Annotated in this window: 55 protein-coding genes and 1 pseudogene (1 of these 56 cut by a window edge); 32 read left to right on the top strand and 24 right to left on the bottom strand. The window is 71.6% G+C overall.

Annotated features, from left to right (window positions below):
* Positions 1-196: 196 nt before the first annotated feature.
* Both ACM9LD_RS22250 and ACM9LD_RS22255 read right to left on the bottom strand, forming a co-directional pair.
* Positions 197-3,433 carry an SNF2-related protein gene (locus ACM9LD_RS22250; RefSeq protein WP_415678698.1) on the bottom strand — a complete coding sequence of 1,079 codons (3,237 nt, stop codon included), beginning with the start codon at positions 3,431-3,433 and terminating at the stop codon, positions 197-199.
* 15 nt (positions 3,434-3,448) lie between these two features.
* On the bottom strand, positions 3,449-4,390 hold the full coding sequence (locus ACM9LD_RS22255) for a LysR family transcriptional regulator (protein WP_415678699.1): 942 nt from the start codon (positions 4,388-4,390) through the stop codon (positions 3,449-3,451).
* 121 nt (positions 4,391-4,511) lie between these two features.
* Between ACM9LD_RS22255 and ACM9LD_RS22260 the strand changes: the two genes are divergently transcribed.
* The 3 genes from ACM9LD_RS22260 (at position 4,512) to ACM9LD_RS22270 (ending at position 8,167) form a co-directional block, all read left to right on the top strand.
* On the top strand, positions 4,512-5,873 hold the full coding sequence (locus ACM9LD_RS22260) for an MFS transporter (RefSeq protein ID WP_415678700.1): 1,362 nt from the start codon (positions 4,512-4,514) through the stop codon (positions 5,871-5,873).
* Positions 5,874-5,878: 5 nt separating this feature from the next.
* Positions 5,879-6,598, top strand: coding sequence for a 3-hydroxybutyrate dehydrogenase (locus ACM9LD_RS22265; RefSeq protein WP_415678750.1), 720 nt, complete (start codon positions 5,879-5,881; stop codon positions 6,596-6,598).
* A gap of 135 nt (positions 6,599-6,733) precedes the next feature.
* Positions 6,734-8,167 carry an acyltransferase gene (locus ACM9LD_RS22270; protein WP_415678701.1) on the top strand — a complete coding sequence of 478 codons (1,434 nt, stop codon included), beginning with the start codon at positions 6,734-6,736 and terminating at the stop codon, positions 8,165-8,167.
* Here ACM9LD_RS22270 and ACM9LD_RS22275 read toward each other — a convergent pair.
* The 3 genes from ACM9LD_RS22275 to ACM9LD_RS22285 are packed head-to-tail and all read right to left on the bottom strand — an operon-like array spanning position 8,157 to position 12,956.
* On the bottom strand, positions 8,157-9,620 hold the full coding sequence (locus tag ACM9LD_RS22275; RefSeq protein WP_415678702.1) for a phytoene desaturase family protein: 1,464 nt from the start codon (positions 9,618-9,620) through the stop codon (positions 8,157-8,159). The two genes, ACM9LD_RS22270 and ACM9LD_RS22275, sit on opposite strands and share 11 nt — an antisense overlap.
* Positions 9,617-11,446 carry a DUF3556 domain-containing protein gene (locus tag ACM9LD_RS22280; protein ID WP_415678703.1) on the bottom strand — a complete coding sequence of 610 codons (1,830 nt, stop codon included), beginning with the start codon at positions 11,444-11,446 and terminating at the stop codon, positions 9,617-9,619. Before ACM9LD_RS22280 ends, ACM9LD_RS22275 begins: the two co-directional genes overlap by 4 nt.
* A 46-nt stretch (positions 11,447-11,492) precedes the next feature.
* A complete protein-coding gene (locus tag ACM9LD_RS22285; protein ID WP_415678704.1) occupies positions 11,493-12,956 on the bottom strand; it encodes a class I adenylate-forming enzyme family protein in 1,464 nt (487 codons plus the stop codon).
* Positions 12,957-13,133: 177 nt separating this feature from the next.
* On the opposite strand from ACM9LD_RS22285, the gene ACM9LD_RS22290 reads away from it, so the two are divergent.
* Both ACM9LD_RS22290 and ACM9LD_RS22295 read left to right on the top strand, forming a co-directional pair.
* The gene (locus ACM9LD_RS22290) at positions 13,134-14,408 is read left to right on the top strand and encodes a PucR family transcriptional regulator (RefSeq protein WP_415678705.1); all 1,275 of its coding nucleotides are present in this window, start codon (positions 13,134-13,136) and stop codon (positions 14,406-14,408) included.
* 123 nt (positions 14,409-14,531) lie between these two features.
* Positions 14,532-15,395 (top strand): SDR family oxidoreductase, encoded by an 864-nt coding sequence (locus ACM9LD_RS22295; RefSeq protein WP_415678706.1) that lies wholly within the window; start codon positions 14,532-14,534, stop codon positions 15,393-15,395.
* 6 nt (positions 15,396-15,401) lie between these two features.
* On the opposite strand, the gene ACM9LD_RS22300 is transcribed toward ACM9LD_RS22295, so the two are convergent.
* A complete protein-coding gene (locus tag ACM9LD_RS22300; protein ID WP_415678707.1) occupies positions 15,402-16,247 on the bottom strand; it encodes a helix-turn-helix domain-containing protein in 846 nt (281 codons plus the stop codon).
* Between the two features lie 132 nt (positions 16,248-16,379).
* Between ACM9LD_RS22300 and ACM9LD_RS22305 the strand changes: the two genes are divergently transcribed.
* The gene (locus ACM9LD_RS22305; protein ID WP_415678708.1) at positions 16,380-17,315 is read left to right on the top strand and encodes an alpha/beta hydrolase; all 936 of its coding nucleotides are present in this window, start codon (positions 16,380-16,382) and stop codon (positions 17,313-17,315) included.
* Here ACM9LD_RS22305 and mftR read toward each other — a convergent pair whose 3' ends face one another.
* Positions 17,316-17,942 carry a mycofactocin system transcriptional regulator gene (gene mftR, locus ACM9LD_RS22310; RefSeq protein WP_415678709.1) on the bottom strand — a complete coding sequence of 209 codons (627 nt, stop codon included), beginning with the start codon at positions 17,940-17,942 and terminating at the stop codon, positions 17,316-17,318.
* 152 nt (positions 17,943-18,094) lie between these two features.
* Here mftR and mftA point away from each other — a divergent pair, with 152 nt between their 5' ends.
* Genes mftA through mftG form a run of 7 tightly spaced genes read left to right on the top strand, consistent with a single transcriptional unit; the run spans position 18,095 to position 24,469 of the window.
* Positions 18,095-18,187: a mycofactocin precursor MftA gene (gene mftA, locus ACM9LD_RS22315; protein WP_114515824.1), complete on the top strand. Its 93-nt coding sequence runs from the start codon at positions 18,095-18,097 to the stop codon at positions 18,185-18,187.
* Positions 18,187-18,528, top strand: a complete 342-nt coding sequence (gene mftB, locus ACM9LD_RS22320; protein WP_415678710.1) for a mycofactocin biosynthesis chaperone MftB — start codon at positions 18,187-18,189, stop codon at positions 18,526-18,528. The genes mftA and mftB overlap by 1 nt, the downstream gene beginning before the upstream one ends.
* A 5-nt stretch (positions 18,529-18,533) precedes the next feature.
* Positions 18,534-19,832, top strand: a complete 1,299-nt coding sequence (gene mftC, locus ACM9LD_RS22325) for a mycofactocin radical SAM maturase (protein WP_415678711.1) — start codon at positions 18,534-18,536, stop codon at positions 19,830-19,832.
* A gap of 18 nt (positions 19,833-19,850) precedes the next feature.
* The gene (gene mftD / locus ACM9LD_RS22330) at positions 19,851-21,068 is read left to right on the top strand and encodes a pre-mycofactocin synthase MftD (RefSeq protein ID WP_415678712.1); all 1,218 of its coding nucleotides are present in this window, start codon (positions 19,851-19,853) and stop codon (positions 21,066-21,068) included.
* The gene (mftE, locus tag ACM9LD_RS22335) at positions 21,065-21,793 is read left to right on the top strand and encodes a mycofactocin biosynthesis peptidyl-dipeptidase MftE (RefSeq protein ID WP_415678751.1); all 729 of its coding nucleotides are present in this window, start codon (positions 21,065-21,067) and stop codon (positions 21,791-21,793) included. The genes mftD and mftE overlap by 4 nt, the downstream gene beginning before the upstream one ends.
* Positions 21,790-23,199, top strand: coding sequence for a mycofactocin biosynthesis glycosyltransferase MftF (mftF, locus tag ACM9LD_RS22340; protein WP_415678713.1), 1,410 nt, complete (start codon positions 21,790-21,792; stop codon positions 23,197-23,199). The genes mftE and mftF overlap by 4 nt, the downstream gene beginning before the upstream one ends.
* 1 nt (position 23,200) lies before the next feature.
* Entirely contained in the window at positions 23,201-24,469 is a 1,269-nt protein-coding gene (gene mftG / locus ACM9LD_RS22345) for a mycofactocin system GMC family oxidoreductase MftG (RefSeq protein WP_415678714.1), read from the top strand.
* A 15-nt stretch (positions 24,470-24,484) separates the two neighbouring features.
* Here the strand turns inward: mftG and ACM9LD_RS22350 are convergent, their stop codons facing one another.
* Genes ACM9LD_RS22350 through ACM9LD_RS22360 form a run of 3 tightly spaced genes read right to left on the bottom strand, consistent with a single transcriptional unit; the run spans position 24,485 to position 27,023 of the window.
* Entirely contained in the window at positions 24,485-26,119 is a 1,635-nt protein-coding gene (locus ACM9LD_RS22350; RefSeq protein ID WP_415678715.1) for a dihydroxyacetone kinase family protein, read from the bottom strand.
* A 9-nt stretch (positions 26,120-26,128) separates the two neighbouring features.
* The gene (locus ACM9LD_RS22355) at positions 26,129-26,560 is read right to left on the bottom strand and encodes a SixA phosphatase family protein (protein WP_415678716.1); all 432 of its coding nucleotides are present in this window, start codon (positions 26,558-26,560) and stop codon (positions 26,129-26,131) included.
* A gap of 10 nt (positions 26,561-26,570) precedes the next feature.
* Positions 26,571-27,023: a SixA phosphatase family protein gene (locus ACM9LD_RS22360; protein ID WP_415678717.1), complete on the bottom strand. Its 453-nt coding sequence runs from the start codon at positions 27,021-27,023 to the stop codon at positions 26,571-26,573.
* Positions 27,024-27,063: 40 nt separating this feature from the next.
* On the opposite strand from ACM9LD_RS22360, the gene ACM9LD_RS22365 reads away from it, so the two are divergent.
* The 3 genes and pseudogenes from ACM9LD_RS22365 to ACM9LD_RS22375 all read left to right on the top strand — a co-directional run bounded on the left by ACM9LD_RS22365 (position 27,064) and on the right by ACM9LD_RS22375 (position 28,171).
* Entirely contained in the window at positions 27,064-27,276 is a 213-nt protein-coding gene (locus tag ACM9LD_RS22365; RefSeq protein ID WP_068524038.1) for a hypothetical protein, read from the top strand.
* A gap of 2 nt (positions 27,277-27,278) precedes the next feature.
* A pseudogene (locus tag ACM9LD_RS22370) lies at positions 27,279-27,620 on the top strand (RNA-binding S4 domain-containing protein); the annotation flags it as partial.
* An 11-nt stretch (positions 27,621-27,631) separates the two neighbouring features.
* Positions 27,632-28,171: a GNAT family N-acetyltransferase gene (locus ACM9LD_RS22375; protein ID WP_415678718.1), complete on the top strand. Its 540-nt coding sequence runs from the start codon at positions 27,632-27,634 to the stop codon at positions 28,169-28,171.
* Here ACM9LD_RS22375 and ACM9LD_RS22380 read toward each other — a convergent pair.
* The 4 genes from ACM9LD_RS22380 to ACM9LD_RS22395 are packed head-to-tail and all read right to left on the bottom strand — an operon-like array spanning position 28,066 to position 31,334.
* Positions 28,066-29,691 (bottom strand): adenylate/guanylate cyclase domain-containing protein, encoded by a 1,626-nt coding sequence (locus ACM9LD_RS22380; protein ID WP_415678719.1) that lies wholly within the window; start codon positions 29,689-29,691, stop codon positions 28,066-28,068. The genes ACM9LD_RS22375 and ACM9LD_RS22380 overlap by 106 nt on opposite strands.
* 20 nt (positions 29,692-29,711) lie before the next feature.
* Positions 29,712-30,485, bottom strand: coding sequence for an enoyl-CoA hydratase (locus ACM9LD_RS22385; protein ID WP_415678720.1), 774 nt, complete (start codon positions 30,483-30,485; stop codon positions 29,712-29,714).
* 16 nt (positions 30,486-30,501) lie between these two features.
* Positions 30,502-30,987, bottom strand: coding sequence for an SRPBCC family protein (locus ACM9LD_RS22390; RefSeq protein ID WP_415678721.1), 486 nt, complete (start codon positions 30,985-30,987; stop codon positions 30,502-30,504).
* Positions 30,984-31,334: an ArsR/SmtB family transcription factor gene (locus ACM9LD_RS22395; RefSeq protein WP_415678752.1), complete on the bottom strand. Its 351-nt coding sequence runs from the start codon at positions 31,332-31,334 to the stop codon at positions 30,984-30,986. Before ACM9LD_RS22395 ends, ACM9LD_RS22390 begins: the two co-directional genes overlap by 4 nt.
* 161 nt (positions 31,335-31,495) lie before the next feature.
* On the opposite strand from ACM9LD_RS22395, the gene ACM9LD_RS22400 reads away from it, so the two are divergent.
* From ACM9LD_RS22400 to ACM9LD_RS22415, 4 genes are read left to right on the top strand one after another with little or no spacing between them, the layout of a single operon-like run.
* Positions 31,496-32,944, top strand: coding sequence for an ABC transporter substrate-binding protein/permease (locus ACM9LD_RS22400; RefSeq protein WP_415678722.1), 1,449 nt, complete (start codon positions 31,496-31,498; stop codon positions 32,942-32,944).
* The gene (locus tag ACM9LD_RS22405; RefSeq protein WP_415678723.1) at positions 32,941-33,696 is read left to right on the top strand and encodes an amino acid ABC transporter ATP-binding protein; all 756 of its coding nucleotides are present in this window, start codon (positions 32,941-32,943) and stop codon (positions 33,694-33,696) included. The genes ACM9LD_RS22400 and ACM9LD_RS22405 overlap by 4 nt, the downstream gene beginning before the upstream one ends.
* Before the next feature lie 50 nt (positions 33,697-33,746).
* Positions 33,747-34,379: an MSMEG_1061 family FMN-dependent PPOX-type flavoprotein gene (locus ACM9LD_RS22410; protein ID WP_415678724.1), complete on the top strand. Its 633-nt coding sequence runs from the start codon at positions 33,747-33,749 to the stop codon at positions 34,377-34,379.
* Positions 34,380-34,383: 4 nt separating this feature from the next.
* A complete protein-coding gene (locus tag ACM9LD_RS22415; RefSeq protein WP_415678753.1) occupies positions 34,384-35,214 on the top strand; it encodes a PhzF family phenazine biosynthesis protein in 831 nt (276 codons plus the stop codon).
* Here ACM9LD_RS22415 and ACM9LD_RS22420 read toward each other — a convergent pair whose 3' ends face one another.
* From ACM9LD_RS22420 to ACM9LD_RS22435, 4 genes are read right to left on the bottom strand one after another with little or no spacing between them, the layout of a single operon-like run.
* The gene (locus ACM9LD_RS22420) at positions 35,215-35,637 is read right to left on the bottom strand and encodes a type II toxin-antitoxin system VapC family toxin (protein ID WP_415678725.1); all 423 of its coding nucleotides are present in this window, start codon (positions 35,635-35,637) and stop codon (positions 35,215-35,217) included. It abuts the gene before it with no gap.
* The gene (locus ACM9LD_RS22425) at positions 35,625-35,894 is read right to left on the bottom strand and encodes a hypothetical protein (RefSeq protein WP_415678726.1); all 270 of its coding nucleotides are present in this window, start codon (positions 35,892-35,894) and stop codon (positions 35,625-35,627) included. The genes ACM9LD_RS22420 and ACM9LD_RS22425 overlap by 13 nt, the downstream gene beginning before the upstream one ends.
* A 29-nt stretch (positions 35,895-35,923) precedes the next feature.
* A complete protein-coding gene (locus tag ACM9LD_RS22430) occupies positions 35,924-37,078 on the bottom strand; it encodes an N-acetylglucosamine-6-phosphate deacetylase (RefSeq protein ID WP_415678727.1) in 1,155 nt (384 codons plus the stop codon).
* Positions 37,075-38,310: a PTS transporter subunit EIIC gene (locus ACM9LD_RS22435; RefSeq protein ID WP_415678728.1), complete on the bottom strand. Its 1,236-nt coding sequence runs from the start codon at positions 38,308-38,310 to the stop codon at positions 37,075-37,077. Before ACM9LD_RS22435 ends, ACM9LD_RS22430 begins: the two co-directional genes overlap by 4 nt.
* A 105-nt stretch (positions 38,311-38,415) precedes the next feature.
* On the opposite strand from ACM9LD_RS22435, the gene ACM9LD_RS22440 reads away from it, so the two are divergent.
* The 4 genes from ACM9LD_RS22440 to ACM9LD_RS22455 all read left to right on the top strand — a co-directional run bounded on the left by ACM9LD_RS22440 (position 38,416) and on the right by ACM9LD_RS22455 (position 41,356).
* Complete coding sequence (locus tag ACM9LD_RS22440; RefSeq protein WP_415678729.1) at positions 38,416-38,643, top strand: PTS transporter subunit EIIB; 228 nt, start codon at positions 38,416-38,418, stop codon at positions 38,641-38,643.
* A complete protein-coding gene (locus ACM9LD_RS22445; protein WP_415678730.1) occupies positions 38,640-39,095 on the top strand; it encodes a PTS sugar transporter subunit IIA in 456 nt (151 codons plus the stop codon). The genes ACM9LD_RS22440 and ACM9LD_RS22445 overlap by 4 nt, the downstream gene beginning before the upstream one ends.
* Positions 39,096-39,254: 159 nt before the next feature.
* Entirely contained in the window at positions 39,255-40,529 is a 1,275-nt protein-coding gene (locus tag ACM9LD_RS22450; RefSeq protein WP_415678731.1) for a DUF445 domain-containing protein, read from the top strand.
* On the top strand, positions 40,526-41,356 hold the full coding sequence (locus ACM9LD_RS22455; protein WP_415678732.1) for an Abi-alpha family protein: 831 nt from the start codon (positions 40,526-40,528) through the stop codon (positions 41,354-41,356). Before ACM9LD_RS22450 ends, ACM9LD_RS22455 begins: the two co-directional genes overlap by 4 nt.
* Before the next feature lie 9 nt (positions 41,357-41,365).
* Here ACM9LD_RS22455 and ACM9LD_RS22460 read toward each other — a convergent pair whose 3' ends face one another.
* Positions 41,366-42,238, bottom strand: coding sequence for a MurR/RpiR family transcriptional regulator (locus ACM9LD_RS22460; RefSeq protein WP_415678733.1), 873 nt, complete (start codon positions 42,236-42,238; stop codon positions 41,366-41,368).
* Positions 42,239-42,348: 110 nt separating this feature from the next.
* Here ACM9LD_RS22460 and murQ point away from each other — a divergent pair, with 110 nt between their 5' ends.
* Genes murQ through ACM9LD_RS22475 form a run of 3 tightly spaced genes read left to right on the top strand, consistent with a single transcriptional unit; the run spans position 42,349 to position 45,817 of the window.
* Positions 42,349-43,248: an N-acetylmuramic acid 6-phosphate etherase gene (murQ, locus tag ACM9LD_RS22465; protein WP_415678734.1), complete on the top strand. Its 900-nt coding sequence runs from the start codon at positions 42,349-42,351 to the stop codon at positions 43,246-43,248.
* A 21-nt stretch (positions 43,249-43,269) separates the two neighbouring features.
* Positions 43,270-44,751, top strand: coding sequence for a PTS transporter subunit EIIC (locus tag ACM9LD_RS22470; protein ID WP_415678735.1), 1,482 nt, complete (start codon positions 43,270-43,272; stop codon positions 44,749-44,751).
* Between the two features lie 22 nt (positions 44,752-44,773).
* Positions 44,774-45,817, top strand: a complete 1,044-nt coding sequence (locus tag ACM9LD_RS22475) for a MupG family TIM beta-alpha barrel fold protein (RefSeq protein ID WP_415678736.1) — start codon at positions 44,774-44,776, stop codon at positions 45,815-45,817.
* 6 nt (positions 45,818-45,823) lie between these two features.
* On the opposite strand, the gene ACM9LD_RS22480 is transcribed toward ACM9LD_RS22475, so the two are convergent.
* Positions 45,824-47,044: a DUF418 domain-containing protein gene (locus tag ACM9LD_RS22480; protein ID WP_415678737.1), complete on the bottom strand. Its 1,221-nt coding sequence runs from the start codon at positions 47,042-47,044 to the stop codon at positions 45,824-45,826.
* A gap of 53 nt (positions 47,045-47,097) precedes the next feature.
* Between ACM9LD_RS22480 and ACM9LD_RS22485 the strand changes: the two genes are divergently transcribed.
* On the top strand, positions 47,098-47,802 hold the full coding sequence (locus tag ACM9LD_RS22485) for a MerR family transcriptional regulator (RefSeq protein WP_415678738.1): 705 nt from the start codon (positions 47,098-47,100) through the stop codon (positions 47,800-47,802).
* A gap of 9 nt (positions 47,803-47,811) precedes the next feature.
* On the opposite strand, the gene ACM9LD_RS22490 is transcribed toward ACM9LD_RS22485, so the two are convergent.
* Positions 47,812-48,537, bottom strand: coding sequence for a GntR family transcriptional regulator (locus ACM9LD_RS22490; RefSeq protein ID WP_415678739.1), 726 nt, complete (start codon positions 48,535-48,537; stop codon positions 47,812-47,814).
* A gap of 37 nt (positions 48,538-48,574) precedes the next feature.
* Positions 48,575-49,168 carry an alpha-ketoglutarate-dependent dioxygenase AlkB gene (locus tag ACM9LD_RS22495; RefSeq protein ID WP_415678740.1) on the bottom strand — a complete coding sequence of 198 codons (594 nt, stop codon included), beginning with the start codon at positions 49,166-49,168 and terminating at the stop codon, positions 48,575-48,577.
* A 61-nt stretch (positions 49,169-49,229) separates the two neighbouring features.
* On the opposite strand from ACM9LD_RS22495, the gene ACM9LD_RS22500 reads away from it, so the two are divergent.
* Positions 49,230-50,216, top strand: coding sequence for an LLM class F420-dependent oxidoreductase (locus ACM9LD_RS22500; RefSeq protein ID WP_415678741.1), 987 nt, complete (start codon positions 49,230-49,232; stop codon positions 50,214-50,216).
* Here ACM9LD_RS22500 and ACM9LD_RS22505 read toward each other — a convergent pair.
* Positions 50,159-51,361, bottom strand: coding sequence for a pyridoxal phosphate-dependent aminotransferase (locus ACM9LD_RS22505; RefSeq protein WP_415678742.1), 1,203 nt, complete (start codon positions 51,359-51,361; stop codon positions 50,159-50,161). The two genes, ACM9LD_RS22500 and ACM9LD_RS22505, sit on opposite strands and share 58 nt — an antisense overlap.
* A gap of 38 nt (positions 51,362-51,399) precedes the next feature.
* On the opposite strand from ACM9LD_RS22505, the gene ACM9LD_RS22510 reads away from it, so the two are divergent.
* Genes ACM9LD_RS22510 through ACM9LD_RS22520 form a run of 3 tightly spaced genes read left to right on the top strand, consistent with a single transcriptional unit; the run spans position 51,400 to position 53,566 of the window.
* Entirely contained in the window at positions 51,400-52,713 is a 1,314-nt protein-coding gene (locus ACM9LD_RS22510; protein WP_415678743.1) for a phytoene desaturase family protein, read from the top strand.
* Positions 52,714-52,745: 32 nt separating this feature from the next.
* A complete protein-coding gene (locus ACM9LD_RS22515) occupies positions 52,746-53,027 on the top strand; it encodes a helix-turn-helix transcriptional regulator (RefSeq protein WP_415678744.1) in 282 nt (93 codons plus the stop codon).
* Complete coding sequence (locus ACM9LD_RS22520) at positions 53,024-53,566, top strand: hypothetical protein (RefSeq protein WP_415678745.1); 543 nt, start codon at positions 53,024-53,026, stop codon at positions 53,564-53,566. Before ACM9LD_RS22515 ends, ACM9LD_RS22520 begins: the two co-directional genes overlap by 4 nt.
* Before the next feature lies 1 nt (position 53,567).
* Here ACM9LD_RS22520 and ACM9LD_RS22525 read toward each other — a convergent pair whose 3' ends face one another.
* Positions 53,568-53,839: the 3' portion of a superantigen-like protein SSL4 gene (locus tag ACM9LD_RS22525; RefSeq protein WP_415678746.1), read on the bottom strand. It continues 103 nt past the right edge of the window; only the last 272 of its 375 coding nucleotides appear in the window; its start codon lies off the right edge, out of view; its stop codon occupies positions 53,568-53,570.

The raw sequence follows: 53,839 nt of genomic DNA on the forward strand, positions 1-53,839 counted from the left end.
CCGCTGCCTCAAACGACGACTAGCCCGCACCGTCTTCAACACCCTCAGAACCGACGCGAAAGCAGCCCCCGACACCGCCCTCCCGACCGCCGCTTGACATAGGAGAAACGCATGGCTGTTCTGAGCGAGTGTCCAGCCCGCAGCCCGCAGCCCGCAGCCNGCAGNCAGCAGTCAGCAGCCAGCAGCCAGCAGCCGCTCAGTCCTCGAACAGCGCGCGGATGTCGGAGGCGGCCAGGCGCGCGTCGAAGCCGCCCTCGCCGCCGACGACGGACTCGAACAGCGCGGCCTTGCGCTCCTTGAGCGCCATCACCTTGTCCTCGATGGTGTCGGCGGAGACCAGCCGGTAGACCATCACGCTGCGGGTCTGCCCGATGCGGTGCGCGCGGTCGATGGCCTGCGCCTCCGCGGCCGGATTCCACCACGGGTCCAGCAGGAAGCAGTAGTCGGCCTGCACCAGGTTGAGGCCGAAGCCGCCGGCCTTGAGCGAGATGAGGAAGACCTGGACCTCGCCGGAGGTGAACTTCTCGATCGCCGCGGCGCGGTCGGTGGTCGATCCGTCGAGGTAGGCGTACTCCACGCCCTCCTCGTCGAGCCGCTCGGCGGCCTTGCGCAGGAAGCCGGTGAACTGGCTGAACACCAGCACGGCGTGCTTCTCCTCGAGCAGCTCGTCCAGCTTCTCCACCAGGAAGTCGAGCTTGGCGACGTCCTCCACCGCCAGCTCCTCGTCCACCAGCGACGGGTCGAGCGCCAGGCGCCGCAGCATCGTCAGCGACCGCAGGATCTCGAACCGGTTGCCCTCGAAGTCGTCCAGCAGGCCCAGCAGCTTCGCCCGCTGATCGGCGAGCACGCGATCGTAGGTGTGCCGGTGCTCCTCCGAGAGTTCCACCTGCACCACGGATTCCGTCTTCTCCGGCAGGTCCTTCGCGACCAGGTCCTTGGTGCGCCGCAGCATGAACGGCCGCACTCGCCGCCGCAGCCGGGCCAGCCGGTCGTCGTCGCCGCCACGCTCGATGGGCCGGCGGTACTCCTCCGCGAACCACGACCGCCCGGGGAAGAGCCCCGGCACCGTCAGCGCGGTCAGCGCCCACAGCTCCTCGAGGTGATTCTCCATCGGGGTGCCGGTCACGGCCAGCGTGAAGGGCCGGTCCAGCAGCGAGACCGCGGCGAAGGCCTTCGACCGCGGGTTCTTGACGAACTGCGCCTCGTCGAGGATCACGCCCGCCCACGTCACCGCCGCGTACTCCTCCGCGTCCAGGCGCAGCAGCGTGTACGAGGTCAGCACCAGGTCGGCGCCCGCGACCACCGACGTGATCGACGTGCCCGACTTCCGCGCGGTCTCGGAGACCACCGCCACCGACAGGTGCGGCGCGAACCGCTTGCACTCGGCGGCCCAGTTGCCCACCACCGACGTCGGCGCCACCACGAGGAACGGCCCGGGTCGCTCCGGCGCGCGCTCGTGTGCGCGACAGATCAGCGCCAGCGTCTGCACGGTCTTGCCGAGGCCCATGTCGTCGGCGAGGATGCCGCCGAAGTCGTTGTCGTACAGGAAGGACAGCCAGTCCAGGCCGTCGCGCTGATAGGGCCGGAGCTCGGCCCGCAGGGTCGACGGTGCCTCCTGCCGCGCCAGGTCGCCCGCCGTCAGGGCCCCGACCCGGCGGGACCAGTCACCGTCGAAATCCGTGGCGTCGGCGAGGTCGGCGAGGTCGTCGACGAGGCCCGCCTGGAACCGGCTGATCCGTAGCCCTCGATCGTCGGAACCGGGCCCGCCGGACCGCGCCCCGCGCCGCGCCCCCCGCGCCGGCAGGTCCCGCGCCTCGCCGATGAGCTCGCGCAGCCGGTCGAAGCGCTCGCCGTCGATGCGCGCGAGCACGCCGCCGGGCGTGACGAGGGTGTCGTGCCCCGCGGCGACGGCGGTGAAGACGTCCCGGAACGGGACCTCCTCGCCGTCCACCTCCACGGCGACCTCGAGGTCGAACCAGTCCGTGGACGGGTTGTCGGAGTCGCCGCGCACCCGCACGGACACCGACGCCGAACTCTCCGCCCAGCGGAAGCCGGGATCGTCGACGACCTCGACGATCACCGCCGGCACCGACCGCAGCACGGGCGCGACCTCCGCGAGCCAGACCGCGGCCTCGGTGCCCCGGTAGAAGCCCTGCGAGTGGTCCACGCCGACGGCCGCCTCGCGCAGCGCCACGGCCATCGCGCGGGTGATCCGCTGCTGTCCGACGGCGTCCGCGAGCCCCGCGGGTTCGCGGCCCAGGACGTAGTCGCGGGCATCGCCGCCCACGGTGTACCGCCACTTCCAGTCGACCTCGAGCTCGGCGGCGCCGGGGAAGTAGCGGGCGGTGCACAGCAGCTCGGGGCCGAGGACCTCGACCTCGCCGACCAGCTGGTCCGGGTCGCGGACGGGCGCGACCGCCGCCAGGTAGGGCAGGTACTTCTCGCGCAGCTCCGGCACCGCCTCGGCGGGCACCCGCACGGGGGTGAACCGGCGCAGCGCGGTGGTGTGCGGCGCGGACAGCGGCGGGTCGAGCGGCGCGAGGCGCAGCACGTCGCCGTCCTGCTGGAAGACGCCGAGGGCGCGGTGCGCGCCGAGCAGCCCGCCCGTGAAGGTCCGCGGACCGTCGCCGAAATCGACCTCCCGGTCCAGCTCGACGCTCCCGTCCACCGAGCGGGTCACGAGGCCGAGCCGCGTGGGCGGACCGAGGACGACGGTGCCCTTCGCCTTCTTGGTCAGGAGCGGCACGCCCGCGTCGCGGACGGCGCGCAGCTGGTCCCACAGCAGCGGGGTGTCCACCATGCCGAGATCGGCCCAGGCGTCCACGCCGTACAGCGACCAGGTGATGAGCTGCGCCAACGGCGCGAGGACGTCGCGCTGCGCGGGCGCGACCCGGGGCGCGGTGGCGATGGTGCGCCACCGCACGTCGCCGGCGACCCACGAGCCGTCGCGCATGCCGGGGGTCGCGAGGCGCACCTGCAGGCGCTGCCCGGAGACGACGCCGCGCTCGTCGACCTCGAACTGCAGCGCCACGGGCAGGACGGCGGCGCTGGCGCGCGGGGCCTCCGGCAGCAGGGCCGCGAGCTGCCGCTCCCACGGGTCCGGCTGCGGCGCCTCGCTCTCCTCGACGTCCTCCGCGGTGAGCTCGAGCAGCAGCGCGGCGCCGTGCTTGCAGTTGAGGGCGACGGGGCAGGTGCACAGGCTGCGCACGGGCCGCCAGCCGGAGCCGCCGGGCTCGATCCACACCTGCGTGTCGTATTCGCGGGTGCCGGCGACGACCCCGGTGACGAGGCGTTTCTCGTCGTCCCATTCGAGGTCGCCGATGAGGCCGGTGCCCACGTACTCGCCCGCGCGGCGCACGGTCGGCCCCCCGAAGAAGCCGATCAGGTCCTCGGGGGTGAACGAGGGCCCTCCGCCGGCAGTCGATGCGCTCATGGTCAAGCGGACAGTCTAGCGCGGGTCGGTGAACCCCCGCAGCGCCGTGCGGTGGGGGCCGGGAGCGCCCAGGAGCACGGGCCGCATCGACTCCACCTGCGCGCGCAGCGCCGTGACCACCGCGGCCACCTCGCGCCGCTGCGCGGCCTCGGGCCGCACCACCATCCAGTACTCCAGCTGCACGGAGACGTCGTCGGGCAGCACGCGCACCAGGTCGGGCCGGGCGTCGGCGAGGAAGCAGGGGAGCAGGCCGAGCCCGGCGCCGGCGCAGGTGGCCTCGACGTGGACGAGCACGTTCGTCGAGCTGAGGCGGTCGGTCATGTCGGGCACCAGCACCCGCGCGAGGTCCAGGTCGTCGACGGTGAGCATCGAGTCGATGAAGTAGACGAGCGGCCGCCCGGCCAGGTCGCGCGGCTCCTGCGGCGTCCCGTCGGCGGCGAGGTACTCCCGCGAGCCGTACAGGCCGAGCCGGTAGGGCGCGAGAAGTTCGGGCTCCACCCGGTAGGTCTCGGGCCGCCCCACCACGACCTCGACGTCCACGCCGGAGCGGGTCGACGGTGCGCGGCGCGTCACCGTCAACAGGTCGACGGACAGCCGTGGGTGCACGCGCCCCAGCTGCGCGATCGCGGGCGCCACGACGCGGGCGCTGAAGCCGTCGGTCGCGGCGATGCGGACCTTGCCGTGCAGGTCGTCGGCGGTGTCGGCATCGAGGCCGTGCAGTACCGCCTCGATCCGCTCCGCCGCGGCGACGCCCGAGCGGCCCAGCTCGGTGAGCTCCCAGCCCGCGGCGCCGCGGGCGAGCAGGGGCCCGCCGAGCGCCCGCTCGAGGGCCGCGACCCGCCGCGAGGCGGTGGTGTGGTTGATGCCCAGCAGGTCCGCCGCCGCGGTGTAACGGCCGGTCCGCGCGACGGCCAGCAGGGTGAGCAGGCCGTCGGCGCTCGGCTCAGGAGTGTGCATGGATGCAGATCCGATCCGCGGATGTGGGCATTGTGTGTGCGATTTTATCCATACATACTGCGTTGAGCATGGCGTGCGTCACATCCGTTCGGCGCCGTGATCCGTCACACAAGGAGTGGATATGACGCAGACCGACCTGGAGCAGCCGCGCGGGCTCCGGAAGATCGTCGCCGCGTCGATGGCCGGCACGGTCGTCGAGTGGTACGAGTTCTTCCTCTACGGCATCGCCGCCACGGTGGTGTTCAACAAGATCTTCTTCAAGGCCGGCGCCAGCGAGTACGACGCCATCATCGCGGCGTTCGTGACCTACGCGGTGGGCTTCGCGGCGAGGCCGATCGGCGGCATCGTCTTCGGCCACCTGGGCGACAAGCTGGGCCGCAAGAAGCTCCTGCAGGTCTCGATCCTCATGGTCGGCGTCGCGACCTTCCTCATGGGCTGCCTGCCCACGTTCGACCAGATCGGCTACTGGGCGCCCTTCCTGCTCGTGGTGCTGCGCTTCATCCAGGGCTTCGCGGTCGGCGGCGAGTGGGGCGGCGCGGTGCTGCTCGTGGCCGAGCACAGCCCGAACAAGTCCCGCGGCTTCTGGGCGTCGTGGCCGCAGGCCGGCGTGCCGGGCGGCAACCTGGCCGCCACCGTCGTGCTGCTGATCCTGACCAACGTGTTGTCCGAGGCGGACTTCCTCGCCTGGGGCTGGCGCGTCGCCTTCTGGCTGTCGGCCGTGATCGTCCTGGTCGGCTACTACATCCGCACCCAGGTCGACGAGTCGCCGCTGTTCAAGGAGGCTCAGCAGGAGATCGCGAAGGAGAAGGCCGTCTCGTACGGCGTCGTCGAGGTCGTCAAGCGCTACCCCCGCGGCGTGCTCTCGGCCATGGGCCTGCGCTTCGGCGAGAACATCTTCTACTACCTCGTGGTCACCTTCTCGATCACGTACCTCAAGACCGTCGTGAAGATGGACACCTCCGACATCCTGATGTGGCTGCTCATCGCGCACGCCGTGCACTTCGCGGTCATGCCGCTGGCGGGTGCGCTCACCGACCGCGTCGGCCGCCGCCCCGTGTACTGGCTGGGCGCGGCGCTCGCCGCGACCTGGGGCTTCTTCGCCTTCCCGATGTTCGACACCGGTCACGGCGTCGTGGTCGTCGCCGCCGTGACGATCGGCCTGATGTTCCACGCGCTGATGTACGCGCCGCAGCCCGCGATCATGGCGGAGTCCTTCCCGACCCGCATGCGCTACTCGGGCGTCTCGGTCGCAGCGCAGGTCACCTCGGTCGTCGCCGGTTCGCTCGCGCCGATCATCGCGACCAAGCTGCTCAAGGACTTCGGCTCGTCGGTGCCGGTCGCCGTCTACCTCGCTATCGCCTGCGGCATCACCTTCCTGGCCGTCTTCTTCGTCCGGGAGACCAAGGGCATCGACCTCGCCACCATCGACGAGGAGGATCGGGCGGCCCTGCAGGCCGAGCAGGCCACCGGGGCCCGCGCGTGAAGGCGATGGTGACCGGCGGCGCGGCGGGGATCGGGGCCGCCGTCGCGCGCCGCCTCGCCGCCGACGGTGCCGCTGTCACCGTCGTCGATCGCGACGGCGCGGCCGCGGCGGCGCTGGCCGCGGAGATCGGCGGCACCGCGCTCGAGCTGGATCTCACCGACACGGCGGCCCTCGCGGACCTGAGCCTGGACGTCGACGTCCTGGTCAACAACGCGGGGGTCCAGCACGTCGCGCCGATCGAGGATTTCGACCCGGCGTGGTTCCATCGCATCCTCACCCTGATGCTGGAGGCGCCCTTCCTGCTCACCCGCGCCGCACTGCCGGGAATGTACGAGCGGGGCTTCGGCCGCATCGTGCACGTCTCCTCGGTGCACGGGCTGCGGGCGTCGAAGTACAAGGCGGCCTACGTGGCGGCGAAGCACGGCGTGGAGGGCCTGTCCAAGGTCACCGCGCTCGAGGGCGGCGAGCACGGCGTCACCAGCAACTGCGTGAACCCGGGCTACGTGCGCACCGCGCTGGTCGCGAAGCAGATCGCCGAGCAGGCGGCCGCGCACGGCATCACCGAGCAGCAGGTCACCGACGAGGTCTTCCTCGCGCGCCCCGCGATCAAGCGCCTCATCGAGCCCGACGAGGTCGCGGGCCTGGTCGCGTGGTTGTGCTCGCCCGGCGCCGCCATGGTCACCGGCGCCGCCTACACGATGGACGGCGGCTGGACCGCGAACTGATCGCCTGGCAGTCTGCTGGGAGTGCGCCACGTGAGTTGGAGTGGCGCAGTCGCAACGGCTACCGTACGAAGGGCCTGTGACCAGGTATTGCTGTGGTGTAGTCAGGATTGTTGATCAGTGGGTGTGGACCAGACGATGAGCGAACGCGGCGTCGAGCCGACGCCTGAGCCCGTGGCGGCGACGCCCGCGCCCGAGCGGCCCGAGCCCGCAGCGGCACCGTCGAAGCCCAAGCGCGCCGGCGGGCACCTCTTCGAGCTCGACATCGTGCGCATCGTGACTTTCGCGGGCGTCATCTTCGACCACTGCGTCTCGGGCACGACGTTCCCGTTCAGCGTCGCCTCGAACGCGATCCAGACGATCTTCCACTACACCCGCAACGCCTTCTTCGCGCTCACCGGCTTCGTGCTCGTGTACCAGTACCGCGACCGCAAGCTCGACCCCATCGACTTCTGGCGCCGCCGGTACAAGGCGGTCGGCCTACCGTTCCTGACCTGGAGCATCTTCTACTGGCTCTATCACATGTACGTGATGTGGCCGCCGGCCTTCTCGAACATCTCGCGCACGTTCGAGACCTGGGAGTCGACGAAGGCCGCGCTCAAGGTGCTCGCCTACGACCTGTTCACCGGCGACGCCTGGTACCACCTCTACTTCGTCTTCGTCACGATGCAGGTGTATCTGATCTTCCCGTTCCTGCTGAAGTTCCTGCGCTGGACGATGGGCTACCACAAGTACCTGCTGGCGGCGAGCTTCGTCTTCCACCTGGTCCTGCTGCACTACATGACCACCGCGCGACCGGAGATGTTCAACTACGGGCTGCTCGCGAAGCTGTGGAACCACCTGCCGGCGACGATCTTCCCGTACCAGTTCTTCACGCTGCTCGGCTGCATCGCGGCCATGCACATCGAGGAGGTGCGGGCCTGGTTCTCGCGCTTCCGCGGCCGCGTCATCACGATCGCGATCGGCGTCGTCATCGTCACGCTCATCGCGTACGGCTACAAGACCAGCATGGAGGGGATGTTCCCCACCGACGCGGCGAACGTCTTCCGCCCCTACGCCGCGGTGATGTTCGTGATGATCATCCTGGCCCTCTACGCGGCCGGCACCTACTGGTCCGACTACCGCACCGCGGGCTCCTTCTGGGACAAGTTCCTCAAGACCGCCTCCGACCGGTCCTTCGGCATCTTCCTCGTGCACGCCTTCGCACTGCAGGAGCTGGCGCCCACGATCCAGCGCTTCCGGTTCGACGTCTACGCGCCGATCCTCACGATCTGCACCTTCATCGTGACCGCGTTCTTCACCGTCGCGATCAGCGAGGTGCTGCGCCGCACGCCGGTCAGCCTGTGGACCACCGGCCGCAAGATGATCCCGATGGCGAAGCAGAGCCTGAACGTCTCGATCGGCATCGGCGTCGCGATGATCGTGATCGGCGCGCTCTTCTACTGGCCGCTCGACGTGCCCGCCGGCGCGGTCTCAGTGACCCTGGGCGCGGTGCTGCTGGTCTGGCAGGGCCTCGGCCGCACGGTGTTCGCCGGCCCCGCAGGAGCACGCCCCGCGGCTGTCACGTCCTAACGTTCGCGCGCCATCCGCCCGTCCGTCGCCGCCCCTCCGCCCGGCGCGCTCCCGCGAGTGCGCGGGTGGCGGCGTGGTATCCGCACATCCCGTGCGCGGCGGGTCCGGGCGGGGTGGCGGCGGAGCAGATGTACATGCCGGGCACGCCGAGGTCGTAGGGCTGCAGGGTGATGCGGGGGCCGAAGACGAGTTGGAGTGGGTCCTTGGATCCGGTGTTGATGTCGCCGCCGACGAAGTTGGCGTTGTAGCGCGACATCTCGGTGGTGGAGCAGACGGCGGTGCCGACGATGCGTTCCCGGAAGCCGGGGGCGAAGCGCTCGATCTGGGCGATGATGGCCTCGGTGGCGTCGCCGGTGTAGCCGTTCGGCACGTGGGCGTAGGACCAGACGGGGTGGACGTCGCCGACGCTGCGGGTGGGGTCGGCGAGGTACTGCTGGCCCACCAGGACGAAGGGGCGCTCGGGCATCCGGCCCGCCGCGATCTCCCGCTCGGTGGCGGCGGTCTCCGCGAACTCGCCGCCCAGGTGGACGGTGCTGGAGCGGCGCGCGTCGGGGTTGCTCCAGGGGACGCCGCCCTGCACGGCGAAGTCCACCTTGAAGGCGCCGGGGCCGCGGCGGAACTTCGTCAGCGGCCGGCGCACGCGGTTCGGTAGCCGATCACCGACGATGCGCGCCACCTGCTGCGGATCCAGGTCGAACAGCAGCAGATCGCTGCCCGGCAGGTCTCCGAGCGAGGTGACGCGGGCATCGGTCTCGATGTCGCCGCCGAGCTCGGTGAGCTCCGCCGCGAGCGCCGTGGCGATCGCCCCGGAGCCGCCCTCGGCCACTTGCCAGCCGTAGGCGTGCCCGGCCGAGAGCAGGCCCAGCCCGATCGCCGAGCTCATCGGTTGGTGCAGCGGCCGGAAGGTGTGCGCGGCGATCCCGCCCCACAGTGCCCGCGCCTGCGGGGTGCGGAACCCGCGGGCCAGCAGGGACGCGGGCAGGGGGGCCGCCGCCCCGAAGCGCGCCAGGTGGATCGGGTGCTTCGGCACGCGGAGAAGGGGCGACAGGATCGCCGGTCCCACCTTGTCGATGTTCTCGACGGTGCCGGCGAACAGTCCCCGCCACAGCGCGCCGTCGGCCCCGAGGCCATCGGCGGTTTCGGCGACGGACCGCCGCAGTACCCCGCCGGTGCCGTCGTCCAGTGGCTGCACGCAATCGATGTCGGCGGAGCGCCACCGCAGGCCGTGCCGCGCGAGGTCGAGCGACCTCAGGAACGGCGAGCCCACGGCCATGGGATGCATGGCGGCGCAGTGGTCGTGGATCAGTCCCGGGACGATGCCCTCGAAGGAACGGATGCCACCGCCGACGGTGCCGGCTGCTTCGAGGACCGTGACGTCGACTCCCGCACGGGCCAGGGTGATGGCGGCGGCGAGGCCGTTGGGGCCGGCGCCGACGACGGTGGCGGTGCTCATGCCCCGACCGCCCGACGATCACCGCTGGGCGTGCCGGTGCGCATCTTCGACCAGGTGGGGGTGTGCGGGGCGGGGCCGTCGGGCAGCCACGGCTGCGTGTCGGTGACCTCGTGCACGTTCCAGGTGCCCTCCTCGACGACGCCCAGGGCGGCGTCGATCACCTTGTACGCCTGCGTTTTCGTGTGCACCGGCTGGGATTCGACCCAGACGATGACGCACTCGCCGGGCTCGAACCGCGCCTCGCTCTGCACGGCGCGGATCATGTCCTCGTTGTGCAGGTGCCCGTCGCCGAAGTTGAAGCCGAGGATCGAGTTGCAGAGGAACTCGCCCTCCCGGACGGTGCGGCTGTCGATGTCGGGCAGGGTGGCGAGCAGGACCGAGAAGAGGCCGCGCCCCTGGCTGTGCAGCGACCGCCAGCCGATGGTCATCTGCAGTGTGATCTCCGCCCAGAGCGGCGGGTAGCCGGCGGCGATGAACTGGTCGATCTGGTTGGGGGCCGACCGGGTGACCCGATTGAGCTTCTCCTCCGCGCCCGGGGTGAAAGTCCACAGTGCGGTGGCCCAGTTGCCGGCGTACTGGCGCATCGACGGCAGGAACGAGACCTTGTCGGGACGGAAGTTGCCGAGGATCGGGAAGAAGGCCAGGGCCGCGGTGATGATGATCGCCAGCCACGCGGGGCCCATGTCCCACAGGGCGTAGCCGCTGTCGGCGGGAAAGCCGATGAACAGGAAGATCGCGGTGTAGCCGAACAGCAGGTTCCACTCCAGCGGCACGGCCAGCGGGAAGGTGGAGATGATGAACAGGTGGTAGAGGCACATGAACACGGCCGCCACGACGGTCACGATGCGGTTGGTCGAGAACAGCAGGATCAGCGGCGCGATGATCTCGACGACCACGCCGGGGCCGTGCGCCATGAACCGTGCGAAGCCCGACGGCCGCATGTCGCTCCCGAAGTCCTTGTACTGCAGCTTCTTGAACCAGCTGCCCGGCACGAGCGGGCTGTTGGAGACCATGGGCGGGATCACCATGGTGAAGTGGTGGTTGCACTTTGACAGGCCGGCGCCGACCCAGACCACGCCGATGACCAGCTTGAGCGCGATGATCATGTTCACGAAGCCGTGCTCGCCGAAGAGAAGCGGCAGAATCGCGAAGGCCAGCATCGGCGGCAGGTACTGCTCGCCCCGCGCGGCGAGGAAGATCGTCTTGTCGCGCAGACCGATCAGGATCAGCAGCGCGATCGGCGCGATCAGCAGCTCGGGGCGCATCAGGCCGTGGGAGGCGTCGATGCCGAGCGCGGCCATCGCGCCGTCGAAACCGCCGAGGCCCCGCACGCCGGGCAGCGCGATGGCGACGAGGAGCGAGACCAGCATCGCGAGGTACACGAGCACGTCGAAGGGAGTGCGGCGATCGCCGTTCGTGCCCGGGACCCAGTTCCATGGGCGCAGCCGGATGGTGCCGGGCCGGGCCCAGAACAGGATTCCGCCGGTCATGGGTTTCGCCTTGCCGGCGAGCGGGCCCCACGAGCCCGCGACGCCGATCGCTTCCAGCAGCACGGTCCACAGCACCAGCTTCTGGTACACGATGGGCTGGTTCCACCATTCGCCGAGGGCGAAGGGCTGCATTCCGGAGGTGAGCGTGGCCAGCGCCACGCCGCCGAGGCCGTAGAAGACGAACAGCTTGACGACGTAGATGACGTGGATCATGTACGGGGTGCCGAAGCCGAATTCGGCCCACTGCGTGCTGAGGACGCGGATGCGGTCCATGAGGGGGCGTTGGAGGAACTCCTCGGGGTCCACTGCGGGGAACACCGGATCCTTGAATCCCATGATGACTCTCCTTGTTCGGGTGATGCGTGGGGTGATGCGACGGTGGCTAGGACGCGGCGACCGGGGGTGCGGTGCGCGTGCGCAGGGTGGGCTTGTCGAGCTTGCCGACGGCGTTCTTGGGGAGGCTCGGGAGAGTCGTGATCTCCACGGGCAGTTTGTACTTGGCGAGCTTGCCCGCGGCGTGCGCGAGGATCTCGTCGGGCTCGAGGGGCGTGCCCTCGCTCAGTGCGACGAACAGGACGGGCACCTCGCCGAACGTAGGGTCGGGGCGCCCGACGACGGCCGCCTCGGCGACGCCCGGCAGCTGATAGACCACCGACTCGATCTCCTTGGGGTAGATGTTCTCCCCGCCACGGATGATGATGTCCTTGGCCCTGTCCACGAGTGTGAGGTAGCCGTCCTCGTCGAGGAACCCGATGTCGCCCGTCCGGAGCCGGCCGTCGACGAGCGTCGCGGCGGTCTCCTCGGGCCGGTTCAGGTAGCCCCGCATCACGTTCGGGCCGGAGATCACCACGTCGCCCACCTCCCCTGCCGGCAGCCGGGCGCCGTCGGCGTCCAGGACCTCGACGGTGACGCCCGGAATGGCGGGCCCGACGGTGCCGGGCTTGCGGACGCCGTCGAACGGATTGACCGTGGCGACGCACGTGCACTCCGAGAGGCCGTAGCCCTCCACCAGCGGAAAACCGAAGCGCTGCTCGACCTTCGCGAGCAGCTCGACGCTCGCCGGAGCCGCACCGCAGACGCCGAAGCGGATCGACGAGGTGTCCGGCCGCACGTCAGCGGGGAGGTCCGCGAGCATCTGGTAGATCGTGGGCACCGCGGAGAAGTAGGTGGGCCGCGCCTGCTCGATCTGGGTGAAGAAGGTCTCCGGACGGAACCGGCCGGCCACCGTCGTCCGGCCGCCCGCGAGCAACGGCGAGAGGGTCCCGGCGATGATCCCGTTCGCGTGGAACAGCGGCAGGATGAGCAGGCTGTGATCCGCCGGCGTGAGGCCCAGCGCCGCCACGACGGAATCGCACTGGGCGCGCAGATTGGCATGGTCGAGGCGGACGCCCTTCGGGCGGCCAGTGGTGCCCGAGGTGTAGATCAGCAGCGCGAGGTCGTCGTCGTGCGCGTCCACGACGGGGGCGGTGCGAGCCTCGCTCGGATCACGGGTGAGAAGCAGCGGAGCGCCGAGATCGTCGCCGCGGTCGTTGTCGGTGACCAACACCGACGAGCCGGCGTCGGTCACCTGGTAACGCACCTCGTCCGCCGTGAGCGCGGGGTTGATCGGCGTCACCGCCGCGCCGAGCCGCCACGCCGCGAACAGGGTGACGATCAGATCGGCGGTGTTCGGCAGCAGCACCGCGACCACGTCGCCACGGCCGACGCCGCGATCGGTCAGCGTGCCCGCAGTATGCTCGATGACCTGCTCGAACGTCGCGTTGTCGAGGCGTCGATGGTCATCCGCGACCGCGGGCTCCGACGGTGCCGTGCGGGCCCGGTGTGCGGGGAGGAGGGCGAAGTGCATCGGAGGCCTCTCGATCGTCGTGACGCGGCTGCTGATGCGAAGAAATCTAGGCTCGAGTGACCGACATCACATCGTCCGCGCGGCCCAACGTTTCCCCTTGTGTTGTCTCCGGCGAACAACGACGGGTTTCGCCGATCGCCCCGCCGGAGCCGACCACGGTGGCTACGCTCGGGCGTCATGTCGGGTACAGAGGGCGTGTCCTCCGCCGCGTCGGCCGTGATCGTGCGGATGGAGCCCCGCGCCGCCGAGGTGACCGACGCGGTGCGGGACGTGATCCTCGCGCAGATCCCGGAGCTGCGCGGCGATGCCCAATTGGTGCAGCTGTTGCGCGCCAGCGTCGAGGGCAACATCGCGACGATCTTCGCCGCGATCCGGCACGGCATAGACGTTGCCGGCGTGACGGCACCGGTCGCGGCGCTCGAGTACGCGCGTCGTCTCGCACAGCACGACGTCACGCCCAACGCCCTTGTCCGCGCGTACCGCCTCGGACAGCAGGAGCTGCTGCGGCTGGTCTTCGCGGAGGTCCGCGCGGGTGGCCTCGACGCGGACACCGCTCTGGCGGTCTTCGAGGCCACCTTCACCGCGACCTCGCAGTACATCGACTGGATCTCCGAGCAGGTGATCGAGGTGTACCGGCAGGAACTGGACAGGTGGCGGGAGAGCCGGGAGCGGATCCGTGGCGAGCAGATCCGGCGGATCCTCGCCCGCACGAAGGATTCCCGCGGCGTCGACGAGCTGAGTTCGACGCTGCGCTACCCGCTGCGCGAATACAGCCTCGCGGTCGTGATGTGGTATCCGAAACCGGTGTTGGAGCGGGGTGAGCTCATCGGCATGGAACGCTTCCTGCACGCGGCGGCGAAGCACCTGGGCGCCGTCTCCTCCCCGTTGTTCATGGCACACGACCGGCAGACCGCCTGGGCCTGGATCCCACTCGCACCCGCGGCGGTCGACGGTGCCGTGCCGGCCCTGCGCCGCTTGGCGGACGGGGACCCGCACGCCCCGTCGCTCGGGATCGGAGCGCCGCGCCGCGGTGTGGGCGGCTTCGTCCGGTCGCACGAGCTCGCGGAGGACGCCCGGGCGGTGGCGCTGCGCGCCGCGGGGGAGGACCGGGTGACGGTCGCGAGCGACGACACCGGAGTGGTGATCGCGGCGATGCTGGGCGGCGACCTGTCCACCGCCGGCGTCTGGGTCCGCGAGGTGCTCGGTCCCCTCGCCGAGCCCACCGAGTCGGATGCGCACCTGCGCCACTCGCTGCAGGTCTTCCTCGAGGCGGGGTCCAGCTTCACCGCCGCCGCGCCCGTCCTGCACCTGCACACCAACACCGTGAAGTACCGCGTGCGCAAGGCCGTCGAGCGACGCGGTCGCCCCCTCGAGGAGGACAGGCTCGACGTCGAGATCGCGCTGCTCCTGTGCCGGCGGTTCCCCGCGATCCTCGAACCGAACTGGCGCTGAGGCCCATCGGTTCGTCGCGGGCGACAAAGTTGCGGCCGGGTTCGGTGTGCAGCGGACATGTCGCGACGGCGGTCCGCGACCTACCGTGAGCCGCGGAGCAGTCCGCGCCACGAAAGGAGAGCAATGTCCGCCACCCTCATCACCGATCCCGGCCCGGGGGCGTTCGCCGGCCGCACCGTCGCCATGTCCGGTGGCAGCCGGGGCATCGGCCTCGCCGTCGCGGTCGCGCTCGCCGAGCGGGGCGCGAACGTCGTGCTGTTGGCCAAGACCGACGATCCCGACCCACGCCTGCCCGGCACGATCCACACCGCGGTCGCGGAGATCGAGGCGGCGGCGGGACGTGACGGCGCCGCGGTCGGTGTGGTGGGGGATCTGCGTTCCGACGACGACATCGCCCGCCTTGTGGGCACCGCCGTGGAGCGGTTCGGTGGGATCGACGTATGCATCAACAACGCGAGCGTGTTGAGCACCATCCCGACCGCGGAGATCACCATGAAGCGCTACGACTTGACACAGCAGGTCAATTCGCGCGGCACCTTCGCGCTGACGAAGGCGTGCCTGCCGCACCTGGAGCGGGCCGAGGAGGGCCGGGTGGTCACGCTGTCGCCACCGCTCAACCTGTCGCCGGACTGGTTGGGACGCTACCCGGCGTACATGCTGGGCAAGTACGGGATGTCGCTGCTCACCATGGGGTTCGCGGCCGAGTTCGCGGATCTCGGAATTGCGGCCAACTGCCTGTGGCCGGAGACGACGATCGCCACGGCCGCGGTGCAGAACCTGCTCGGCGGCGACGAGGCGACGGCGCACGCCCGCTGCCCGCAGATCATGGCCGACGCCGCGGCGGTGCTGCTGGCGCAGCCGCTCTCGGTGACCGGGCGGTGCTTCCTCGACGCCGAGCTGGTGCGCGGCGCGGGCGTTGCGGACCTGCGCCCGTACGGTGGCGCGGAGCCGATCGACTATGACCTGTTCGTCGATCCGCCTGCGTGAGCGCGGTCAGGGGAGGAGGCGGCGCAGGCGCTCGCGGGTGGGGGAGTCCGCGTCTGCGGAGTTGAGCACCAACTGCTGGTCGTGCGCGCCCGCGTAGCGGAAGATCTCCCAGTCGAGGACGAGCTCGCCCACCTCGGGGTGATTGAGGACCTTGGTGCCGAAGTCCTGCCGCGCGACGTTGCGCGTCGCCCACCACTGCCCGAATTGCTGATCGGCGATCGTGAGCTCGCCGACGAGAGCGGACAGCGCCGGATCGGCCGGGTTCGCGGCCGCCTCGCGGCGCAGGATCGCGACGCACGAACGGGCGACCGACGGCCAGTCCGCGAAGAGCTCGCGCATCGCCGGGTTCGTGAAGATGAGGCGGACGTAGTTGAGCTCGCGGGGATCCATCGCGTCGAAGTCCGCGTAGACCTTGGCGGCGAGCGGGTTCCACGCCAGGATGTCGGTGCGTGGTCCGAGCACGAGCGAGGGGGTCTCGGAGAGCTGGTCGAGCAGCCGCAGGACCTGCGGTCGGACGCGCGACGGGCGGCGCCTGGTCTGTTTCGCCGGCGCCTGCGCGGCGTGGTCGAGGAGGCTGACCGCGTAGTCCGCTTGGTCCGGGTCCAGCCGGAGAGCCCGCACGAGGGCGTCGAGGACGTGCCTTGTCGGGCTCAGGCGGCCCTGCTCGATGCGCGTGTAGTAGTCGGTGCTGATCGATGAGAGCTGCGCGACCTCTTCCCGCCGCAGCCCGGAGACGCGGCGCGTGCCGGTGTTCGCGAGGCCGACGTCGGCGGGCGCGAGGCGCCCGCGGCAGGTGCGCAGGAAGTCGCCGAGTTCCTTCAGGTGCGGTGTGGCACTCGTGGATCCAGCCATGTCGCCAGGCTAGTCCCGGACCCGCATCGTCTGCCTGGGAAAGATTCTTCCTAGGCAGAATTCCGTCCTTCCCGGGTGCGGCGCCCCTCCCTAGCGTGGTTTTCACAGCCACCACGGACGAGAGGAAACGTCATGGCAGAGAACATCACCACCGTCACGGCCAAGGGATGGGCGTGGGACATCGCCGTCGATCTCCACTTCCCGCCCGGGTTCGACGATTCGAAGACCTATCCGACCGTCGTCTCGGCCCACCCGACCGGCAGCTGCAAGGCGCAGACCTCGGGCGACGTCTACGGCGCGGCGCTCGCCGAGGCGGGATTCGTGGTCGCGGCCTTCGACGCGTCCTTCCAGGGCGATAGCGGCGGTGATCCGCGATCGGTGGAGGATCCCGGTTTCCGGACCAGTGACTTCAGCTTCGTCATCGACCACCTGGTGACGCTGCCCTACGTCGACGCCGACAACATCGGCGTGCTGGCGATCTGTGGCGGCGCCGGGTACGCGGTGGCGGCGACGAAGATCGACCGCCGGATCAAGGCGCTGGGCACCGTCGTCGGCAGCAACGTGGGCCGGCTCATGCGGGAGGGCTTCGCCGAGTACGACCCGATCGGCATGCTCGAGGCGATCGCCGCGCAGCGCACCGCCCAGGCGCGCGGCGCCGCCGAGCAGATCAACGACCTGCTGCCCCCGTCGGTCGAGGCCGCCGAGCAGGCCGGAGTCACCGACATCGACGTTCTCGAGGCCACCGACTACTACAAGACCGACCGCGGCCAGGCGCCCGGCGGGAAGACGAGCTTCAACTTCGCATATCAGGGCGCGTTGGCGGACTGGGACGCCTACGACCGTGTCGAGACCCTCCTGACGCAGCCCCTGATGGTCGTGATCGGCGACCAGCCCGGTGCCTTCGCCTCGCAACGGCTGAGCATGGAGCTCTACGGCCGCGCCGCGTCGAAGGACAAGCACCTCGTCGTGGTCGACGGTGCCTCGCACTACGACCTCTACGACCGCCCCGGCCCGACCGGCGTCGCGCTGGAGAACCTCGTACCGTTCTTCCGAGCCCACCTGGGCTGATCACGGACCGGGCTCGACCTGTTCCGCCGGCGTGTCGGCGGCCGCGATGAGGAGTTCGCAGCCGCTGCGGAGGAGTTCCTCGAGATCAGCCTCCGGCCGCCGGAGCCACTGGTCGTAGGCGGCGAGCGCGACGCCCAGCGCCATCCACGCGAGCGTCTGCGGGGTGTGGTCCTCCGGGGAGAGGCTGAGGCGGCGCGCGACGTGCTCCGCGATCACCCGCCGCCAGTCGGCGTACATGATCATCGAATGCGCCTGCAGCGCAGGCACTGTCAGCAGTAGGTGCATCCGGCGGCGATGGTGCTCGTGCTCGGACTCCGGCACCTGGTTGAAGGCGACGATCGCGTCCCGCAGCTCCGTGCCGAGCGTGCCCGTGCCGGCCGCCTCGTCGAGCAGCCCGCGCAAGCCCTCCAGATGGTCGTCGAACTCGCCCCACGCCAGCGAGTTCTTCGACGGGTAGTAGCGGAAGAGCGTCCGCCGGGCGATGCCCGCCGCGGCGGCGATGTCGTCGACGCTGGTCTCGTCGAAGCCGTTCTCGATGAACAGGTCGATGGCGATGCCGCTGAGGTGGCCGCGCGTCGTCGCGGAGGGGCGCCCGCCGAGCGGTCCGCTGCGTCCGCGAGGGGCCATCGTCGCTGCCTACTTTCTGCGCGTTCCCGCCGGTCGGGGACTGTGCGCGATCGTACGTCAGGACCGATTCCGCCGAATCCCTATGATTTTGCACCGAGTGCCATTACTGTGTGACGGGAACCACAACGGCAAGCCTGAGGAGGTTGGTTCACATGTCCGACAAGGAGACTGCGACGCAGGACGAGCTCGTGACGGAATCGTTGGTGGAGGAAGTATCCATCGACGGCATGTGCGGCGTGTACTGATGACCACCGCGCACGCGGCGGCTCCCGGCGGCCTCATGGCCGCCGGGGCCGACGCCCCCACCGTGTCCTTCGACCCCGACGCCGCCTGGGCGATCAACCCCCGCGTCGCGGTCCGCCCCGAGCCCTTCGGCGCGCTGCTCTACCACTTCGGCACCCGGAAGCTGTCCTTCCTCAAGAACCTCGTCGTCGTCGACGTGGTGCGGTCCCTGCACGAGCACCCGAGCGCCGCAGCCGCGCTCGACGCCGCGGGCATCGCCGCAGACGACCGCCCCCTGTACCTCGATGCGCTCGGCGCGCTCGCCCGCTCCGGGATGATCGTCCCGGCCACCGACCAGGAGTGAGAGACATGACAACCCTCGAACGGCCCCGCCCGGCCCCCGTCGGGCGCCTCGTCGACCAGTTCGAACGCGGCCTCGACGCCCCCATCTGCCTGACCTGGGAGCTCACCTACGCCTGCAACCTCGCGTGCGTGCACTGCCTGTCCAGCTCCGGCAAGCGCGACCCCCGCGAGCTCAGCACCGAGCAGTGCAAGGCCATCATCGACGAGCTGCAGCGCATGCAGGTCTTCTACGTCAACATCGGCGGCGGCGAGCCCACGGTGCGCCCCGACTTCTGGGAGCTCGTCGACTACGCCACGGACCACCAGGTGGGCGTGAAGTTCTCGACCAATGGCCTGCGGATCGACGCGGAGGTCGCCCAGCGCCTCGCGGCCTCCGACTACGTCGACGTGCAGATCTCGCTCGACGGTGCCACCGCCGAGGTCAACGACGCCGTGCGCGGCCCCGGGTCGTTCGCCATGGCGATCAGCGCCCTCGAGAACCTCGCCGCAGCGGGCTTCCGCGACGCCAAGATCAGCGTCGTGATGACCCGGCAGAACGTCGCGCAGCTCGACGAGTTCAAGGCGCTCGCGGACAAGTACGGCGCCACGCTGCGCATCACCCGCCTGCGCCCGTCGGGCCGCGGCGCCGACGTCTGGGACGACCTGCACCCCCTGCCCGAGCAGCAGCGCGAGCTGTACGACTGGCTCGTCGCGCACGGCGACGGCGTCCTCACCGGGGACTCCTTCTTCCACCTCTCCGCGTTCGGTGGGAACGACGGTGCCGGGGCCCTGCCCGGGCTCAACCTCTGCGGCGCGGGACGCGTCGTGTGCCTCATCGATCCCGTCGGCGACGTCTACGCCTGCCCCTTCGCGATCCACGAGAACTTCCTGGCGGGCAACGTCACCGGCGACGGCGGCTTCCAGCAGGTGTGGCAGCGCTCCGAGCTGTTCCGCTCCCTGCGCGAACCGCAGAGCGCCGGCGCCTGCACGCAGTGCAGCTTCTTCGACTCCTGCCGCGGCGGCTGCATGGCCGCGAAGTTCTTCACCGGCCTGCCCATGGACGGGCCCGACCCGGAATGCGTGCAGGGCTACGGCGAGCCGCTCCTCGCGGGCGAGCGCAGCAAGCCCACCGCCAACAAGGACCACTCCCGCGGCGTGCCACTCACGCTCATGACCCGGCCGCCGTCGCGCGACTGCGACGAGAACCCGCTCGCCGGATTCGCCCCCACGAGCTCTCCGCGGCCACCGTCGTCGCGCCTGGCGCCCGGCGCGCCGAGCCCTGCCCTACCCCCCGCCGCCGCCCGGTCCGCATCCGGCTGCTCCTGAAACCCGAGGAACACCACCATGTCCCGACTCTCCGCACTCGCCGAGCACAATCCGTGGCGCCGCAACCCCTGGTTCGAGACCGTCCACGAGGCGCAGAACCGCGCCCGCAAGCGCCTGCCGCGCACGGTCTACTCGTCCCTCGTGGCAGGTACCCAGGGCGGCGTCACCGTCACCGATAACACCGAGGCCTTCGAGGAACTGGGCTTCGCCCCGCACGTCGTGGGGGCCAAGGCCGAGCGCAACCTCACCACCAAGGTGATGGGGCAGGAGCTGTCCTTCCCGGTGATGATCTCCCCGACGGGCGTCCAGGCCGTCGACCCCGACGGCGAGGTCGCCGTCGCCCGTGCCGCCGCCGCCCGCGGCACCGCGATGGGCCTGTCCAGCTTCGCCAGCAAGCCGGTGGAGGAGGTGACGGAGGTCAACGGACGGATCTTCTTCCAGATCTACTGGCTCGGCAGCCGCGACGACATCCTCGCCCGCGCGCGGCGGGCGAAGGAGGCGGGGTGCCAGGGCCTCATCGTCACCACCGACTGGGTGTTCAACATCGGCCGGGACTGGGGCAGCCCCGAGATCCCCGAGAAGGTGGACCTCAAGGCCCTCGCGCGGCTCGCCCCCGAGATCGCCGCGAGGCCGCGCTACGCCCTCGACTGGATCCGCGACGGCCGGATCATCGTGCCCGACCTCACCGCGCCCAACCTGGTCGATCGCGGCGAGACCGGCCCCACCTTCTTCGGCGCGTACTACCAGTGGATGAACACCCCGCCGCCCACCTGGGAGGACCTGGAGTGGCTGCGCGAGCAGTGGGGCGGCGAGTTCATGGTCAAGGGCATCACCCGGCTCGACGACGCGAAGCGCGCCGTCGACATCGGCGCCACCGCCATCTCCGTCTCCAACCACGGCGGCAACAACCTCGACGGTACGCCCGCCACCATCCGCGTGCTCGGCCCAATCGCCGACGCCGTCGGGGGCGACGTCGACGTGCTGCTCGACGGCGGCATCCGCCGCGGCGCCGACGTCGTCAAGGCCCTCGCCCTCGGGGCCAAGGCCGTGATGATCGGCCGCGCCTACCTGTTCGGCCTCGCGGCCAACGGCCAGGCGGGCGTCGAGAACGTGCTCGACCTGCTCCGCATGGGCGTCGACTCGACGATGATGGGGCTCGGCCGCGCCGACGTCGCCGAGCTCAGCCGCGACGACCTCATCATTCCTGAGGGCTTCGAGCGCTCCTTCGGCGGCTGAGCCCCGTGGCGACCGAGCTGAACTCGCTGACCTGGCCGGAGGTCCCCCCGGCCGGGTCGGTGCTCGTGGTCCCGGTCGGCTCCGTCGAACAGCACGGCCCGCACCTGCCGCTCGACACCGACACCCGCGTCGCCGCCGTGATCGCGCGGCGCGCCGTCGAGAGGCTCGCCTCCGCACCCGGCGCCGACGGTGCCGTCATCCTCGCCCCCGCGCTGCCCTACGGCGCGTCCGGCGAGCACGAGGACTTCCCGGGCACCGTCTCGATCGGCACGGCCGCACTGGAACTCGTGCTGGTGGAGCTGGGGCGCAGCGCGTCCCGGTGGGCGGCGCGCATCGCCTTCGTCAACGGGCACGGCGGGAACCTCGACGCGCTGCGCGCCGCCGCGGCGCTGCTGCGCTACGAGGGCCGCGACGCCGCGTGGTTCCCCTGCGTCTTCCCGGCCGGCGACGCCCACGCGGGCGCGACCGAGACCTCGGTGCTGCTCGCGCACGCCCCGGATGCGGTGCGCGGGGACCGGATCGAGCCGGGGGAGACGGCGCCGATCGGTGCGCTCCTCGACCGGCTGCGCGCCGGCGGGGTCGCGGCGGTCGCGCCGAACGGCGTCCTCGGCGACCCGACCACGGCCACCGCCGCGCACGGCGCGGAGCTGCTCGACGGCGCGGTCGACCGCCTCGTCGGCGCGCTCGGCCGGTGGACCGTCGGCGCCGACGGGCGGCTGCGGTGACCGGCCCCGGATCCGCGCTCCTGCCGGACGGTTTCACCGTCCGGCTCGACCCGGGGTGCCTGCGTCCCGGCCCGCGGCACCTGCTCGGCGGCTCGCCGATGCGGCTGCTGACCCTGTCGTCCGCCGCCGTCGGCCTGATCGACGACGACGGCACCGTCACCGTCGGCGACGCCGCGACCGCGGGTCTCGCACGGCGGCTGCTCGACTCCGGTGTCGCCGCGCCGATCGCCGCCGCGCAGGGGGCCGCGGAGATCACCGTCGTGATCCCCGTCCGTGACGATCAGGCCGGCGCCGACCGCCTGCTGCGCGCACTGCCCGGCCTGCCGGTCGTGGTCGTCGACGACGGCTCGGCGATCCCGATCCGCGTGCCCGGCGACCCCGCCGTGCGGCTGCTCCGCCTGCCCGAGAACCGCGGACCCGCGCACGCCCGCAACCGCGGCGCGGCGCTCGCCGCCACCGACCTCGTCGCCTTCCTCGACGCCGACACCGTGCCCCGGCCCGGCTGGGCCGACGTGCTCCGCGCCCGGCTCGCCGACCCGACGGTGGCCGTGGCCGCGCCCCGCATCGTCGGACTCGAGGACGCGCCGTGGACGCGGGCCGTCGCGCGGTACGCGGGACTGCACTCCAGCCTGGACATGGGGCCGCGGCCCGGCGCCGCGCGGCCGGGGAACCCCGTCGCCTACGTGCCGTCGGCGGCGATGCTGGTCCGGCGCACCGCCTTCCAGGCCGTCGGCGGCTTCGACGACGACCTCCGCGTCGCCGAGGACGTGGACCTGTGCTGGCGCCTCGCCGCCGCCGGGTGGACGGTGCGGTACGAGCCCGCCGCGCGGGTGGGGCACGACCACCGGACCACGGCGCGGGCGCTGCTCGGCCGGCGCCGGTTCTACGGCACCGGGGCCGCCGAGCTGGCCCGCCGGCACGGCGCCCACGCCGCGCCCGTGGTCGCCTCGGTCCCGGTCGCCCTCGCCACCGTCGGCGTCCTGTCCGGCACGCGGACCGGGGCCGCCGGCGCCGCGGCGGTGTACGGCTGGATGTTCGCGCGCCTCCGGGGCCGCCTGCGCGAGGTGCCCCGCACCGACGCGGTCGCCGCGCGGATCACCCTTCGCGCCGCGTACTTCGGCGTCCACCAGGGGCTCGCGGCGATGCTGCGACACTACTGGCCGGTGACCGCCGCCGCGGCGCTGCTCTCGCGCCGCTTCCGGCGGCGGGTGCTGGTCGCGGCCGCGGTGGAGCCCGTCGTGACGTGGGCGGCGGCGATGCACCGGGAACCGTCGGCGCCCCATCCGGACCCGGTCACCTGGGCCGTGCTGCACCGCCTCGACGACCTCGCCTACGGCCTCGGCGTGTGGCAGGGGGCCGTCGCGCGGCGCGAGTTCGGCGCCCTGCGGCCGAGGATCACGCGCTGACATGGCCGGCGGCGCGCGGCTCACCGCGGACACGGTCGTCGTGGGGGCGGGCAGCGCCGGCCTGGTGATCGCGCAGGCCCTGAGCCGCGACCGGGATGTCGTGCTCATCGAGGGCGGGCCCCTCACCGTCCCCTCCTCCGCGACGCGACGCGTCACCGCCCTGCCCCTCGCCGGAGATCGCGTCCGGCGGTACCGCGAGTCCCACGGGCGGGACGTGGTGCGCGGCAGGGGCCTGGGTGGTTCGGCCGTCGTGAACGGCGGCTACTTCCTGCGCGGTCACCGGAGCGACTACGCGGCGTGGCCGTGGCCGCAGGACCCGATCGCCGCCGCGTTCGACCGCCTGGACGGAGGCGCCGCCGGCGGCGGCTTCATGCGGGTCTCGGCGTTCGCGGACGACGAGCTGGGGGAGGTCGCCGGGCCGTTCGAGGCCTACTGGCGCGCACACGGTCTCGTGGCCCTGGCGGATGCGCCGTGGGCGGGCATCGGGCTGAATCGCGTCCGATCCAACCGCTTCGACGGCGCGCGGTGGACGGCGGCCGACGCCCTTCCCGTCGACGGCGGTCCCACTCTGCTGCGCGCTACGGCGACAGCCCTGGTCGTGGAGCGCGGGAGAGTCCTCGGGGTGGAGACGACCGCGGGGCGGATCCACGCGGCCGAGACGATCCTCGCCGCCGGCACTCTCGGATCCGGCCTGCTCCTCGCGCCGACGATCGGGCCGCTCGTGACCCGCGAGCATCCCGAGCGCATCGTGCGCTTCACGCCTCGGCGTCCGCTGCCGCCGGTTCCGCTCCTGCAGACGGTCTTCCACACCGCGGACGGGCTCGAACTCCGCTGCTACGGCGACGACTTCGCGTCGTACATCCCGGGCATGGAGAGGCGCGGAGTGCCCATCGGGATCGCCGACATGAGCCGCCCGACGCGCGGCGTGCTCGGGCCGGGGGGCGCCCTCGACCTGGGCGAGCCCGACGCGGAGTCGAGGGCGCGGATGGCGCGGGGTGTGGACCAGGTCGTCGCCATGCTCGGCTCGCCCGCGTTCGCGGACCTCGTGGAGCCCGGCTCGATCGCCGTCGATCCGGTGATCGGCATGTCTTCGCACGCCTGGGGCACGCTGCCGTTCGGGGAGCGCGTCGATGCCGGGGGACGGATCGACGGCCTCGACGGGGCGCGGGTCGTCGACGGCTCGGTACTGCCCGAGCTCCTGTGGAGCGGCCCGCACGCGAGCGTCCTCGCCGCGGCGTCGCTGATCGCCGAGACGATCCGCGCCGAATGATCCGGACCGGGGCGGCTACCTGCCGGCGGCCGCCGCCTCGAACAGCCAGGACATCACCAGCGCACCGGGATCCGGCACGCCGATCACGGCGTCGCCGAGGTAGCTGGCCCGGCCGCGCGAGGCGGTGCTGTCCGCCGTCGCCGCCACGCCCTGCGCCGCCGCGGCCGCCGCGTCCGCGAGCGAGCCGCCGGTGTCGAGCACATCGGCGGCGGGGGAGATCGCGTCCACGACCGTCTTGTCGCCGACCCGTGCGCCGCCCAGCTCGACCACCGCGTCGAGGCCGGCGCGCACACCGCGCGCGAAGCCGGCACCGTCGGCCTGCAGGGCCCGGCCGAGCTCGGTGAAGAAGGTCCCGAAGACGGCGCCGGAGGTGCCGCCCGCGCGCACCAGGTACGAGGTGGACATGGCGTCGAGGACCTCGCCGTCGGTACCGCGGAGGGGGAGCGGGAAGTGGCCGAGCGCGGCCTCCATGTTGGTGCCGAAGTCGCCGTCGCCGGCCTTGCGGTCCAGCTCGGTCAGCTCGTCCACCGAGCGCTGCACGCGGCCCACGAAGTCCGAGAGCCAGGCGTTCGGCTCGCCGCTGTCGGCGGAGTCGTCCGGCCGGGCGTGGGCGAGCGGGTCCAGGTTCGACGGTGCCGTGGCCGCGTTCGGCCAGCCCGGCGCGGACGTCGGCGCGTCCCACAGCGCGACGAGCTCGTCGTCGAGGGGGACCACCGTGAGCGAGGCGCCGGCCATGTCGAGGGCGGTGACGAACCGCCCGACCAGGGAGCGGGTCACCTCGATCCCGCGCTCGGCCAGCTGCTTCACCGCCTCGGCGAACAGCACGCCGGTCTCCAGGTCGGTGACGGCGCCGAGGTTGTTGACCACGACCAGCGCGCGGTCGCCGGAGCCGAGGCCGGTGCCGGGGAGGATACGCGCCAGCAGGTCGGTGACGATCTCCTCGGCGGCGGTCGCGGGCCGCTCGTCGCGGGCGCGCTCGCCGTGGATGCCGACGCCGAAGGCCATGTGCCCGTCGGGCAGGTCGAACGAGGGGGCGTCGGAGCCCGGCACGTTGCAGGCGGAGAAGGAGACGGCCATGGAGCGGGCGCGGGCCGCGGCCCGGCGGCCGACCGCGGCCACCTCCGCGAGCGACGATCCCCGGTCGGCGGCCGCGCCGCAGATCTTCTCCACGATGACCGTGGCGGCGGTGCCGCGCCGCCCGGGGCCGGAGGTGTCCTCGGTCGCGACATCGTCGTCGACCAGCACGAACTCGGTGGCGACGGCCGGCGCATCGCCGTCGGGGGCGCCGACGAGGCGGCGGGCGACGGCGAAGTTCATCACGTCGCCGGTGTAGTTCTTCACCACGTGCACGACGCCCGCGCCGGTGTCCACCGCGCGGGTCGCGGCCGCCACCTGCACGGCGTTGGGGGAGGTGAAGATCAGGCCAGGGCAGGCCGCGTCGAGCATGCCGGCGCCGATCAGCCCGACGTGCATCGGCTCGTGGCCGGAGCCGCCGCCGGAGACCACGGCGACGCCGGAGGTCCGGGGCGTGCGGCGGGCGACGAAGCCCGCGTCGTGCCAAGCCGCGTCGGGGTGGGCCGCGAGGACGCCCCGCAGCCCGTCGGTGAAGAGGGATCCGGCGGAGTTCTCGAAGCGCGCGCGATGGGTCACGGCTTCACGTTAGCGAGGTATGTGCAACTCCGCGTGGCCTTCCCGGATGACCGTGAACGCCGACGTGGGGAACTTGGCGAAGGTGAAGGTGGGGTCGAGGATCTGCGCCGCCTCGGCGAGCCCGGGGTCGTGGCCCACCACGAGCACCGTCGTCGCGTCGCCCCGCTCCGCCTCCACGATCTCGAGGATCTCGGCGCCCGTCGCCCCGTACAGCGCGGGCAGGTGGCGCACCGGCGCGTCGACGGCGGCCCGCTCCAGCGTCGCCCGCGCGCGCTCCGCGGTCGAGCACAGCACCAGATCCACGTCGTGGCCGTACCGGCGGATCGCCTTGCCGGCGAGCCCGGCCTGCCGGACGCCGCGCGGCGCCAGCGGGCGGTCGTGATCCTTCACCTTGTCGGGGTACGCGGACTTGCCGTGCCGCAGCAGGATCAGGGTGTCCATATCGGACACCCTACGGGGTGAACCACGACAGCATCCGGCCCGAACCGGGCGCCGCCGGGCCGTCGTCGAGGTCGAGCAGTACGACGGTGCCGGGCGCGAAGCCCGGGAGCTCCGCGCCCGGGTCGAGTTGCGCCGCCGCCTCGGGCAGGCCGGGGAAGTGTGCCACCACGAGCAGGACGTCGACGTCGCCGGGGACGCCGTTGACCTCGTCGAGCACGCGCCGGCCGGGGCACTCGTAGAGCTCCCCGGTCGCCGTCATCGGGCAGCGCAGGTCCATCGCGTGGAAGGTCTCGACGGTGCGCCGCGCCGACGAGACGAGCGCGTGACCGGGTTCGAGGCCCTGCTCGGCGAGCCACGCCGCGGACCGTCGGGCCTGGTCGCGACCGTTCGCGCTGATCGGGCGGGCCTCGTCGGGGATCGACATGCCCGACTCGCCGTGTCGCATGAGCGCCAGCACCGTCATGCCCCGATCTTGCCCTGCCGGGAATGCGTACATTGGTGACATGGCTGGAAAAGAGCTCGATCCCGCGCGCAAGAAGGCCGCGCTGGACGTCGTGAAGCAGCACCCCGGGATGGTCGCGGCGATGGCCGCGCCCGCGCTGGTGGTCGTCGCCGTCGGCTGGTTCATCGGTGGTGCGGGTCTTGGCCTGCTCCTGCTGGTGGCGTTCGGCGTGCTCGGCGCCGTCGGGCTGTCGCGGCTGCTGCGCGCCCGGTAGTCGTGCGGGTCGACGCCTGGCTGTGGGCGGTGCGGCTGACCAAGACGCGGTCGGCCGCCGCCACGGCATGTCGTGGCGGGCACGTGCGGGTCAACGGCGCGACCGCCAAGCCCGCTCAGCACATCGTGGTGGGCGACGAGGTGCGGCTGCGGCTCGCCGGCCGGGAGCGGATCGTCGAGGTCGCCACCCTCATCCCCAAGCGGGTCGGCGCGCCGATCGCGGCCACCTGCTACATCGACCACAGCCCGCCGCCCCCGCCGCGGGAGATCGTGCTGTCCATGCCGCAGCGCGACCGGGGCGCGGGGCGCCCCACCAAGCGCGAGCGGCGCGAGACCGACCGGCTGCTGGGGCGCGAATGACGGCCCCGATGCAGGCGCGCGTGCGTCGCGCGGCGCCCGGCGACGCCGGCGCCGTGGCCGCGCTCGCGGCGCGCACGTTCCCGCTGGCCTGCCCGCCGTCGCTGGCGCGGGAGCACGTCGCGGACTTCGTGGCGACGCACCTCAGCGAGGCCGAGTTCGACCGCCACCTGGCCGATCCCGCCCACCGGGTCCTCGTGGTCGACGGGGCGGACGGCCTCGTCGGGTACGCCCTGGTGCTGCACGGCGCGCACGACGAGGGGCCCGCGGCGCTCCGCGGCGCACCGTCGGCCTACCTGTCCAAGCTCTACGTGGACCCGGACCACCACGGCGGCGGGGTCGCCCGCGCGTTGCTCGACGCGGTCCGCGCCGACGCCGCGGACCTGCCCGTCTGGCTCGGCGTGAACGCCGACAACGCGCGCGCCAAGCGGTTCTACGCCAAGTCGGGGTTCGTGACGGCGGGGGTGCGCGAGTTCACCGTCGGCGGCACGACCTTCGTCGACGACGTGCTCGTCCTCGAGGACTCCCTGGGGGAGTAGAGGCGGGTGTATTCGTCGCGGCCGCGCAGCTCCAGCTCGTCGGTGAACCGCCAGTGCTGCGACTCGGCCTCGCGGGCGCCCATGATCGCGGGCTCGGACGCCACCGGCAGCGACGTGTCGCGCTTGGCGACCTCGGACAGGCGCGCGGACTCGTTGACCGGGTCGCCGATCACGGTGTACTCGTAGCGCTCGATCGCGCCGACGTTGCCCGCGACGACCACGCCGTAGGAGACGCCGATGCCGGCCCGCAGGTCGGGCACCGCGGCGGGCAAGCGGTCGGCGATGAGCCGCGAGGCGCGGAGGGCCCCGCCGGCCGGGTCCGGGTGCGGCAGCGGCGCGCCGAAGACGGCCAGCACCGCGTCGCCCTCGAACTTGTTGACCAGGCCGTCGTTCTCCTCCACCGCGGTCACGATGACCTCGAAGAACCGGTTGAGCAGTTCGACCACCTCGGTCGCCGGGCGCTGCCGCGCCAGCGTCGTGGAGCCGACCACGTCGACGAAGAGCACGCCGACGACCTGCTCGGAGCCGCCCAACTGCACGCCGAGGCCGAGCGCCGACTCGGCGACATCGCGGCCCACGTGCCGGCCGAACAGGTCGCGCAGCCGCTCGCGCTCGGCGAGGCCGGTGGTCATCTCGTTGAACCCGGCCTGCAGCTCGCCCATGTCGGAGCCGTCGAAGATGCGGACGGCCACGTCGGTCTCGCCGTCGCGGACGCGGCGGATCGCGCCGCCCAGGACGCGCAGGGGCGCGATCAGGGCGTCGATGTTCAAGAGGCTGATGAGCGGCCCGGTGAGCAGCGCGATCGCGGCGAGCGCGGCGACGGCGACGAAGATGTCGAGCTTGGTGGTGTCGTCCCGGAAGGTGCCGAAGAGGACCACGAGGAAGATGCCGAGGATGGGGACGCCGGAACCGATCGCCCAGGCGGTGGCGGCCCGCATCCGCAGCCGGCCCTTGCGCGGCGCACGATATCCGGCTTCCAGGGCCTGCGCGGCCGCGGGCCGGAGCGCGAACTCCGTGATCTGGTACGAGATCGCGCACACCACGACCCCGGACAGGCCGGTGACCAGCGCGATCTTCGGGATCAGGTCGGGGTCGATGGAGCCGTAACCCACCGTCATCACGACGGTCCCCACGCCCCAGAGGAGGGCCTGGAGGGCGGTGAGCCGCCACGGTCCGACGATCGCCGCCTTCGCCTGCGCCGCGGTCGGTTCCTCCCTGCGGATCGACCAGCGCAGCGACCGCACCAGGCGGACGGTGCCGATGGTCGCGCCGAGCACGAAGGCGATCCCGATGTACAGCGGCACCACCAGGTAGTTCATCCACCAGGCGTCCCACGGGATCGACGGCTCCGGGATGCCGACGGTGGCCAGCGCGATGGCCAGGCCGACGCCGATGAGGTTGGCGACAATCACGCCGATGGTGATCACCAGCTGCACCCGGACGCGGGTCAGGCGGGAGCTGTCGTCGGCCGACCCCAGGAGGATCGACCCGTAGTCGGCGCGGAGCCGCGGCAGCTTCATGCTGCTAAGTTACCGGGTCATCACCGCCAGACGGGGGAGCGTTTCTCCAGGAACGCCGTCATCCCCTCCTGCGCGTCCGGGATCATCGCGTTGGTCGCCATCACCTCGGACATGGCCGCGTAGGCGTCCGGCTCGGTGCGGTCGATCTGGTCGTAGAAGGCGCGCTTGCCGATCGCCAGCGTCGCGCCGCTGGACTCCGCGATCCGGTGCGCCAGGCCCGTGACCGTCGCCTCGAGCTGGTCGGCGGGGACGGCGGCGTTGACCAGGCCCCACTCGACCGCGGTCTCGGCGTTGATCATCTCGCCGGTGAGCAGCATCTGCATCGCGCGCTTGCGGCCGACGGCCCGGGTGAGCGGGATCATCGGCGTCGAGCAGAACAGCCCGATCTTCACGCCGGGCGTCGAGAACCGCGCATCGGAGGCCGCGATCGCCAGGTCGCAGGTCGCGACGAGCTGGCAGCCGGCGGCCAGCGCCATGCCCTGTACCTGGGCGATCACGGGCTGCCGCGCGCGGTGCACCGCGGCCATGAGGTCGGTGCAGGCGGCGAAGATCGCGCGCTCCTCGTCGAGGGTGCGGCCGACCATCTCGCTGAGGTCGTGCCCCGCCGAGAACGCCGGCCCCTCGGCGCGGATCACGATGACCCGCACCGCGGGGTCGGCGTCGAAGCCGTCGAGCGCGGCGGTGGCCGCCCGCATCGTGGCGAGCGAGAGGGGGTTGCGCCGCCCGGCGGCGCCGAGGGTGAGGACCCCCAGGCCGTCGGCGACGTGCGTGCGAATCGGTGCGGCGTCGGTCATGCCTCGACGGTAGCCACTACACCTCGCCGTCCGCGAGGAGCCGGTCGAGCTTGGCGTAGCCGTCGACGATGCCGACCTCCATGCCGCTGGCCAGCATGCCGTCGCGGCTCTCGAAGCTGTCCAGCAGCGAGACGGAGTGCAGTCGGGTCCGACCGTCGCCGAGGTCCTCGAAGGTCATGGTCTCCAGCGACACCCCGTCGGGCATGTCGTCGTAGGTGAAGGTCTGCACGATCCGGTCCTCCCGAACGTCGTGGAAGCTGCCGTGGAAGGCGTACCGCTCGTCGCCGCGCTTGCTGACGTAGGCCCAGCTGCCGCCGGTGCGCGCGTCCCAGTGCACGATCTCGGTGTCGATGTCCGACGGTCCCACCCATCGGGTGTAGATCTCGGGGTCGGTGTGGGCCCGGAACAACTGCGCCGGCGTCGCCCGGAAGTCGCGCGTGATGGTGACGGTGGGGAGGGTGGTGGAGGCCTCGATGCCGGCCTCGGCGTTGACGATGGTCATGATGCTGCTCCTTGTTCGGTGATGTCGGTGGGATTCTCTTCCGCGTTCAGGTCGGCCAGCACCGCGTCGAGGCGCTGGTAGCGCTGTTCGGCGCGACGCCGGTACCGCTCGATCCACCCGTTCATGAGGTCGAAGACCTCCGCTTCCAGGTGGGCGGGCCGCGCCTGGGCGCGGCGGGTCCTGCTGATCAGGCCGGCGTTCTCGAGCACGGTGAGGTGTTTCGAGACGGCCTGGATGCTCACGTCGTAGCGCTCCGCGATCTCCGTGAGCGTGGCGTCGCCGTCCGAGAGGCGGGCGACGATGTCGCGCCGCGTGGGGTCCGCGAGTGCCGCGAACGCCTTGGACAGGTCGTCGGTGTCGTCGTCCGTGGTGCACCTCCTCTGTGTTCAACTGATCTGTTGAATACGACGGTACGCTCCCGTCGCTCGTTGTTCAACCCCTGAGTTGAAAAAGGTTCGACATGGCCGTCCGTGCGGCGTCGAGCCGGTGCCGGTGCTAAGAACGACGCATGCGATCAGCCGTCCGCACCGCGCCCCGCGTCCTCCTCGCGCTGCTCGCGATGATCGTCGTCGCGGCGCCACTGCCCGCGCAGGCCGACCCGCTCCCGCCGCCGAACGGGGTCCTGCGCGTGGGCACCGAGGGCGTGTACCAGGTGTACAGCTACCACGACGATGCCGGGAAGCTCACGGGCTACGACGTCGAGATGATCACCGCCATCGCCGAGAAGATCGGGCGGAGAATCGAATTCGTCGAGACCCCGTGGGACTCGATGATGGCGGGACTGGAGGCGGGCCGCTTCGACCTGGTCGCCAACCAGGTCACGGCCAGTCCCGAACGGGCGGCGAAGTACGACCTGTCGGACACCTACCTGCAGACCGGCGGCTCGGTCCTGGTGCGCAAGGGCGACACCTCGGTGCGTTCGCTCGCCGACATCCGCGGGAAGACGGCCGCGCAGAGCATCACCAGCAGCTGGTCGGGCGTCGCCGAGAAGGCGGGCGCGAGGATCGAGGCCGTCAACAGCTTCACCGACGCGGTCAACGTGCTGGCGCAGGGCCGCGTCGACGTCGTCGTCAACGACACGGGCGTCGTGCGCAACTACCTGACGGTGACGCCCGGTGCGCCCGTCGAGATCGCCGCGGAGACGCCGGACAAGGCCGACTCGGTGTTCGCGGCCCGCAAGAACTCCGGGCTCATCGCCGAGATCAACCGTGGCCTGGCCGAGATCCGCGCCGACGGCACCGCGCAGCGCATCTCCGACCGGTTCTTCGGCGTCGGGGCGCAGGAACAGCGCGGCTCCAGCACGTGGGACATGGTGCGGCGCAACCTGGTCCCGATGCTGGAGGCCACGGTGACCAAGACGATCCCGCTCACCGCGATCAGCTTCGTGATCGGCCTGGCGATCGCGTTGGGGGTGGCGCTGGCGCGGATGTCGAAGCGCCGCGGGGTCAGCGGGCTCGCCCGCGCCTACATCTCGATCATCCGTGGCACGCCACTGCTCGTGCAGCTGGTGATCATCTTCTACGGGCTGCCCCTCGCGGGCGTCGTCTTCGATCCGTTCCTCGCCGCGGTGATCGCCTTCTCGCTCAACGTCGGCGGCTACGCGGCGGAGATCATCCGTGCCGCGATCGGCGCCGTGCCGCGGGGGCAGTGGGAGGCCGCCACCACGATCGGCATGGACTACCGCACCTCCCTGCGCCGGATCATCCTGCCGCAGGCCGCGAGGACCGCCACGCCGCCCCTCGCCAACACCCTGGTCTCCCTGGTCAAGGACACCTCGCTGGCGTCGGCGATCCTCGTTACCGAGCTGTTCCGCCAGGCCCAGATCGCCGCGGCGCCCACCTACGACTTCTTCATCATGTACGTCGTGGCCGCCTGCTACTACTGGGTGATCTGCCAGGCGCTGAGCCTGGTGCAGTCCCGCCTCGAGGATCGATTCGAAAGGTACGTGGCGCGATGACCGACCTGATCTCGGTGCGCGGACTCACCAAGTCCTTCGGCGACGTGGAGGTGCTGCGCGGCATCGACTTCGCCGTCCCGGAGGGCTCGGTGACAGTCATCATCGGGCCGTCCGGATCCGGGAAGACGACGGTGCTCCGCTCGCTCAACGCGCTCGAGCTCCCGGACGGGGGCACCGTCACCGTCGGCGATGCGACGGTGGACTTCGCCGCCGGCGCGCCGGGCAAGGCGCAGCTGCAGGACTATCGCGCACAGAGCGCGATGGTCTTCCAGTCGCACAACCTCTTCCCGCACTTCACCGCGCTGCGGAACGTGACCGAGGGGCCCGTCGTCGTGCAGAAGCGCCCGGCGGACGAGGTCGAGGCGGAGGCGCGGGAGCTGCTGGCGCGCGTCGGCCTCAAGGACCACGCGGACAAGTACCCGCACCAGCTCTCGGGCGGGCAGCAGCAGCGTGTCGGGATCGCGCGGGCCCTCGCGCTGCGACCGCGGGTCGTGCTGTTCGACGAGCCCACCTCGGCGCTCGACCCCGAGCTCGTCGGCGACGTCCTCACCGTGATGCGCGACCTGGCGACCGAGGGCCGCACGATGGTGGTGGTGACGCACGAGATGGCCTTCGCCCGCGAAGTGGCCGACCAGGTGCTGTTCGTCGACCGCGGCACCGTCCTCGAGGCGGGCCGCCCCGCCGACGTGATCGGGAACCCACAGCACGCGCGCACGCGGGAGTTCCTCGACCGCATCCTGCGCCCGCTGTAGGGCGGAAACCGGGTCGCGGGCGCCCCGCGCGGGTCTCTACGCTCGATGACATGGCGCATGCACGCAGACCGGTGAGCACCGAGGCGGAGCTACGGGCGGTGGTGCCCGAGCCGATCCCGCGGATCCGCGACAAGGCCCGCCCCGAACTGCACGAGGTGCACCGGCTGTACCTCGCGGCCGCGCGGCTCTACTGCGTCGCCACGTCGGGCCCGGGTGGGCTCGACGTCTCGCCGAAGGGCGATCCGGCGGGCGGCGTCCTCGTGCTGGACGACCGGACGATCGCGCTGCCCGACCGGCCGGGGAACCGCCGCGTGGACGGCCTGCGGAACCTCCTCGTCGATCCGCGCATCGCGCTCGAGTTCGTCATCCCCGGACGCGGCGACACGCTACGCGTCAACGGGACTGCCGCGGTGCTCGCCGACGCGCCCTACGCACCCCGGATGGCGGTGGGGGAGAAGCTACCCCAGCTCATCGTCGAGGTCGCGATCGACGAGGTCTTCTTCCACTGCAGCAAGGCATTCCTCCGCTCGGAGGCGTGGGAACCGTCGACCTGGCCCACCACGGACGACGACCGCGGCGTCCCCCGGCGCGCCGTGATCGCCAAAGCGTTGGAGCGGCCGGAGGACTCGCTGGAAGAACTGGATCGCTACTACGGCGAGGGGTACGGCCGTGAGCTCTACTGAACGCATGCACCGCTTCCGTCAGGTCGACGTCTTCTCCTCCGAACCGTTGCTGGGCAACCCGGTGGCGGTGGTGCACGACGCCGACGACCTCACCGCCGAGCAGATGGCGGCGTTCGCGCGCTGGACGAACCTCAGCGAGACCACCTTCCTGCTGCGCCCGACGGACCCGGCGGCCGACTACCGGCTCCGGATCTTCACGCCCGGCGGGGAACTGCCCTTCGCCGGGCACCCGACGCTGGGCAGCGCCCACGCGTGGCTGGAGGACGGCGGCGTCTCCGCCGCGGCCGGCACCGTCGTGCAGGAGTGCGGCGCCGGCCTGGTGCGCCTGCGCCGCGGGGCGACGCTCGCCTTCGCCGCGCCGCCGCTCGTCCGCAGCGGTCGCGCGGACGCGGACACCGTCGACCGGATCGCCGCGGGCCTGCGCGTCCCGGCGGGAGAGATCCTCGCCGCCGAGTGGGTGGACAACGGCCCCGGCTGGGTGGCCGCGCGACTGCGCGACGCGGACGCGGTCCTCGCGCTGCGGCCGGACTTCGCGGCGATGGGCGAGCTCAACGTCGGTGTGGTGGGCCGGTATCCGGCGGGCGGCGACGCGGACGTCGAGGTCCGCGCCTTCTGCCCGTCGCTCGCGGTGCCCGAGGACCCGGTGACGGGCTCGCTCAACGCCGGTCTGGCGCAGTGGCTGATCGGCACCGGTGAGCTGCCGGAGCGCTACACGGCGTCCCAGGGCACCGCGCTCGGCCGCCGTGGCCGCGTGCACGTCGAGCGGGACGGCGAGGCGATCTGGATCGGCGGCGCCACGAGCACGACGATCCGCGGCGAGCTCACTCTGGCGTGATCAATCCACGATCGCCGAGGCGATGCCGTACGTCGCCGCCCCGGCGCGCAGCCGGGCGTCGAAGGTCGCCACGGACACTGCGCCGGTGCCCGCCTCCGCCGCGTCGACGGCGGTCAGGATCACCGCGGCGTCGGGGAGCCTCACTCGCGCGTTGTGGCGGATCGTCGCGAGGCGGGGTGCGAATGACGTCGGAAAGCCGCGGCGGTCGATCCCGAGCTGCGCGAGGCGTGCCTCCGCGCTCTCCACGATGCCGGACCGCGCGGGCCCGACGAGGAACTCGGCGACGGTGAGCTCATTCGCGATGAGGCCGGCCCCCTGGCTGATGGCCGTCGTCACGATCTCGATCGCCCGGCTGTGGAACGGATCGCTGCTCTCGAAGAATCCGATGAGAACGCTCGCGTCGAGAACGACTAGTCCCGCCACTCGGACCTCAGTTCTTCGAGATAGCCTTCCGGGTACACGCCGCTGAGACTTCCCGCGAGCCTCGCGGCCGCTGCGAGGCGCTGCTCGATCTCGCTGTCCGACGACTCCTCGACCGCCTCCGCGCCCGCGGCGATCAGCTCACGGAGCAGGCGCGACGGGCTCTCGGCGTGCGCCGGCCACCGCCGTCGGGCGACCTCCAGCGCGCGCGTGACCTCGGGGGTCTCCGTGATCGCGTGGCGGGGCCGGGTCGTGGGCATATCCGAGTGTAACACCGGAGAAAGAGGTGTTACACCTGCTCGCCGCCGCGGAGGACCCGCAGGAGCTCGAGGTCGGCGGAGAGCTCCAGTACGTCGGCACGCAGGCCGGCAGAGAGCTCGCCGCGGTCCTTGAGGCCCAGCAACCGGGCCGGGGTGGTCGCGCCGGCGCGCGCGGCGTCGGCGAGCGACACCCCCGAGTGCCGGACGGCGCGCACCACCACGTCGAGCACCGACGAGGTGCCGCCGGCGATGGCGCCCGGCGTCCCGTCGGGCGTGGTCAGGCGCGCGACGCCGCCCCCGACGGTGACCTCCAGCGGCCCGAGCGAGTACTGGCCGTCGGGCATCCCGGCCGCCTGCATGGCGTCGGAGACCAGCGCGATGTGGTCCGGCCCGACGGTCGCGAAGACCATCGCGACGGTGCCGGCGGCGAGGTGCACCCCGTCGCCGATGATCTCCGCGACCGCGTGGCCCTCGCCCGCGGCGTGCAGCGCGGCGCCGACGGCGCCGGGGTGCCGGTGGTGCATCGGGTGCATGCCGTTGAACAGGTGCGTGATGCTGACCGGGCCGTCCGGGGTGCCGAGCGCGGCGGCCACGGTGTCGTAGTCGCCGGCGGTGTGCCCGACGGACACGACGGCGTCGGCCGCGGAGAGCTGCCGCGCCAGGTCGGCGAAGTGCGCGGTCTCGGCGGCGACGGTCATCGAGGAGATCCGGCCGTCGGCGGCGTCGAGGAGTGTCGCGAGCAGCGCCGGGTCGCCGTCGATGATGTACCGCGGGTCCTGCGCGCCGCACACCTCCTGCGCGAGGAAGGGGCCCTCCAGGTGCAGCCCGGCGACGGTGCCGTCGTCCACGAGCGGCGCGAGCGTCGCGATCCGCTCGAGCAGCTTCTCCGGCGCCGCGGAGACCAGCGAGGCGAGCAGCGTCGTGGTGCCGCGGCCGAGGTGGTGCGCGGCGGCCGCGCGGGCCCCGTCGGCATCCGAGTCGGGGAAGCCGAAGCCCCCGCCCCCGTGGCAGTGGACGTCGATCATGCCGGGCAGGTAGACGCGCTCCGACGGTGCCGGCAGCGTCGCCGCCGGGAAGGCGGACGCGGGTCCGACCTCCGCGATCCGGCCGTCGGCGAGGGCCAGGACGCCGTCGTCGATCGCCCCGGAGGGCGTGACGACGGTGCCGCGCAGGAACTCGCTCAAGCCGTGGCCTCCGCTTCCATGTCCTCGTCCTCGCGCCCGGGGGTCTTGAGGTTGCGCCGCTTGATGATGAAGCTGAACGAGAAGTAGTAGATCACGGCGTACACCAGGCCCATCGGGATGAGCCAGAGCGGATTCGTCGCTTTGCCGAAGTTGAGCACGTAGTCGATCGCGCCCGCCGAGAAGGTGAAGCCGTGGTGGATGTCCAGCCAGTTCGCGATGAGCAGGGAGCTGCCGGTCAGGAGCGCGTGCACGAGCAGCAGCGGCCAGGCGACGAAGATGAAGGAGAACTCGAGCGGCTCGGTGATGCCGGTCAGGAAGCTGGTGAGCGCGACCGAGAGCATGATGCCGCCGACGGTCTTGCGGTTCTCGGGCTTGGCGCAGCGGTAGATGGCGAAGGCCGCGGCGGGGAGGCCGAACATCATGATGGGGAAGAAGCCGGTCATGAAGGTGCCGGCGGTCGGGTCGCCCTGCAGGAAGCGCGAGATGTCGCCGTGCACGACCTCGCCGTTCGCTGCGGTGTAGTCGCCCAGGATGAACCACACGACGGAATTGATGATGTGGTGCAGGCCCAGGGGGAGCAGGAGCCGGTTGACCGCGCCGAAGACGCCGCCGCCCACGACCGAGTGCTCCGCGACCCAGTTGCCGAGGCCGGTCAGCGCCCAGTTGAACAGCGGATAGGCGAAGGACATGAGCACGCCCACGACGATCGCGCCCGATGCGGTGAGGATCGGGACCAGGCGCCGCCCGGAGAAGAAGCCGATGTAGTCGGGCAGCTTCGTCTTGTAATAGCGCTGCCACAGCACCGCGGACATGATGCCGATGACGATGCCGCCGAGGACGCCGAAGTCGACCACCGCCGGATCGCCCGCCTTGTCCACCTTGCCCGCCAGCACCACCGGCGACATCGCCTTCTCCACCGCCTGGAAGGACAGGTACCCGACGAGCGCGGCGAGTGCGGTGGAACCGTCGGCCTTCTTCGCCCAGCCGATCGCGATGCCCACCGCGAACAGGATCGGCAGGTTCGAGATGAGGGCGTTGCCGGCGCCGCCGATCACCGCGGCGACGGTCTTCATGGAGTCGAACCGGCCGAGGAGATCGTCCTGGCCGAGCCGCAGCAGCAGGCCCGCCGCGGGCAGCACCGCGATGGGCAGCATGAGGCTGCGGCCGAGTTTCTGGAGACCGCTCAGATCGAGCCGTCGTGCTGATATACCGGATCCGGATGAGGAACTCATTTTTCGCTCCTGTCGAGGGACGAGTCCACTAGGCTGACGACAGGTTATAACCAGTTCGGCCCGGCGTGAGTCGGTTTCCCCGAACCTCTCCGAAAGGCGGCAGGAATGTCGAAGGCGCAGGACATCGTGAACGGGCTCGGCGGGGCCGGCAACATCGAAGAGGTGGAGGGCTGCATCACCCGCCTCCGCTGTGAGGTCAAGGACACCGGCCTCGTGGACCAGGCAGCACTCAAGAAGCTCTCGCACGGCGTGATGGTCGCCGGCTCGGCCGTGCAGGTCGTCGTGGGCCCGACCGCGGACGCGCTCGCCGAGGAAGTGCAGGACCTCCTGTGACCGAGGTGCTGGCACCGGTCGCGGGGCGGCTCGTGCCGCTCTCGGCCGTGCCGGATCAGGTCTTCGCCGGCGAGATGGTGGGCTCGGGGGTCGCCATCGAACCGTCCGCGCCCGCCGACGGTGCCGAGGCCGTCGTCGTCTCGCCCGTGGCGGGGACGGTGCTGAAGTTGCATCCGCACGCGGCGATCGTGCTCGCGGACGGCGGTATCGGTGTTCTGGTGCATGTCGGAATCGACACTGTGAATCTGAATGGCGAGGGCTTCACGCTGCTGGCCGCGGAGAAGGCCACGGTGGCCGCCGGAGATCCGCTGATCTCGTTCTCTCCAGCGGGTATTCGTGACCGAGGGCTGAGTGCGATCTGTCCCGTCGTGGTGATGGATTCCCAACCCGGGTCCATTGCGAATCTTGAAGAACGCGATGTGGCAGCGGGGGATTGGATCTTTACTGTGTGAATGACGCGTCGCTCCGGCGTGTTCATCTGGTCACAGTGATCGAATGGAGGCGTAATCCTCTCACTACTTTGAGTACCGTGAGCGCGAATGTTGTCGGTTGGGGAAAGGTGGATGGCCTGTGGTGAGCTCGACGGGACGCCTCGCTGAGGGAGGCGTGCGATGGATGCGAACCTGATCCAGCACCTCATCACCGTTCCGCTGTTCACCGGCATCATCGGCTACATCACCAACTGGACCGGCATCCTCATGCTGTTCGAGCCGAAGAAGTTCTACGGCGTCAAGGTGCCCGGGATGGCTACCCTGTATCCGTTGCTGCCGCGCCGGGTCCAGGTGATCCCCGCGATCATGCCCGACGGCCGCGTCGGCTGGCAGGGGATCGTGCCCTCGAGGGCGGAGAAGATGGCGAGCATCGCCGTCGACAAGTCGCTCAACAAAGTGGGCAGCATCGCCGAGTTCTACGAAGTGATGGACCCGGAGCACGTCTCCGAGGTGCTCACCCGGGCGTCGCTGCCGATGATCCCGTCGATCGTGGAATCCGTGATGCAGCGCGAGAACCCGCGCCTGTGGTACTCGCTCCCCGAGGACGTCAAGCTGCTGGTGTACCGCCGCGTCTCGGCGTCGCTGCCCAAGGACGTCCGGAAGATCACGTCGACCATCGGCGAGAACATCGACGACTACATCGACGCCAAGCTGCTGGTGATCCGGTACCTCACGAACAATCCCGCGGTGTTGAAGGACATCTTCTACAACATGGGCCGCAAGGAGCTGAAGTTCATGCAGAACTTCGGCTTCTACTTCGGCTTCCCCATGGGCTTCCTCCTCGTGGCGCTGCTGCACTTCTTCCCGTATTGGTGGCTGCTGCCGCTGGGCGGGATCGTCATCGGCTACGTGGTGAACTACATCGGCATCCTCATGATCTTCGAGCCGATCCACCCCACCTGGTGGGTGCCGTGGAAGCAGGGCCTGTTCCTCAAGCGGAAGAAGGAGATCGGCGAGCAGTACGCCATCGTCATGGCGGACAAGGTCATCACCATCGAGAACATCTGCGACGAGCTGCTGCACGGCCCGCGATCCGACCGGACCCGCGCCACCGTCGAGTCGGTGCTGCGCGATTCGATCGACAACGCGGCCGGGTGGGCCCGGGGCTTCGTCAAGCTGTCGGTGGGCTCCGAGGCCTACGAGCGGGTGCCGCAGCTGGTCGGCGCGGAGGCGCTCAAGGTCGCCGAGGCGACGGTCAGCGAGCCGAAGTTCGTCGCCGAGCAGCAGTCGAAGGTGCGCGAGTTCGTGATCGAGCGGATGAGCAAGCTCAGCCCGGAGGACCTCAGCGAGCTGCTCCGATCGGCGATCAAGCAGGATGAGTGGCTGCTGTTCCTGCACGGCGCGGTGCTCGGCTCGTTCGCCGGGTTCCTCCATCTAGCGATATTCGGGGTGTGACAGACGTGAGTGAGAAGTCCCGTTCCTCCGCGGCCTCCGACGACGAGGCCGTCGACGAGAACCGCGAGCTCGCGGTCCGCGACGGCGGCGAGGTCGCCGCGGCGGAGAAGCAGGAGTCCGGCGGGCTCCTCGGCCGGCTGGGGCGCGTCTCGAACTCGGCCTTCAGCGTGACCCGCGAGCTCGGCGGCTCGGCGCAGCGCCTCACCCAGCAGTTCGTGAGCGAGGCCGGTCACCTCGTGGACGTCGCGCTGACCACCGAGGTCGCGCCGCGCATCGTCGTGCACGGCGAGGTCGTGGACGAGCTGCTCGAGCAGGCCCCCGAGCCCGTCGCCACTCCCGACGAGCTCCGCCGCACGGGCGATCGGCTCCTCGCACAGTCCGCCGAGCCCGCCGGCGCGCAGACGCCCCACCCCGCCTACGAGCACATTCTGCAGGAGCTGTGCCCGGACGAGGCCCGCATCCTGCGGCTGCTCTTCAACGACGGTGCCCAGCCCGCCATCGACGTGCGCACGAACCGCCCGTTCGGCGTCGGCGCCGAGACGGTGGCCGCCGGCGTGTCGATGATCCCCGAGGTTGCGGGCTGCCGGAACCCCGACCGGATCGCCGAGTACCTCGGCAACCTGCACCGGCTGGGCCTGATCTGGTTCTCCAAGGAGCAGGTCGACGTGCGGCGCTACGAGCTGCTGCAGGTGCAGCCCCAGCTGCTCGACGCGCTGAGCAGCGCGGGCCGGTACGCGAAGACCGTCCGCCGCCGGATCGAGATCACGCCCTTCGGCCGCGCCTTCTACAGCACCTGCTTCTCCCCGTCGTCCGGCTTCGCGGACTAGGTCGCGGGCTCAGCTCGTCGGCGGCAGGTGCTGGGGATGCACGGCCTCGCGGGTGATCGCCAGGGCGGATTCCAGGTCGCCGTAGCGCAATTGGGCGACGCGGATGAACAGGAAGTCGACGACGGCGAGCTGCGTCAGGCGGCTGGCGAGGGCCGCCGCCCGTAGCGGTGACTCCTGCGCGACGGTGAGCAGGAGGCGGTCCGCCGCCCGCCCCAGGGGGGACTCGGGGGCGTTGGTGACGGCGACGCCGAGGGCCCCGCGTTGGGTCGCGAGCTGCAGGGCGCGGTGCACCTCGACGGTGGTCCCGCTGAACGAGACGGCGACGGCGACCGAGTCCGGAGTCGCGAGTGCCGCGTGGACGAGCTGCATGTGCGTGTCCGGCGAGTACTGGCAGGACAGGCCGATCCGCTGCAGCTTCTGGGAGAGGTCGAGCGCCGCGAGGCCGCTGGCCCCGACGCCGAAGGCGTGACACCGTCCGTGCTCGGCGATCGCCCGCGCCACGGTCTCGAGGGCGTCGTGGTCGATCAGGCGGGCGGTCTGCTCGAGGGAGCGGGCCTCGTGGAAGGCGATCTTCGCGACGACGGTGGCGAGGTCGTCCGCGTCGTTGATCGCGCCCTCGGCGATGTCGGACCGTTCGAGTTCGACCTGCCGGCGGGACAGCTCCTGCGCCAGGGCGATCCGCAGATCGGGATAGCCGCCGAACCCCAGCGCGCGGGCGAACCGGACAACGCTGGCCTGCGACGCGCCGGCGGCCTCCGCCAGCTCGGTGATCGTCGCGGCGACCGCGCGCTCGGGGTCGCCGATCACCGTCGCGGCGACCTTGGCCTCCGCCGGGCGCAAGGTCGGAACGACGGATCGTATGCGGTCGATGGTGCCGTCCACAGGTCCCCCTCCAGCGTCTCGGCGAGTATTCCACAGCAGTTCTGAAAACAATCTTCGCACGAACATGTTCGTGTGTAATCTTTCGTCATCGCTGGAGCGGAAGGGATGCCGTGCACGAGATCGCGACGACGGAGAGCCGGAACAGCCGGACCATGGAGCTCGACGAGTTCACGGTCGAACAGCTGCTCACGGCCATGAACGACGAGGACCGGCTCGTCCCCGACGCGGTACGCCGTGTCCTCCCGGAGGTCGAGCGCGCCGTCGAGCTCGCGGTGACGGCGCTGAGGTCCGGCGGCAGGCTCATCTATCAGGGCGCCGGTACCAGTGGCCGGCTCGGCGTGCTCGACGCGGCGGAGTGCCCCCCGACGTTCGGCGTCCCGCCGGGCGTGGTCATCGGGGTCCTCGCCGGCGGCGACGCGGCGATGTTCCGGTCCGAGGAGGGCGCCGAGGACTCCGCCGAACGCGGCCGGGACGATCTCGTCGCGCTCGGCGTGACCCCCGCCGACGTCGTGATCGGCATCGCGGCCTCCGGCCGAACGCCGTACGTCATCGGAGGCCTGGACCACGCGCGGGCGGTCGGGGCGTCGACGGTGGCCCTCTCCTGCAACCCGGGTGCCGCGGTCTCCGCGCACGCGCAGGTCGCCATCGAGGTCGACAACGGCCCCGAGGTGCTCACCGGCTCCACCCGCCTCAAGGCCGGCACCAGCCAGAAGCTGATCCTCAACATGATCTCGACGGCCGCGATGGTACGGACGGGCAAGGCCTATTCGAACCTGATGGTCGACGTGGCGCCCAGCAACGTCAAGCTGGCGGGCCGCGTGGTCCGCATCATCCGCGAGGCCACGGGCGCCGACGAGGCCGCCGCCCGCGCGGCCTCGGCCGCGGCGGACGGCCACGCCAAGACCGCGATCGTGATGATCCTCGCCGACGTCGACGCCCCGACCGCCCGCCGGCGCCTCGCCGACGCGGACGGCTTCGTCCGCGTCGCCATCCGCTCCACCGAATCCTGATCCGTAGGGAGGACTGCTCTGATGGACTACACCGAACTCGGCGAGAAGGTTCTGCGGCTCGTCGGCGGAACCGGCAATGTCGCCTCGCACACCAATTGCATGACGCGCCTACGTATCAACGTCGAGGACCAGGCGGCGGTCGACGTCGCGGGCATCCGCGCGCTCGACGGCGTGCAGGGCGTCGTCGACGGCCCCCAACTGCAGATCGTCGTCGGCCCCGGCCACGCCGAACGCCTGCGGGAGGGCTTCGGGGACGTGCTCGCCGCGGCTCGGGCCGCGGAATCCGGTTCGGAGTCCGACGTCGTCGTGGCGCTCGACAAGGTGGCCGACGACGTGCGCGAGGCCGAGCTGGACTCCCTGGCGACGCGCACGCAGGCGAAGGTGAAGGCACAGCAGACGAGTCGCCTGCAGGTCGCGCTCAAGCACGTCGGCAACATCTTCATCCCGCTCTTCCCAGGCTTCATCGCCTGCGGCATCATCGCGGCGATCGCCAACATCTGGAAGCTGATCGACCCGTCGGTGACGGGCAATCCTTGGTTCCTGGTGTTCGCGGCCGTGGGCACGCTCCTCATCGGGAGCCTGAACCTGATCGTCGGCCTGAACACGGCCAAGGAGTTCGGGGGCTCGCCGGTGCTCGGCTTCGTCGCCGGCGGCCTGCCCTACCTGCCCGCGCTCGCGGGCATCGCGGCGAATCCCAAGACCGGCGCCGAGGCGGTCCCGCTGACGATCCCCGTGGTCGGCCAGCTGAGCCCCGGCCTCGGCGGTGTGATCGGCGTGATGGCCACGGCGTGGCTGTTCGCGGCGATCGAGAAGCGGCTGCGCGCACGCGTTCCCGCGAGCCTGGACCTCTTCGTGGTGCCCGTGTTCACCGTGCTGGTGGGCGCGGTGGTGAGCCTGTTCGTGATCATGCCGATCGCGGCGCTCGTGATGCGCGGGGTCACCTGGTTCCTCGTCGACTTCGCTCTCGAGCAGGGCGGCGTCTTCGGCGGCTTCCTGATGTCGGCGCTGTTCCTGCCGCTGGTGATGCTCGGCCTGCATCACGGGCTGACGCCGGTGCACGTGCAGCTGATCGCGGACCTCGGCTACACGCCGCTGCTGCCCATCCTGGCCATGGCCGGCGCGGGGCAGGACGGCGCGGCCATCGCGATCTGGCTCAAGACCCGCAACCCCAAGCTCAAGCGGATCATCAAGGGCGCGTTGCCGCTCGGCCTGGTCGGCATCGGCGAGCCGCTCATCTACGGCGTCTCGCTCCCGCTGTTCTATCCCTTCATCACGGCCTGTCTCGGTGCGGGTTTCGGTGGTGCCTTCGTGGCCTGGGGAATGGAGGTCAGCGGCGGCTTCGGCGCCCAGACCATCGGGCTGTCGGGGGTCCTGATGACGGGCGTGATCTCGGCGGACGGGTGGCTCTGGTACCTCGGGGGCATCGCCGTCGGAGCGCTGGCCGGCTTCGTTCTGACGTACCTGTTCGGCTTCAAGGAATCGATGGAATCGCGCCTGGCCTGAGCCGCGCACCGAAGGGACGATCATGCTGCACTCGCTCTATCCCACGGACGATCCCGCGCTGCGCCGCAGCGTGGCCCTGGCCGCCGCCCGCGCCGGTCGGGGGCTCGTGTTCACCTCCCTGCACATCCCCGAGAGCTCGGGACTGCGGGCGTTCGGCGCGGAGCTCGCGGGCCTGCACCGGGAGCTCGGCATCGAGTTCTGCGCCGACGTCTCGCCGAAGGCCCTCGTGCTGCTGGGGGTGGACCTCGCAGGGCTCGGGATGCTCCGGGCCTGGGGCGTCACGACGGTCCGCATCGACTTCGGCTTCTCCCCGGACGAGGTGCGCGCCATCGCGGCCGCGGGGCCCTTCCGGATCGCCGTCAACGCCAGCACGGTGACGCCGGAGGAATTGGATGAGCTCGCCGGCCTCGACCCGGTGGGCTGGCACAACTACTACCCGCGTCCGGAGACCGGCCTCGCCGAGGACTTCTTCGCCGGCCAGAACGCGCTGCTGCGCGGGCGGGGGCACGACGTGGTGACGTTCATCCCGGGGGAGCGCGAGTTCCGGGCGCCGCTGCACCTGGGGCTGCCCACGCTCGAATCGCACCGGCACGCCAACGCCTACGTCAATCACGCGCGCGCGCTCGCGGCCTGCCCGGACACCGCGGTGGCCTGCGCCGAGGGGACGCTGCTGCCGCACCACGAGGAGTGGATCGAGCGCCGCGAACGGCACGGTGAGATCGTGGTGCCGCTCGCCTCGGTCCCCGGGTCGATGCGGCACCTGCTCGACGGTCCGCTGCGCCTCCGGCCGGAGGGGGCCGCGGCATCGCATCGCATCGAGGGCACGCGCGGCGGCCCCGTCCCGCCGGACGCGGTCAACGGGACGCGGCGATCGCGCGGCAGCCTGCAGGTGGACGTCGCGTCCATGGGGCGGTACCGCGGCGAGGTGCACCTGATGCGCGAGGACCGTCCGCTGACCGCCGCGCAGGTGCGGGTCGCCGAGATCGCGGGGCCCTACGTCGATCTCGTCGACCTGCTGCGGCCGGGGCAGACGGTCCGCTTCGTCGTCGCTCCCGCGGAGGAGTGACGCGCTCTACCGCGGATAAGCCAGGCGCCGGAGCAGGATCTCCGCCGGCCCGCGCCGGCCGGCGGCCTCCAGCCGCACCGCGATCGCGACGGTGGCCGCCCAGACGGCGACCGCCAGCAGCGTCGCCGACCAACTGGACAGGTACTGGCCGAGGCCCAGCCCCCACGCCGCGAGGAGCGGCGAGAAGACGACCGACTGCGCGAGGTAGCCGCTCATCGACCGCTTGCCCAGCGCCTGCACCGCGGTCGCGAACGTCCCGGCGCCGGTGCGTTCGAGGCGGATCGCGAGCAGGCCGAACAGCGCGACGTACCCGAGCCCGCCGAACAGCCCGCCCAGCGTGTGCAGCGGCAGCAGCCCCCATTCCGCCGTGCCGCTGACCGCCAGGACGTCCAGGTTCTGCAGCGCGAGGAGGAGTCCCGTGCCCCAGCCGATCGCGATGCCGGCGACCGCGCACCGTCGGAGCAGCGCGACGTGCGCCGACGGCGCGTCCAGGACGCGGTGCCGGGCGGCGAGCATGCCGAGCAGGACGGCGACGGGGACGATCAGCCCGAGCACCACCGTCGGCAGCATGGTCCCCGCCCACGTCGTGACGCGCTCGGCCATCGCGTCCCAGTACCCGGGGATGGCGTTCGCGTCCGTGAGGTCCGGGGTCGGGGACGCGGCGGCCTCGCTGCCGACGGAGCGCGCGCCCACGAGGGTGAGCGCCGAGAACGCGATGGAGACGAGGACCAGGATCGCGGCCCAGATCGCGAGGGCCCGGCCCGATCGCCGGAGGAACAGCCACACGAGGACGAGGCCGGTGATCGCGTAGGCGCCGAGGATGTCGCCGTACCAGAGCAGCGCGGCGTGGACGAAGCCGAACGCCAGCATCCACCAGTGCCGCCGCCGCAGGATCCGGCGGGCCGCCGCGGGCTCGGTGCCCGCCGCGAGCTGGCGGGTGTACAGCTGGACGATGCCGTAGCCGAAGAGGAAGGCGAACATCGGGTACACGCGGCTGTCGATGCCGGTGATCGCGACGGTCTGCACGACGCGATCGACGACGGACCCGTCGGCGGCGTGCGCGCCGGTCCCCGTCGGTCGGCCCCACAGGAAGAACGGCACGTTCGCGACGGCGATGAGGACCAGCATGACGCCGCGTGCGAGGTCGGGAGCGATGCTCCGGCGGCCGGTGACGGAGGTGGGAGCGGCGACGGGCGAGGGCGAGTCGGTGCCCGGAGTCGAGGTCATGGTGCGACCGTAAACAGTGCCCCAAGGGCAGGGTCAAGCCGTAGGCTCGGCGCATGCCCTGGAGCACGCGGGAGCTGGCCGAACTGGCCGGGACCACGGTCAAGGCCGTGCGGCACTATCACGCGATCGGCCTGCTCGACGAGCCCGAACGCCGGTCCAACGGGTACAAGCAGTACGGCGTCGCGCACCTCGTCCGGCTGCTGCGGATCACCCGCCTCAAGGAGCTGGGCGTCCCGCTCGCCGCGATGCGCACCGACGCCGCGGAGGACCTGCCGACCGCGATCCGCGCGCTGGACGGCGAACTCGCGGAGCGGATCGCGCGGCTGCAGCGCATCCGGGCCGAGCTCGCGACGGCCCTGGAACACAACGCCCCGCTCGACACCCCCGCGGCCTTCCACGCCGTGGCCGAATCTCTTTCCGACCGCGATCGGGCGCTCGCGACGGTGCTCGGCGGGATCTTCGACGACGCCGCCCTGGGCGACCTCGGCGCGCTCATGGCGGAGCCCACCGACGCCGACGAGCGCTTCGACGCGCTGCCGCCCGACGCCGACGACGCGACGATCGAGGAGCTGGCGCTCCGGCTCGCCGCGTCGATCCGCGAGCAGCACGCGCGGTACCCGTGGATGGCCGACCCCAACGCGGTGTCGGTCCGCGGCCGGAACGCCGCGGAGCGCACCCTGGGCGCCGCCTTCCTCGAGCTGTACAACCCGGCGCAGATGCGCGCCCTGGCCCGCGCGGCGGCGCTGCTGGACGAGTGACTCGCGCGGCTACGGCGCGTCGGCGGTCTCGGTGACCGTCATCTGCACCTGGTAGCGGTCGGAGCGGTACCAGGAGTAGCTGTGCTCCACGCGGGTGGTGCCGGCGAAGGCGACGCGGTCGAAGGCGAGCAGCGGTGTGCCCGACGGGACGCCGAGCACCCGGGCCAGCTCCCCGTCGGAGGAGATCGCGCCGATGGACTGCTCGGCCCGGTCGATCGCCTGCCCGTACTCGATCCGCAACAGCGTGTAGATCGACTGCGTCAGGTCGTGCGCGTCCAGGCCGGGCGCGATCGCCTGCGGGTACCAGGCGTCGTCGACGGAGATCGGCACGCCGTCGGCGAGCCGGAGCCGCTTGACGTGGTACGCCTTGTCGGCCGCGCGGATCTGCAGGGCCGAGGTGGTCGACGGTGGCGGCACCCGCAGCTCCGTCTGCAGGACGACGGTCGACGGGTTGCGGCCCAGGCGCCGCATGTCCTCGTGGAACGAGGCGAGGTGCAGCCGTGAGCGGGCGGGCCGGTCGGCGACGAACGTGCCCTTGCCGCGGATCCGTACGAGCGTGCCCTCGGCGACGAGCTGGCGCAGGGCCTCGCGCACCGTGATGCGGGAGACGCCGTACTCCTCGCAGAGCTGCCGCTCGCTGGGGAGCGCCGAACCGGGCTCGAGCCCATCCGTACAGCGCTGCTCGAGGAGCGCCCGCAGCTGCTCGTGCTTCGGAATCGGGCCGTCCGCGATCATCGACCCATCTTGTCACACCAGGTCATGACCAGTGGGGCTATCGGACCCCGGAGGCACGGAACTGCACGCTGATCCGCGGCCCGGCGTGCGGCACCTTCGGCACCGCGTGCTCCCAGGTGCGTTGCGCGGAGCCGCCCATCGCGAGCAGATCGCCGTGGCCCACCGTGAGCTTCGTGGACGCGCCGCCGCCGCGCGGGCGCATCAGGAACGGGCGGGCGGCGCCGAGGGAGACGATGGCGACGATCGTGTCGTGCGTGCCGCCGCGGCCGATGGTGTCGCCGTGCCAGGCCACCGAGTCCGCTCCGTCACGGTAGAGGCACAGCCCGACGGAGGTGAAGGGCTCGTGCAGGTCCGGCCAGTACAGCTCCGTGAGCTCGGCCATCGCCGCGCCGAGCGCGGGGTGGGGGAGGGCGGCGCCGTCGCCGTAGTAGCGCAGCAGCCGCGGCACGGGCAACGTGCATTCGTACATGCGGCGGCGTTCCTCGACCCACGGCACGTCGCGCGCCAGCGCGGCGAACAGCTCGTCCGCGCCGGATTGCCACCCCACGCGCACGTCGAGCCACGCACCGTCGGACAGCTCCCGGCGGTGCGGGGCCAGCGGTGCGGCATCGTCGAACAGCGAATCCTGCATCGCCCGCGACGATACGAGGACCGACTGACAAGTTCGGCGCGGCCTCCGTAGGGTTGGAGGCGTGCGATTCGGACTCTTCCTCCCGCAAGGCTGGCGCTTCGACCTCGTCGGCATCGATCCGGCGGACCACTGGTCCGTCATGAACGGCCTCGCCCAGCGAGCCGACTCCGGCCCCTGGGACTCGGTGTGGGTGTACGACCACTTCCACACCACGCCGGTCCCGAGCCGCGAGGCCACGCACGAGGCGTGGACCCTGATGTCGGCCCTCGCCGCCACGACGAGCCGCGTGAAGCTCGGCCAGATGTGCACGGCCATGAGCTACCGCAACCCCGCGTACCTGGCCAAGGTCGCCGCCACCGTCGACCTGATCTCCGGCGGCCGCACGCAGATGGGCATCGGCGGTGGCTGGTACGAGCACGAGTGGCGCGCGTACGGCTATGGCTTCCCGTCGGCGGGGGAGCGGCTCGGCCGCCTCGACGAGGGCATCCAGATCCTGCGGCAGGCGTGGACCGAGGGCTCGGCCACGCTCGACGGGAAGTACTACCAGGTCGACGGTGCCGTCTGCGAGCCCCGGCCGCTGCAGGACGGCGGCATCCCGCTGTGGGTCGCGGGCGGCGGCGAGAAGAAGACGCTGCGGATCGCGGCGAAGTACGCGCAGTACACCAACTTCGACGGCACCTTCGAGGGCTTCGCCCACAAGTCGGAGGTGCTGCGGAAGCACTGCGCCGACGTGGGCACCGATTTCGACGCCATCACCCGTTCGGCCAACTACAACATCGTGATCGGCGAGGCCGCCCGCGACGTGCAGACCCGCCTCGACGAGACCCGCAACCGGCTGCTCGAGCACGTGCCCGAGGCGGGGGTCGACGCCGAGATGGGCGCCTACCTCGGCATGCCGGGCGTGGGCACGCCGGGCGACATCGTGGCCAACCTCAAGCGCCTCGAGGCCGAGGGCATGACCTACGCGATCTGCTACTTCCCCGAAATCGCCTACGACACCTCGGGACTGGAGCTCTTCGAGCGCGAGGTGATCCCCGCGTTCAGCTGACCGAGCCGGCGTGCGCCCTCGGCGAGCACGTCCTCGCGCTTGGCGAAGGCGAAGCGCAGGAGGTGCCCCCAGCGCTCCTGGTCGTCGGCGAGCGCGCTGACCGGAACCGCGGCCACGCCGATGCGCGCGGGCATCTCCCGGCAGAGGGCGCCGGCGTCGTCGAAGCCCAGGCCCCGGGCGTCGGCGACGACGAAGTAGGTGCCCTCCGACGGGTGCACGGTGAACCCCGTCTCGACGAGGGCGCCGGTGAGCAGGTCCCGCTTGGCCTGCAGGTCGGGCGCGAGCTTCTCGAGCCACGAGGCCTCGTTGTCCAGTGCGTGCGCGACGGCGCGCTGCAGCGGCGTCGCGCCCGTGAAGGTGAGCCACTGCTTCGCGGAGCGGCAGGCGTCGGCCAGCTCGCGCGGCGCGGTGATCCAGCCGACCTTCCAGCCCGTCACGTTGAAGGCCTTGGCGGCGCCGGAGATCCGGACGGTGCGCTCGCGCATGCCCTCGAAGGCGGCGAGCGGGCGGTGCACGCGGCCGTCGAAGAGCAGGTACTCGTAGACCTCGTCGGTGAAGCAGAGCAGGTCGCGCTCCACGCACAGCTCCGCGATCAGCTGGAGGTCGGCGTCGGAGAGCACCGTGCCGGTGGGGTTGTGGGGCGAGTTCACGATGATCGCCGCGGTCCGGTCCGTGATCGCGGCGCGCAGCATCGCGGGGTCGAGGGCGTACCGTCCGCCGTCCTCGACCAGCGGCACGACGACGCGGTGCGCGCCCGCCATCGCCACGGTCGCGGCGTAGGAGTCGTAGAAGGGCTCGATGAGCACGACCTCTTGGCCCGGCTCGACGAGGCCCAGCACCGCGGCCGCGATCCCCTCGGAGGCGCCGACGGTGACCAGCACCTCGCCGTCGGGGTCGTAGTGCAGGCCGTACTCGCGCTCCACCTGCGCGGAGACGGCGCGGCGCAGCTCGGGCAGGCCGTCACCCGGCGGGTACTGGTTGAGGCCGCCGTCGATGGCGTCCTTCGCGGCCTGCAGCATGCCGGCGGGCCCGTCGGTGTCGGGGAAGCCCTGCCCCAGGTTGACGGCGCCGGTCTCGGCGGCGAGCGCCGAGATCTCCGCGAAGATCGTCGACGTGAACGGCTGGAGGCGTCGGACGGTGCGCATGTCCGCAGCCTAGTGGCCCGCGCGGCTACCGTGGGGGCATGACCTCCGCCGTCGTCGTCGGATCCGGCCCCAACGGGCTCACCGCCGCCGCGTCGTTGGCCCGTGCGGGCCTCGACGTGACGGTGCTCGAGGCCTCGACAACCCTCGGCGGCGCCTGTCGCTCCGATTCGCTGCGGGGGACCGTGGTGGACCGGTTCTCGACGGGGCACCCCCTCGCGTACGCCTCGCCCGCGCTGCGGGACGTGGGCGTCGACATCGACTGGGGCACGGCGGAGATCGACGTGGCGCACCCGCTGTCGCCGCACCCGGACGACGCGGTCGGCACCCTGGCGGACGTGCCGGACTGCGGGCCGGAGGTCATGCCGGTCTTCTTCGGCCCCATGACGGACGTCGCGCGGCACCCCGTGGCCGCGACGCGGTGGGGGCCGCGGTTCCTCCTCCCGGCAGCGGTCACCGCCGCCGCGCTCGGGCGGACCGGCGGGGCCGTCTTCGCCGGGGTCGCGGCGCATTCCATCTCTCCGCAGCACCTGCCGATGACCTCGTCGATCGGGTACCTGCTCTCCGGGGTGCGGCCCTGGCCCGTGCCGATCGGCGGCTCCCAACGGATCTCGGATGCGCTCGCCGCGATCGTCGAGGCCCACGGCGGGCGGATCCGCACGGGGGAGCGGGTGACGACGCTGCCCGATGCCGACCTCGTCGTCCTCGACACCGGCCTGCCCGCGGCGCGGGACCTGCTCGGGGACCGCGCGCCCACCTGGCTGCGGCGACGCGCCCGGCGGTGGCGGTTCGGGCCGGCCGCGTTCAAGGTCGATCTCGTGGTCGACGGCGGGATCCCCTGGGTGCATGAGCAACTCCGACGATCCGCGTTCGTCCACCTCGGCGGCACAGCGCGGGAGATCGCGCGCAAGGAGCTCATGGTGAACCGCGGCCGGATGCCCGAGCGACCCGTGATCATCCTGTCGCAGCAGTACCTGGCGGACCCGTCGCGGTGCGCCGGTTCACTCGCGCCGGTGTCCATGTACGCCCACTGCCCCAACGGCTTCCCCGGTGATCTCACCGAATCGATCGTGGCCGAGGTGGAGCGGCACGCGCCCGGGGTGCGGAACCGGATCGTCGAGACGCGGTCCGTCGGCCCCGCGGGCCTGCAGGCGGTGAACGCCAACCTCGTCGGTGGCGATATCGCGGCCGGTGCCGCCGTTCCGGCGCAGCTGGTGCGCCGGCCGAAGCTCGTGGATCCCTACCGCCTCACCGACCGCGCCTTCCTCTGCTCGTCCGCCGCCGGCGCCCCGGGGGTGCACGGGATGGTCGGATGGCACGCCGCGGCGTCGGCGCTGAGGTCTCTGCGCTCTTGACAAGTTGTTGGGTTTTCCCAACAATAGATTGCATGAGTCCGGTGAAGCGGGAGGGTTCGCTCCCCATCTTCAATCGCATCGGCGTCCTGCGCGCCGAGCGCCGGATGAGCCGGAAGGAGCTGGCTGCGGCGATCGACGTCAACCCGCAGACGGTGGGCGCGCTCGAGCGCGGGGATCACTACCCGAGCCTCGATCTCGCCCTCCGCCTCTGCGCGGTCTTCGACCTGCCGGTGGAGGCGGTTTTCTCCCGCAGTGAATTCGGGCCCCTGTCGGCGGAGCTGTACGGACGCAACGAGAGAGGCGGAGCACGATGACGACGAGCATGATCACCCGCTACCAGGAGCGCCGCGCCCGGAAGTTCCGGGAGAACGAGGAGCGCTTCTCGACCCTGTTGCCGTCGTGGCGCACGCGGTCCCGGCGACGAATGCTGGTCGCCGCGTTGCTCATCGACTATCTTTTCATGTTCGTCGTCGCTATCCTCTGTCACTTCGACGTGCCCAACGCGCCACTGCTGTGGTTGCCTGCGTGCTTGGCGCTCTTCCCGATCTGGATCATGATCCAGATCGTCTCGGGCAGACACGGTGACGCGCCCGCCGCGGCGCTCGACGAGTGGGAGGCCGAGCAGCGGAACGAGGCCCGTTCCATCGGCTTCTCCGTCACCTCGAGCCTAGTGCTCCTGGCTGTCGCGTACACCGTGGTCACCGCCGTGACCGCATTGCCGGACGGGAACCCGGCGTGGCACTACGCGTCGGGCCTCTTCACGCTGGTCGCGCTGCTCATCGGCATGACGACGCCCGCCATGATCCTCGCCTGGACTCGGCCCGACGCCGACGCGGAGGACGTCGCCGCGTAGTTCAGCGGGGCTTCGTCGTGGTCGGGACGGCAGTGCCGGTGCCGTAGGGGTCGTCGCCGGCCCCGTGGTTGGGGTTGGTGCAGATCGTGCCCTCGTCGGGCCCGCCGGTGCAGGGCACGTCGTACTCGCTGCCCGGGCCCGTAGGCTTGGTGGGGCGCGGCGCCGTCGTCGGAACGGGGCGAGTGGGCGGCGCGGTGACGGTGTTCGTCGGCCGCACCGTCTGCGCGGGCGGGTTCTGCTCGTGCGTGGCCGATTCCGTGACGGTCATGGTCG

It is taken from the genome of Tsukamurella hominis, from assembly GCF_965137015.1.
GTDB classification, from domain to species: Bacteria; Actinomycetota; Actinomycetes; order Mycobacteriales; family Mycobacteriaceae; genus Tsukamurella; species Tsukamurella hominis.

Coding starts and splice junctions, on each gene's coding strand:
- ACM9LD_RS22250 (WP_415678698.1), bottom strand. CDS start 3,433: ATGAGCGCATCGACTGCCGGCGGAGGGCCCTCGTTCACCCCCGAGGAC.
- ACM9LD_RS22255 (WP_415678699.1), bottom strand. CDS start 4,390: ATGCACACTCCTGAGCCGAGCGCCGACGGCCTGCTCACCCTGCTGGCC.
- ACM9LD_RS22260 (WP_415678700.1), top strand. CDS start 4,512: ATGACGCAGACCGACCTGGAGCAGCCGCGCGGGCTCCGGAAGATCGTC.
- ACM9LD_RS22265 (WP_415678750.1), top strand. CDS start 5,879: ATGGTGACCGGCGGCGCGGCGGGGATCGGGGCCGCCGTCGCGCGCCGC.
- ACM9LD_RS22270 (WP_415678701.1), top strand. CDS start 6,734: ATGAGCGAACGCGGCGTCGAGCCGACGCCTGAGCCCGTGGCGGCGACG.
- ACM9LD_RS22275 (WP_415678702.1), bottom strand. CDS start 9,620: ATGAGCACCGCCACCGTCGTCGGCGCCGGCCCCAACGGCCTCGCCGCC.
- ACM9LD_RS22280 (WP_415678703.1), bottom strand. CDS start 11,446: ATGGGATTCAAGGATCCGGTGTTCCCCGCAGTGGACCCCGAGGAGTTC.
- ACM9LD_RS22285 (WP_415678704.1), bottom strand. CDS start 12,956: ATGCACTTCGCCCTCCTCCCCGCACACCGGGCCCGCACGGCACCGTCG.
- ACM9LD_RS22290 (WP_415678705.1), top strand. CDS start 13,134: ATGTCGGGTACAGAGGGCGTGTCCTCCGCCGCGTCGGCCGTGATCGTG.
- ACM9LD_RS22295 (WP_415678706.1), top strand. CDS start 14,532: ATGTCCGCCACCCTCATCACCGATCCCGGCCCGGGGGCGTTCGCCGGC.
- ACM9LD_RS22300 (WP_415678707.1), bottom strand. CDS start 16,247: ATGGCTGGATCCACGAGTGCCACACCGCACCTGAAGGAACTCGGCGAC.
- ACM9LD_RS22305 (WP_415678708.1), top strand. CDS start 16,380: ATGGCAGAGAACATCACCACCGTCACGGCCAAGGGATGGGCGTGGGAC.
- mftR (WP_415678709.1), bottom strand. CDS start 17,942: ATGGCCCCTCGCGGACGCAGCGGACCGCTCGGCGGGCGCCCCTCCGCG.
- mftA (WP_114515824.1), top strand. CDS start 18,095: ATGTCCGACAAGGAGACTGCGACGCAGGACGAGCTCGTGACGGAATCG.
- mftB (WP_415678710.1), top strand. CDS start 18,187: ATGACCACCGCGCACGCGGCGGCTCCCGGCGGCCTCATGGCCGCCGGG.
- mftC (WP_415678711.1), top strand. CDS start 18,534: ATGACAACCCTCGAACGGCCCCGCCCGGCCCCCGTCGGGCGCCTCGTC.
- mftD (WP_415678712.1), top strand. CDS start 19,851: ATGTCCCGACTCTCCGCACTCGCCGAGCACAATCCGTGGCGCCGCAAC.
- mftG (WP_415678714.1), top strand. CDS start 23,201: ATGGCCGGCGGCGCGCGGCTCACCGCGGACACGGTCGTCGTGGGGGCG.
- ACM9LD_RS22355 (WP_415678716.1), bottom strand. CDS start 26,560: ATGGACACCCTGATCCTGCTGCGGCACGGCAAGTCCGCGTACCCCGAC.
- ACM9LD_RS22360 (WP_415678717.1), bottom strand. CDS start 27,023: ATGACGGTGCTGGCGCTCATGCGACACGGCGAGTCGGGCATGTCGATC.
- ACM9LD_RS22365 (WP_068524038.1), top strand. CDS start 27,064: ATGGCTGGAAAAGAGCTCGATCCCGCGCGCAAGAAGGCCGCGCTGGAC.
- ACM9LD_RS22375 (WP_415678718.1), top strand. CDS start 27,632: ATGACGGCCCCGATGCAGGCGCGCGTGCGTCGCGCGGCGCCCGGCGAC.
- ACM9LD_RS22380 (WP_415678719.1), bottom strand. CDS start 29,691: ATGAAGCTGCCGCGGCTCCGCGCCGACTACGGGTCGATCCTCCTGGGG.
- ACM9LD_RS22385 (WP_415678720.1), bottom strand. CDS start 30,485: ATGACCGACGCCGCACCGATTCGCACGCACGTCGCCGACGGCCTGGGG.
- ACM9LD_RS22390 (WP_415678721.1), bottom strand. CDS start 30,987: ATGACCATCGTCAACGCCGAGGCCGGCATCGAGGCCTCCACCACCCTC.
- ACM9LD_RS22400 (WP_415678722.1), top strand. CDS start 31,496: ATGCGATCAGCCGTCCGCACCGCGCCCCGCGTCCTCCTCGCGCTGCTC.
- ACM9LD_RS22405 (WP_415678723.1), top strand. CDS start 32,941: ATGACCGACCTGATCTCGGTGCGCGGACTCACCAAGTCCTTCGGCGAC.
- ACM9LD_RS22410 (WP_415678724.1), top strand. CDS start 33,747: ATGGCGCATGCACGCAGACCGGTGAGCACCGAGGCGGAGCTACGGGCG.
- ACM9LD_RS22415 (WP_415678753.1), top strand. CDS start 34,384: ATGCACCGCTTCCGTCAGGTCGACGTCTTCTCCTCCGAACCGTTGCTG.
- ACM9LD_RS22425 (WP_415678726.1), bottom strand. CDS start 35,894: ATGCCCACGACCCGGCCCCGCCACGCGATCACGGAGACCCCCGAGGTC.
- ACM9LD_RS22435 (WP_415678728.1), bottom strand. CDS start 38,310: ATGAGTTCCTCATCCGGATCCGGTATATCAGCACGACGGCTCGATCTG.
- ACM9LD_RS22440 (WP_415678729.1), top strand. CDS start 38,416: ATGTCGAAGGCGCAGGACATCGTGAACGGGCTCGGCGGGGCCGGCAAC.
- ACM9LD_RS22450 (WP_415678731.1), top strand. CDS start 39,255: ATGGATGCGAACCTGATCCAGCACCTCATCACCGTTCCGCTGTTCACC.
- ACM9LD_RS22470 (WP_415678735.1), top strand. CDS start 43,270: ATGGACTACACCGAACTCGGCGAGAAGGTTCTGCGGCTCGTCGGCGGA.
- ACM9LD_RS22475 (WP_415678736.1), top strand. CDS start 44,774: ATGCTGCACTCGCTCTATCCCACGGACGATCCCGCGCTGCGCCGCAGC.
- ACM9LD_RS22480 (WP_415678737.1), bottom strand. CDS start 47,044: ATGACCTCGACTCCGGGCACCGACTCGCCCTCGCCCGTCGCCGCTCCC.
- ACM9LD_RS22485 (WP_415678738.1), top strand. CDS start 47,098: ATGCCCTGGAGCACGCGGGAGCTGGCCGAACTGGCCGGGACCACGGTC.
- ACM9LD_RS22490 (WP_415678739.1), bottom strand. CDS start 48,537: ATGATCGCGGACGGCCCGATTCCGAAGCACGAGCAGCTGCGGGCGCTC.
- ACM9LD_RS22495 (WP_415678740.1), bottom strand. CDS start 49,168: ATGCAGGATTCGCTGTTCGACGATGCCGCACCGCTGGCCCCGCACCGC.
- ACM9LD_RS22505 (WP_415678742.1), bottom strand. CDS start 51,361: ATGCGCACCGTCCGACGCCTCCAGCCGTTCACGTCGACGATCTTCGCG.
- ACM9LD_RS22510 (WP_415678743.1), top strand. CDS start 51,400: ATGACCTCCGCCGTCGTCGTCGGATCCGGCCCCAACGGGCTCACCGCC.
- ACM9LD_RS22515 (WP_415678744.1), top strand. CDS start 52,746: ATGAGTCCGGTGAAGCGGGAGGGTTCGCTCCCCATCTTCAATCGCATC.
- ACM9LD_RS22520 (WP_415678745.1), top strand. CDS start 53,024: ATGACGACGAGCATGATCACCCGCTACCAGGAGCGCCGCGCCCGGAAG.